51 protein-coding genes and 1 pseudogene (2 of these 52 only partly in view) are annotated in these 57,671 nt (G+C 45.4%); 26 read left to right on the top strand and 26 right to left on the bottom strand.

All coding sequences use genetic code 11. The features are described 5' to 3' along the window. The 4 genes from ybgF to BUQ89_RS02520 form a co-directional block, all read left to right on the top strand. On the top strand, positions 1-686 hold the 3' portion of the coding sequence (gene ybgF / locus BUQ89_RS02535) for a tol-pal system protein YbgF (protein WP_245812877.1). Its footprint begins 118 nt before the window's first position; the window shows 686 of its 804 coding nt (coding positions 119-804); its start codon lies beyond the left edge, outside the window; the stop codon is at positions 684-686. A gap of 150 nt (positions 687-836) precedes the next feature. Next, positions 837-1,493, top strand: a complete 657-nt coding sequence (queE, locus tag BUQ89_RS02530; protein ID WP_245812876.1) for a 7-carboxy-7-deazaguanine synthase QueE — start codon at positions 837-839, stop codon at positions 1,491-1,493. A 207-nt stretch (positions 1,494-1,700) separates the two neighbouring features. Continuing rightward, positions 1,701-2,378 carry a 7-cyano-7-deazaguanine synthase QueC gene (gene queC / locus BUQ89_RS02525; RefSeq protein WP_028460918.1) on the top strand — a complete coding sequence of 226 codons (678 nt, stop codon included), beginning with the start codon at positions 1,701-1,703 and terminating at the stop codon, positions 2,376-2,378. Positions 2,379-2,786: 408 nt separating this feature from the next. Beyond that, positions 2,787-3,410: a tetratricopeptide repeat protein gene (locus BUQ89_RS02520; RefSeq protein ID WP_028460917.1), complete on the top strand. Its 624-nt coding sequence runs from the start codon at positions 2,787-2,789 to the stop codon at positions 3,408-3,410. Between the two features lie 57 nt (positions 3,411-3,467). Here the strand turns inward: BUQ89_RS02520 and BUQ89_RS02515 are convergent, their stop codons facing one another. Next, the gene (locus tag BUQ89_RS02515; protein ID WP_218612754.1) at positions 3,468-3,770 is read right to left on the bottom strand and encodes a zinc ribbon domain-containing protein; all 303 of its coding nucleotides are present in this window, start codon (positions 3,768-3,770) and stop codon (positions 3,468-3,470) included. Between the two features lie 167 nt (positions 3,771-3,937). Beyond that, positions 3,938-4,594: a hypothetical protein gene (locus BUQ89_RS02510; protein ID WP_143071211.1), complete on the bottom strand. Its 657-nt coding sequence runs from the start codon at positions 4,592-4,594 to the stop codon at positions 3,938-3,940. Between the two features lie 250 nt (positions 4,595-4,844). Between BUQ89_RS02510 and BUQ89_RS02505 the strand changes: the two genes are divergently transcribed. From BUQ89_RS02505 to BUQ89_RS02495, 3 genes are all read left to right on the top strand, one after another. Beyond that, complete coding sequence (locus BUQ89_RS02505) at positions 4,845-5,270, top strand: hypothetical protein (RefSeq protein ID WP_028460915.1); 426 nt, start codon at positions 4,845-4,847, stop codon at positions 5,268-5,270. Positions 5,271-5,947: 677 nt separating this feature from the next. Then, positions 5,948-6,760 carry a PEP-CTERM sorting domain-containing protein gene (locus BUQ89_RS02500; protein WP_028460914.1) on the top strand — a complete coding sequence of 271 codons (813 nt, stop codon included), beginning with the start codon at positions 5,948-5,950 and terminating at the stop codon, positions 6,758-6,760. Between the two features lie 587 nt (positions 6,761-7,347). Continuing rightward, positions 7,348-8,355: a metal-dependent hydrolase gene (locus tag BUQ89_RS02495; RefSeq protein ID WP_028460913.1), complete on the top strand. Its 1,008-nt coding sequence runs from the start codon at positions 7,348-7,350 to the stop codon at positions 8,353-8,355. A 144-nt stretch (positions 8,356-8,499) separates the two neighbouring features. Here BUQ89_RS02495 and BUQ89_RS02490 read toward each other — a convergent pair whose 3' ends face one another. Continuing rightward, the gene (locus tag BUQ89_RS02490; RefSeq protein ID WP_028460912.1) at positions 8,500-9,201 is read right to left on the bottom strand and encodes a type 1 glutamine amidotransferase; all 702 of its coding nucleotides are present in this window, start codon (positions 9,199-9,201) and stop codon (positions 8,500-8,502) included. A gap of 359 nt (positions 9,202-9,560) precedes the next feature. Here BUQ89_RS02490 and BUQ89_RS02485 point away from each other — a divergent pair, with 359 nt between their 5' ends. The 4 genes from BUQ89_RS02485 to BUQ89_RS02465 all read left to right on the top strand — a co-directional run bounded on the left by BUQ89_RS02485 (position 9,561) and on the right by BUQ89_RS02465 (position 15,852). After that, positions 9,561-10,946 (top strand): DUF2868 domain-containing protein, encoded by a 1,386-nt coding sequence (locus BUQ89_RS02485; RefSeq protein ID WP_028460911.1) that lies wholly within the window; start codon positions 9,561-9,563, stop codon positions 10,944-10,946. A gap of 11 nt (positions 10,947-10,957) precedes the next feature. Then, on the top strand, positions 10,958-12,358 hold the full coding sequence (locus BUQ89_RS02480) for a GTPase/DUF3482 domain-containing protein (RefSeq protein WP_028460910.1): 1,401 nt from the start codon (positions 10,958-10,960) through the stop codon (positions 12,356-12,358). A gap of 761 nt (positions 12,359-13,119) precedes the next feature. Next, positions 13,120-14,823, top strand: a complete 1,704-nt coding sequence (locus BUQ89_RS02470; RefSeq protein ID WP_028460908.1) for a cation:proton antiporter domain-containing protein — start codon at positions 13,120-13,122, stop codon at positions 14,821-14,823. Between the two features lie 66 nt (positions 14,824-14,889). Next, a complete protein-coding gene (locus tag BUQ89_RS02465) occupies positions 14,890-15,852 on the top strand; it encodes a universal stress protein (RefSeq protein ID WP_028460907.1) in 963 nt (320 codons plus the stop codon). 463 nt (positions 15,853-16,315) lie between these two features. Here BUQ89_RS02465 and BUQ89_RS02460 read toward each other — a convergent pair whose 3' ends face one another. Continuing rightward, a complete protein-coding gene (locus tag BUQ89_RS02460; RefSeq protein WP_177183573.1) occupies positions 16,316-17,737 on the bottom strand; it encodes a porin in 1,422 nt (473 codons plus the stop codon). A 573-nt stretch (positions 17,738-18,310) separates the two neighbouring features. Between BUQ89_RS02460 and BUQ89_RS14520 the strand changes: the two genes are divergently transcribed. Genes BUQ89_RS14520 through pta form a run of 3 tightly spaced genes read left to right on the top strand, consistent with a single transcriptional unit; the run spans position 18,311 to position 21,906 of the window. After that, entirely contained in the window at positions 18,311-18,595 is a 285-nt protein-coding gene (locus BUQ89_RS14520) for an EAL domain-containing protein (RefSeq protein WP_143071212.1), read from the top strand. Then, a complete protein-coding gene (locus BUQ89_RS02450; RefSeq protein ID WP_245812875.1) occupies positions 18,513-19,757 on the top strand; it encodes an acetate/propionate family kinase in 1,245 nt (414 codons plus the stop codon). Before BUQ89_RS14520 ends, BUQ89_RS02450 begins: the two co-directional genes overlap by 83 nt. A 4-nt stretch (positions 19,758-19,761) precedes the next feature. After that, the gene (pta, locus tag BUQ89_RS02445) at positions 19,762-21,906 is read left to right on the top strand and encodes a phosphate acetyltransferase (RefSeq protein WP_028460904.1); all 2,145 of its coding nucleotides are present in this window, start codon (positions 19,762-19,764) and stop codon (positions 21,904-21,906) included. 92 nt (positions 21,907-21,998) lie between these two features. Here pta and BUQ89_RS02440 read toward each other — a convergent pair whose 3' ends face one another. Beyond that, on the bottom strand, positions 21,999-22,811 hold the full coding sequence (locus tag BUQ89_RS02440; protein ID WP_143071213.1) for a hypothetical protein: 813 nt from the start codon (positions 22,809-22,811) through the stop codon (positions 21,999-22,001). Between the two features lie 407 nt (positions 22,812-23,218). Here BUQ89_RS02440 and BUQ89_RS02435 point away from each other — a divergent pair, with 407 nt between their 5' ends. Next, a complete protein-coding gene (locus BUQ89_RS02435; protein WP_051537515.1) occupies positions 23,219-26,080 on the top strand; it encodes a hypothetical protein in 2,862 nt (953 codons plus the stop codon). A 119-nt stretch (positions 26,081-26,199) separates the two neighbouring features. Here BUQ89_RS02435 and BUQ89_RS02430 read toward each other — a convergent pair whose 3' ends face one another. The 11 genes from BUQ89_RS02430 to gspG form a co-directional block, all read right to left on the bottom strand. Then, entirely contained in the window at positions 26,200-26,904 is a 705-nt protein-coding gene (locus BUQ89_RS02430) for a type II secretion system protein (RefSeq protein WP_051537514.1), read from the bottom strand. A 59-nt stretch (positions 26,905-26,963) separates the two neighbouring features. Beyond that, the gene (locus BUQ89_RS02425; RefSeq protein ID WP_028460902.1) at positions 26,964-27,347 is read right to left on the bottom strand and encodes a type II secretion system protein; all 384 of its coding nucleotides are present in this window, start codon (positions 27,345-27,347) and stop codon (positions 26,964-26,966) included. 117 nt (positions 27,348-27,464) lie between these two features. Beyond that, positions 27,465-27,959 carry a type II secretion system protein gene (locus BUQ89_RS02420; RefSeq protein WP_177183574.1) on the bottom strand — a complete coding sequence of 165 codons (495 nt, stop codon included), beginning with the start codon at positions 27,957-27,959 and terminating at the stop codon, positions 27,465-27,467. Positions 27,960-27,985: 26 nt separating this feature from the next. Continuing rightward, positions 27,986-30,241 carry a secretin and TonB N-terminal domain-containing protein gene (locus BUQ89_RS02415; protein ID WP_028460900.1) on the bottom strand — a complete coding sequence of 752 codons (2,256 nt, stop codon included), beginning with the start codon at positions 30,239-30,241 and terminating at the stop codon, positions 27,986-27,988. Continuing rightward, positions 30,238-30,810 carry a hypothetical protein gene (locus BUQ89_RS02410; RefSeq protein WP_028460899.1) on the bottom strand — a complete coding sequence of 191 codons (573 nt, stop codon included), beginning with the start codon at positions 30,808-30,810 and terminating at the stop codon, positions 30,238-30,240. The genes BUQ89_RS02415 and BUQ89_RS02410 overlap by 4 nt, the downstream gene beginning before the upstream one ends. A gap of 5 nt (positions 30,811-30,815) precedes the next feature. Next, the gene (locus BUQ89_RS02405) at positions 30,816-31,409 is read right to left on the bottom strand and encodes a hypothetical protein (RefSeq protein WP_028460898.1); all 594 of its coding nucleotides are present in this window, start codon (positions 31,407-31,409) and stop codon (positions 30,816-30,818) included. Next, positions 31,391-31,939, bottom strand: coding sequence for a fimbrial assembly protein (locus tag BUQ89_RS02400; RefSeq protein WP_028460897.1), 549 nt, complete (start codon positions 31,937-31,939; stop codon positions 31,391-31,393). The genes BUQ89_RS02405 and BUQ89_RS02400 overlap by 19 nt, the downstream gene beginning before the upstream one ends. Next, the gene (locus BUQ89_RS02395) at positions 31,932-32,759 is read right to left on the bottom strand and encodes a hypothetical protein (RefSeq protein ID WP_028460896.1); all 828 of its coding nucleotides are present in this window, start codon (positions 32,757-32,759) and stop codon (positions 31,932-31,934) included. Before BUQ89_RS02395 ends, BUQ89_RS02400 begins: the two co-directional genes overlap by 8 nt. Next, positions 32,740-34,431 carry a GspE/PulE family protein gene (locus BUQ89_RS02390; protein WP_028460895.1) on the bottom strand — a complete coding sequence of 564 codons (1,692 nt, stop codon included), beginning with the start codon at positions 34,429-34,431 and terminating at the stop codon, positions 32,740-32,742. Before BUQ89_RS02390 ends, BUQ89_RS02395 begins: the two co-directional genes overlap by 20 nt. Then, positions 34,428-35,612 (bottom strand): type II secretion system F family protein, encoded by a 1,185-nt coding sequence (locus BUQ89_RS02385; RefSeq protein ID WP_028460894.1) that lies wholly within the window; start codon positions 35,610-35,612, stop codon positions 34,428-34,430. The genes BUQ89_RS02390 and BUQ89_RS02385 overlap by 4 nt, the downstream gene beginning before the upstream one ends. 9 nt (positions 35,613-35,621) lie before the next feature. Continuing rightward, complete coding sequence (gspG, locus tag BUQ89_RS02380) at positions 35,622-36,053, bottom strand: type II secretion system major pseudopilin GspG (protein WP_036572643.1); 432 nt, start codon at positions 36,051-36,053, stop codon at positions 35,622-35,624. Positions 36,054-37,215: 1,162 nt separating this feature from the next. On the opposite strand from gspG, the gene BUQ89_RS02375 reads away from it, so the two are divergent. The 4 genes from BUQ89_RS02375 (at position 37,216) to BUQ89_RS02360 (ending at position 41,133) form a co-directional block, all read left to right on the top strand. Continuing rightward, positions 37,216-38,436, top strand: coding sequence for a beta strand repeat-containing protein (locus tag BUQ89_RS02375; protein ID WP_028460892.1), 1,221 nt, complete (start codon positions 37,216-37,218; stop codon positions 38,434-38,436). 86 nt (positions 38,437-38,522) lie between these two features. After that, positions 38,523-38,972, top strand: coding sequence for a curli assembly protein CsgF (locus tag BUQ89_RS02370; protein ID WP_028460891.1), 450 nt, complete (start codon positions 38,523-38,525; stop codon positions 38,970-38,972). A 127-nt stretch (positions 38,973-39,099) separates the two neighbouring features. Further along, entirely contained in the window at positions 39,100-40,092 is a 993-nt protein-coding gene (locus tag BUQ89_RS02365; protein WP_051537513.1) for a CsgG/HfaB family protein, read from the top strand. A gap of 63 nt (positions 40,093-40,155) precedes the next feature. Beyond that, a complete protein-coding gene (locus BUQ89_RS02360; RefSeq protein WP_143071214.1) occupies positions 40,156-41,133 on the top strand; it encodes a hypothetical protein in 978 nt (325 codons plus the stop codon). Positions 41,134-41,298: 165 nt separating this feature from the next. Here BUQ89_RS02360 and BUQ89_RS02355 read toward each other — a convergent pair whose 3' ends face one another. The 4 genes from BUQ89_RS02355 to BUQ89_RS02340 all read right to left on the bottom strand — a co-directional run bounded on the left by BUQ89_RS02355 (position 41,299) and on the right by BUQ89_RS02340 (position 44,814). Then, positions 41,299-42,867 carry a sigma-54-dependent transcriptional regulator gene (locus BUQ89_RS02355; protein ID WP_051537512.1) on the bottom strand — a complete coding sequence of 523 codons (1,569 nt, stop codon included), beginning with the start codon at positions 42,865-42,867 and terminating at the stop codon, positions 41,299-41,301. A gap of 166 nt (positions 42,868-43,033) precedes the next feature. Continuing rightward, positions 43,034-43,684, bottom strand: a complete 651-nt coding sequence (locus tag BUQ89_RS02350; RefSeq protein ID WP_028460889.1) for a DUF799 domain-containing protein — start codon at positions 43,682-43,684, stop codon at positions 43,034-43,036. An 11-nt stretch (positions 43,685-43,695) separates the two neighbouring features. Further along, positions 43,696-44,124: a DUF4810 domain-containing protein gene (locus BUQ89_RS02345; RefSeq protein ID WP_083399501.1), complete on the bottom strand. Its 429-nt coding sequence runs from the start codon at positions 44,122-44,124 to the stop codon at positions 43,696-43,698. A gap of 21 nt (positions 44,125-44,145) precedes the next feature. Further along, entirely contained in the window at positions 44,146-44,814 is a 669-nt protein-coding gene (locus BUQ89_RS02340) for a CsgG/HfaB family protein (RefSeq protein ID WP_028460888.1), read from the bottom strand. Positions 44,815-45,607: 793 nt separating this feature from the next. On the opposite strand from BUQ89_RS02340, the pseudogene tnpA reads away from it, so the two are divergent. The 3 genes and pseudogenes from tnpA (at position 45,608) to BUQ89_RS02325 (ending at position 47,383) form a co-directional block, all read left to right on the top strand. Further along, positions 45,608-45,972 (top strand): annotated as a pseudogene (gene tnpA / locus BUQ89_RS02335) (IS200/IS605 family transposase). A gap of 166 nt (positions 45,973-46,138) precedes the next feature. Next, positions 46,139-46,855 carry a phosphate regulon transcriptional regulator PhoB gene (gene phoB, locus BUQ89_RS02330; protein WP_028460887.1) on the top strand — a complete coding sequence of 239 codons (717 nt, stop codon included), beginning with the start codon at positions 46,139-46,141 and terminating at the stop codon, positions 46,853-46,855. Positions 46,856-47,116: 261 nt separating this feature from the next. Beyond that, positions 47,117-47,383 (top strand): hypothetical protein, encoded by a 267-nt coding sequence (locus BUQ89_RS02325; protein WP_028460886.1) that lies wholly within the window; start codon positions 47,117-47,119, stop codon positions 47,381-47,383. A gap of 264 nt (positions 47,384-47,647) precedes the next feature. Here BUQ89_RS02325 and BUQ89_RS02320 read toward each other — a convergent pair whose 3' ends face one another. Next, on the bottom strand, positions 47,648-48,331 hold the full coding sequence (locus tag BUQ89_RS02320) for a zinc metallopeptidase (RefSeq protein ID WP_028460885.1): 684 nt from the start codon (positions 48,329-48,331) through the stop codon (positions 47,648-47,650). Between the two features lie 106 nt (positions 48,332-48,437). Next, entirely contained in the window at positions 48,438-49,829 is a 1,392-nt protein-coding gene (locus BUQ89_RS02315; RefSeq protein WP_028460884.1) for a KamA family radical SAM protein, read from the bottom strand. Between the two features lie 690 nt (positions 49,830-50,519). Here BUQ89_RS02315 and BUQ89_RS02310 point away from each other — a divergent pair. Next, entirely contained in the window at positions 50,520-51,074 is a 555-nt protein-coding gene (locus BUQ89_RS02310; RefSeq protein ID WP_245812874.1) for a pyrimidine dimer DNA glycosylase/endonuclease V, read from the top strand. Positions 51,075-51,229: 155 nt separating this feature from the next. Here the strand turns inward: BUQ89_RS02310 and tnpB (BUQ89_RS02305) are convergent, their stop codons facing one another. Next, positions 51,230-52,363, bottom strand: a complete 1,134-nt coding sequence (gene tnpB, locus BUQ89_RS02305; RefSeq protein WP_074202480.1) for an IS200/IS605 family element RNA-guided endonuclease TnpB — start codon at positions 52,361-52,363, stop codon at positions 51,230-51,232. A 193-nt stretch (positions 52,364-52,556) separates the two neighbouring features. Here tnpB (BUQ89_RS02305) and BUQ89_RS02300 point away from each other — a divergent pair, with 193 nt between their 5' ends. After that, positions 52,557-53,531: a tyrosinase family protein gene (locus BUQ89_RS02300; protein WP_028462518.1), complete on the top strand. Its 975-nt coding sequence runs from the start codon at positions 52,557-52,559 to the stop codon at positions 53,529-53,531. A 180-nt stretch (positions 53,532-53,711) separates the two neighbouring features. Here the strand turns inward: BUQ89_RS02300 and BUQ89_RS02295 are convergent, their stop codons facing one another. After that, positions 53,712-54,080, bottom strand: a complete 369-nt coding sequence (locus tag BUQ89_RS02295) for a hypothetical protein (RefSeq protein WP_028462519.1) — start codon at positions 54,078-54,080, stop codon at positions 53,712-53,714. 151 nt (positions 54,081-54,231) lie between these two features. Here BUQ89_RS02295 and BUQ89_RS02290 point away from each other — a divergent pair, with 151 nt between their 5' ends. Continuing rightward, complete coding sequence (locus tag BUQ89_RS02290; protein WP_028462520.1) at positions 54,232-55,248, top strand: fatty acid desaturase family protein; 1,017 nt, start codon at positions 54,232-54,234, stop codon at positions 55,246-55,248. Positions 55,249-55,318: 70 nt separating this feature from the next. Next, positions 55,319-55,747 (top strand): PACE efflux transporter, encoded by a 429-nt coding sequence (locus tag BUQ89_RS02285; protein ID WP_028462521.1) that lies wholly within the window; start codon positions 55,319-55,321, stop codon positions 55,745-55,747. A gap of 58 nt (positions 55,748-55,805) precedes the next feature. Here the strand turns inward: BUQ89_RS02285 and tnpB (BUQ89_RS02280) are convergent, their stop codons facing one another. After that, positions 55,806-56,939 carry an IS200/IS605 family element RNA-guided endonuclease TnpB gene (tnpB, locus tag BUQ89_RS02280; RefSeq protein WP_074202479.1) on the bottom strand — a complete coding sequence of 378 codons (1,134 nt, stop codon included), beginning with the start codon at positions 56,937-56,939 and terminating at the stop codon, positions 55,806-55,808. A 225-nt stretch (positions 56,940-57,164) separates the two neighbouring features. Beyond that, a protein-coding gene (bioA, locus tag BUQ89_RS02275; protein ID WP_028462022.1) for an adenosylmethionine--8-amino-7-oxononanoate transaminase crosses the window boundary here: on the bottom strand, positions 57,165-57,671 show its 3' portion. 786 nt of this gene lie beyond the right edge of the window; 507 of the gene's 1,293 nt are visible here — the last part of the coding sequence; the start codon falls outside the window, past its right edge — the gene reads right to left on this strand; the stop codon is at positions 57,165-57,167.

Raw genomic sequence — 57,671 nt, 5'->3', positions numbered from 1 at the left:
AGGCACTGATAGAACTCTACGCTCAAGCTGAAACATTAAGCAGCGAATTGGGAAAACTACGTGGACAGTTAGAAGTATTAGGCAACGAGAATGAATTACTGCAAAAACGACAAAAGGATTTTTATATCGATCTGGATAACCGATTACAACGTATTGAGCAAGGCAATGCCCCCGTGATGCCTGAATCTCAGAATTCATCAACCAGCTCGATCCAATCCATACCCTCATCGACACCCGCACTGGAATCGCCATCAAAGCCAGTCTCGTCAGTTATTCCAGCGTCATCAGGAAAACACCTGATCGCAGCCAATTCGATAGAAAAAGATGCTTATGAGAAAGCATACAGTCAATTTAAGAATGGAGACTATACTGGTGCCATTTCACAATTTGAAGTCTTTCTAAGTAACTATCCCATGACCAGCCTCGCACCAGCTGCTGCTTATTGGATCGGTAATGCTTATTATGCTTTGCGGGATTTTCAGAAAGCCATTGACGCTCAGAAAAAGTTAATCAATACCTATCCTGACAGCAACAAAGCACCTGATGCATTGCTTAATATTGCCAGCAGTCAACAGGAACTGGCCAACACCCACGCTGCCAAAGCAACGCTAGAAAATCTGATTGCAAGGTATCCTCACAGTGATGCCGTAGAAAAGGCAAAACAGCGGTTGGCTCATCTCAAGTAATCAAAGCCCTTTCCTATAAAAACTGCTGGATACGATCAATACTACAAACCTTGCTTATATTCTGAATGTTTTTGTTATCATTAGAATAGTAGCGTTATTTTTCAATCAATTAGTTAAAGACTATTAACATCACTTATCTGATATTCCAGCGTGCAAAATATTGAAACCGAAATATTACGTATCAATGAAATCTTCTTTTCGCTGCAAGGAGAAACCAGTCGCGTTGGCCTGCCAACCGTATTTATACGTCTGACGGGTTGTCCTCTGCGCTGCGGCTACTGCGATACGGAATATGCTTTTAGCGGTGGCGAGAATATGCCAATATCCGCCATCTTGAGTAAGGTCTCTCATTATAAAGCACGCTACATTACCGTTACCGGCGGGGAGCCACTTGCTCAAAAGGCCTGTCTAATGCTGCTTTCAGCTTTATGTAACACGGGCTACGCCGTTTCGCTGGAAACCAGCGGCGCACTGGATATATCCGAAGTAGATGCACGTGTCTGTAAAGTAATGGATATCAAAACACCAGGATCAGGCGAAATGGCAAAAAACCAATGGTCTAATTTGGATTACCTGACACAGCAAGATGAATTAAAGTTTGTCCTCTGTGATGAAGCAGACTATCAATGGGCTAGCGAAATAATTCATACACGGCGTTTAGACCAAGTCTGCCCCATTTTATTCTCACCCGTTTATGATCAGCTGGATCCTTCAATATTAGCTACATGGATACTGCGCGATCACCTGCCTGTGCGCATGCAAATTCAGCTGCATAAGCTACTTTGGGAAGAAGGACCCGGACGATAAAATCTCTTTCATATATTCACTAGACATAAAGCTCATCTATCGCACAGGCACAAGATCTTAAATTCTCACACGGATGTTATTTATAACGTGTACGCATTAATAGCTTCGAGATGAGATTAGCTACTTTACTCCATTTCTCGCGGCGATGACTCATATCATCAGTTTCATTAATCAATCGCTCTCGGATAGACCTTATCTCACCACGATATGAAAAAAGCAGTTGTACTTTTATCGGGCGGATTAGATTCCGCAACAACCCTGGCAATTGCCCGTAACAAACAATTCCAATGCTATGCTTTAAGCGTCGATTATGGCCAACGCCACGAATCAGAACTCGTGGCGGCCAGAAATGTTGCCCGATCTCTGGGTGCCTGCTCACAACATGTTATTAAGGTAGATCTTGCTGCGTTCGGGGGCTCAGCCCTTACTAATCATTCCATCGATATTCCTATAACCGGTCAGGAAACGGATATTCCGGTTACTTATGTTCCTGCCCGGAATACGATCATGCTGTCGCTTGCATTGGCATGGGCTGAGACATTGGGTAGTCACGATATTTTCATCGGCGTTAATGCGGTAGATTATTCAGGTTATCCAGATTGTCGCCCAGAGTATATCAAGGCATTTGAAAATATGGCTAACCTGGCTACCAAGGCGGCTACCAAGGGCCACAAAACAGCGATCCATACACCGCTTATAATGCTGCCTAAGGAAGCAATCATCCGGCAGGGAATCGCATTGGGCCTCGATTACAGTATAACGATTTCCTGTTATCAAGCAGACGAGGCAGGATCAGCCTGTGGCGTTTGTGATTCCTGTCGAATACGTCGTACAGGATTTAACAAGGCCGGTTTAATGGATCCAACGCGCTACAGGCAGTCGTAATTATCTGTGCATTACAAGATCCGGTTTCAAATTTTCCTGAAACCAGGATATACGGAATCTATCACGAATTGATTGCTCCTCTTCTTAAGGGCAAGATATCCCCAATTCAATGATCACAATTTGCGAATACCTGAATGGGCCTTCTTTGGCTGGGTAAGCCTAAACTTATGAATTCCATTGACGTTCATGATTCATATAATACAATAACACTGTGCTGTGTAAGATGAAAACTGTCCGAAACGGCAAACCAGCCCTTCGCTCTGAAGACCGGGGTTTTTCGGAAGTTTCGATAAAAAATCGAACATATCTAACCTAAAATCGAGTATATATAAATTTATCAGATCACATTTGTGAAATTTTCATGGACAATTACCATGGGATAAACCTTAATTCTTAATACAAAGGCCTATGAAAATAATATTCCGGATTATCACGATTATTTATTTTATGTCACCCACTTTTTTAGCGGCCAATTACTGTGGTGAATTAAAAGGTGGTCACTATGGCCCTTTTGATTACACTAACCGACATAATCTTGAATACCAGATTAATATTGTTGAAATCGCTCATTTTACTAAGGATATAGAGAATCTGGTCAAGGGCAACACAGGAACCATTGCTGCAGATCTGAGCTATACATTGCACGCATTCCCCAATCATCATCGTGCACTCTCAGCCATGGCAAGGCTTTCTATCAGAGATAAAATACTAAAACCAATTGGTGCAAAACATTCTATCGGCTGTTTTTTTGATCGCGCTATCCGATTCAAGCCAGATGATGGCACGGTTCGCGCAATATATGCCGGTTATTTAACAACAACGGGGAAAATTGATCAGGCAATCAAACAGTTCAATGTCACAATCACATTGCAACCGGAAAATGCGACCGCACACTACAATCTTGGCTTGCTGTACTTGAAGAAAAAGAATTATAAACAAGCCCAGCACCATGCAAAAGAGGCTTATGCACTCGATTTTCCGCTACCAGGTCTCAAGAATCAATTAATAAAAGCCGGACAATGGGAAAATTAATTACCCGATTTCTTGACATCCTCCCCTTCCTAAACGAAGGGGATTCCTAGCGACTTATTAAGCCGTTAAGGGTAGGTTTGTATTGCTACTGCCTACTGGTTCCTGCTTCTTAGACGAAACTAACGTTTCAACTCCACAGGCTAACAAGCGATGTCCTCGCTCAAGTACATTCAAGGCACCTACCAAGTCGGCATTGGCTTTAAATCCACATTCTGTACATTCAAAAGCACTTTGGCTTTTGCGATTGTCACGACTAACATGTTGACATCTAGGGCAGGTTTGAGAGGTGTATTGAGGGTTTACCTTCAATACATCCCCGCCTGAACAAGCCTGTTTATACTCCAAGAGAGACCTTTGCAAAACCCCAATAGTTGAAAAATTAACTCTTTATAATCAATAGTCGAAAACTTCTGGTGTGGGCTTTTGCAAAGGTCTCTCATAAAATAGTGATCGCTGGTTTAGAAATGGCTCCTCTGTTTATTTCTGAGCACCCATTCACTAGGATAAACCTGGTTAAGCCGAATTTATCAAGCCATAAAACGGCGTTTCAAATGCCAAATAATAACGGATACTACCAACAGTAACGATATCCATTTCCAGTTATTGTTTGCCCACGCCGATCCATTCTTCCTAACAGCAATATTTGCTTCCGCAACATCAACAATTTTCAGATTTTCTTGACCATCGGAATGCGTTATCAGGTGAAGCTGGAATGTTAAAACCTGATGTCCGGATTTTTCTGGCAATAAACGCCATGTCCATAACGCTTCATCGCCAACCATAATCAACTGCTCCTGTAGCGCCGGACTCTCAATAATAAAACCATCACTAGCGATCTCTGCTTTCATACGTGGAGATACAACACCGGTAATACCCTGTATCGTCGCACCCTCTGGCGCTTCTGATACGATATCATTAATACGCTGCGCCAAGCCTCTTGTTGCCAGTTGCAACGACACATCAAAACCCTCAAACTGCAGTACTTCCGGTGGAATCGTAACCGCCGAATTATCCACAGGTAATTTCATAGACAGCGTATTCACATAGCGTTCTTCAGCTGACACAGAATGCGAAATATAATTCGCTGCATATGACACAAGCAAAATACCGACCAGTAATGCCGGAATTACCATACGATAGCTTATTTCGACCCGCTGCATTATTCCTCCTACTGTGTTCATCATACAATCCCCTATCAAACCCCAAATACATTAACGTGCGTATAATCTCCAATGTTCGTTTTTGTTTCAGGCAACATAATAATTGCCCTATTAACAATCCACCATGGCTTCATTAATAATAAACGATGAAATAAGATAAGATCACGATTCAAGGCAGTGTACCTACCATTAATTTATCGCTTCGGTCAGTTCTCATTTGACATCAATTTCTATCTAAACACCAATCAAAACCCGCATATAGAGAAAATAACCCATGCAATCAACAAAACCAAACCCATCAAATACTTCACGCAACATTTGGCCAAAACTGATTACATTCGTATTCATTCTATTGACTATCGTTGCTGCAGTGATGCTGCTACCTCGTGGATTCTCGCAGGATGTTTCACAAATTGGCAAAGGTACTAATGCGGTTGTTCTTGTCCATGACAACAATATCATACAGAGCGGAGAAACGATGGCGGCCATGAATGAAATCAGGGATATTTATACAGCACGTATCGAATTTATTATTGCAGATATCAAGACGCCATCCGGTAAAGCATTTGCAGATACTTATGCACTCAGCCCAACCGCTCTTACTTTCTTTTCTGCTGACGGCGAAAAATTGCAAACCCTTTACTCTCCACAAACAGGTGAAACATTAAAAAATAACTTAAACACGATTTTTAAATATTGACACCCTCCCCGGCTTAAAGACAGGAGATTCCTGCTGCCTCTACCTCGGAATGGGTTAGATAACTTCGGTGAGTTCCTGTTGCTGACGACATGACTGCATCGTTCACTTGGCAGACGAGCCGGGCATGTCCTGCCCTTAGAATATTGATGGCAGCAAGCACATCACCGCCACCCCACGCTTGCTTGTATTCCAACTCGCGGTGAAACTCACCTCAGCCCTGATCGAGAATCAATTTGCTGAGACCCGCTTTGGTCTTGACACTTCGTCCTGACGACTCAATCGAACCTGCTGCTGGCTCGTGGTGACGCATCAATTCCCATCGTTCTGCCAACACATCGAACAACAACAAACGCCAGATTAATCGACAATAAGAATGCCTGCGGCGTCCGCACTATTCACCCCCTGGACGGAGAGGATTTCCGCTCGGTTTGTTAAAACAACCACCCTCATGACTGTCGAAATACTTTACAACATCACTTTATGGTTTAAGCAGCATACTTTCAACCTATTGTATAATATAGTATTTATCTTTTGGGCATAATTATTGCTTGTAGTTCCTTTAGGTACTAGAACAAGGTACTTAGTTTAGATGTTTAAATTGGAAATATCTCAATTTAAATATACAGGAATTGAAAGTAAAATTTGTTAGCTTTTTTAGCTAAAATAATGGAAATAAAATGAACTCTAATTTCATCATAAAAAAGTTTAAAGCACTTACGCTTGTTGCTGTTTCTGGTCTAGGGCTTTTAGCTTTCTCGCTACCATCACAAGCAACCATCATTGATTTCGAAACCTTCTATATACGAAATAATGACAGCTCTATTGTTGCTCCGTTTGATTCCGATATGCTTATTACGGAAAATGCGACCGGCGATGGTTTTCATGCTGAAACACCGCGTAGCGGACAAAAAGTTGGCTATGGAACGAGCGCGTTAAATGGCTTGCGATTAAATACATTTAACACCGTTAACTGGACGACAACTCCATCCGCAACTGGCGCACATCCATATTTGAATATGTGGGTAACAGATGGCACTAATTATGCTGTTATTTCGTCTGAGAATTTCTACATGGGAACAGATTTCCAAACACGTACGGAATGGAAAGTATTTGAATTCGGGGCAGGTACAAATTTAGACTGGTTGCTTGATAGTGGAACCGCCAGTAGACCTCCTTCTCAATATCTAAGAAAGGATGGCAGTAATGTTTCATTAGCCGATTTGGCCGACAATGTTGTCTTATATGGTGGGCCAGGTGTGGGTGCAACGGGTGTTGGAACTGGTGCTCCACAAGGTGGCTTTGGATTCAACGTTATCTTTGGTGATACTCAGTCTAATTTCCTTGGACAATATGATATTGCAGAACTTAGTGTAACTGTTTCTTCAGAAACTTATTTTGCTGGCACCGCTAATGTTCCTGAACCAGCAACTTTTGCCCTGCTTGGACTTGGTTTGCTGGGAATGAGCTTATCACGTCGAAAGGCTTATTGAAGCATTAGTAGCGTTGAAGGATTCGATGCTTTGTTGGCTTGCCCTGTTTTTTTTATTTAGAGCAATAACTCAAGGTTTTATCAAGGCATCTAAAATAAAATAGGTGCTACGTGAAACCAAGTATCGATGTTACAAGATTAATGGCTCAACATCTATAGAGTCCTACAACTAATAAGAGACCTCACGAGCTTTCGTTTTCGAGGTCTTTTATAACTTTAGCAAAAAAATGGGACATCTAATTCGCGCATCTAATGAGACTTTTGCAAAAACCCTCGCTAGAAGTTTTCGACTATTGATTATAAAGGATTAATTTTTCAACTATTGGGGTTTTGCAAAGGTCTCCCTATATGGCTGCGCCGACACAGCTCGGAATCCTGCAACCAGTCTAAAGTAAAGAGGTGCGTTCCAGCTTACCCAGCTCGCACAACGCAAGTACTAGGCCGTTTTAGCGAGGATAAACGGCAAGCCTCCAAAAAATTCCGTTTCGTGTATTGCCCTCTATTTTGCCTATTATCTCAAATTATTGTGTGTTTTCCGACAGGCCCATATAAACTCATTAATTCTCTGCTTACCCATTTTCAACCGCTATGGATTTATTTACTCAAGGATTGCTCGGTGCCACCCTGGCACAGTCTGGTTGCAAACAGCACGAAACACGTTTGGCAACGCTTATTGGTTTTTCGGCGGGCCTGATTGCTGATGCAGATATTCTGATTCAATCATCCAACGATCCGCTGCTAAATATTGAGTTTCATCGTCATTTTACGCACTCCATTTTCTTTATTCCATTGGGTGCATTAATTGCGGCGCTCATATTCTGGCCATTTCTGCATAAACGCTTACCATTTGCACGCCTATACCTGCTCGCCCTGCTAGGATACTGTCTGAGTGGTATTCTCGATGCCTTTACCAGTTACGGAACACATTTATTCTGGCCACTCAGCGAATCACGCGTAGCATTGAATATGATCTCGGTCATCGATCCAGTTTTTACACTCATATTATTAATTGCCGTAGTATGGGCATTTAAAAAACAGGCTGTAACAGCCGCTCGAATTGGCTTATTACTTGCGGGCATTTATCTGTCATTTGGCTGGATACAGTTGCAACGCGCTGAAGCGGTTACTAAATCATTAGCCGTTGAAAGGGGGCATGTTATCGAACAACTGTTAGTCAAACCAACCCTCGCCAATCTGATTCTGTGGCGCTCGATCTATCAAATCGATGACAAACTACAAGTTGATGCAATTCGAATCGGTCTGTTTTCGGAACCTCGCGTATACCCCGGTGAATCGATTAAAAAATTCATACCTGAACAGGATTTAAATACATTACCCGCCACATCAGTATTGGCCGATGATATCGCACGATTCACTCATTTTTCTGCCGGATTGGTTGCCATTCAACCAGAACAACCCAACATACTCATCGATGTGCGCTATTCAAATTTACCAATGACAGTCGCTCCTCTGTGGGGTATAGAAATGAATCCAGCGCAACCCGAACAGCATGCCCGTTATCATGTATACCGGGATACATCCCAGGAAACGCGAGATACATTTTTGGCTCTATTATTGGGACGCAACGTGGATTAATTGAGAAAAATATCCGTATTTATCAAATCGAGACTTTTGCAAAAGCCCTTGCCAGAAGCTTTTGACTATTGATTATAAAGAATTAATTTTTCAACTATTGGAGTTTTGCAAAGGTCTCAAATCATGCCATATTTTTACAAGCGGTTACCTCAAGCCGGCAATCCATTTTGCATACAAACGCGTGGCAATTTTATTTAATGTGGCGATTTTTTCAGCCAGGTGCGCTGACATCTCCTCAGCTGATTGTACTGATGGACCAACCCAGTCAGTTAATTCCGAAGCATTAACCTGACACCAGGTTTGTACCATTTTTTCGGTCATCTCCACGTGACACTGCATTCCCAGATGAATACCCATTGCGAATGCCTGATTTTCACAATAGCGACTGGATAGTATCCGAGTCGCGCCATCAGGCAGTGTAAAGGCCTCTCCATGCCAGTGAAATGAGCTGAATTCTGACAAATCATCAAACCACTCGCGTGATATACAACTATTTGACACAGTCACGTTACCCCAGCCTATTTCTTTTACCGGAATACGACTGATTGCGCCACCCAGGGCTTTTGACATTAACTGACCCCCCAGACAATGGCCTAATACCGGAATATCATTCGTAATAGCCTGCCGTATTAAATTGAGTTCCGGCTCAATCCAGGGTAGGTTATCATTGACACTCATGGGCCCACCCATCAATACCAATCCACTGAATTGATGTACGTTATCTGGCAGCATCTCACCAGCATCCAGCTTGATTAGTTGCCATGGAATATGATTGTTATCAAGAAATGTGGCAAAATAACCGGGCCCTTCGATGGGAAAATGCCTAAAAATTGCAACTGGTTTCATGAAAATTCCTGTCAATAACTATTTGAGCTACCAGATTATGGGGTTATGGAATTATGACTAGCAACTTGTTTCCATCATGTTCTTCTGCCAACTATATTTCTATAGTTATACTAATAGAATAAAATCATCTTCGTGATCAATTTATTTTCCAGACCTTGTTCATCTTGCATAAAGCCATCGATACCACAATAAAAGAGTGCGTTAAAAATAAATCATTCCATGAATTTTGCCACACTTCTCACTTTATCGGACCATGACGTCAATAAGCATTGGGTATTATTATTTTCTTATGCTGGTTAAATGAACAGACTTCTTCAACTTAGAGATCTTGCCCGCGTTTCCTTAAAACTGGTCACTAAATGTCCGTAAAAAAATATACATTCACTGATTTAGTACGTATTGAGCAGCTACGCAATATTGAAACAAGTAAAACAAGTAACTTGTCTTACGCCAGTATTGCAGACATGGATAGTCATGCAACAACAGATTTCAAATACACAGCCTTCTTACAAAGACTGGCAATCCGGGCACGGCGGCTAATTCAGGACAATGCACTGGCGAATACATTATTACAGCCACAAAAACTGTTCACCCGGGCCAGTCGAATTAGTCTGGCCAGTGCAGCAATTCTAGGCGCACTGGCTGCAGGTAATGCAGTTGGTGAATCTGCCACACTCAATATTTACTGGCTGCTCGCTGTACTTTTAGGATTTAACCTGCTATCTATTCTGCTATGGCTAACAGGAATTATATTTAATCTGCAAGGGTTAAGTACCGGTGTTGCAGCACAGTTAGCCAGCTGGTTGCCCTATAGGCATAAGGAAAACGACACCGTTTCATCACTGGCAGCACGCGCTTGGTGGGAAAGCTGTTTAACAGGGACTGTCGGCAAGTGGCGAATCAGCGTCTTGACGCATAAATTCTGGCTCACTTATATTATTGCAGGGGTGGCACTACTTATTCTGCTAATGCTAGCAAAACAATATAATTTCATTTGGGGAACAACGCTGTTACCTGAGAGCAGTCTTCCCGAGCTCACTCGGATTTTAGGTAAACCCATGGAATATATGGGCTTAAGTACTCCGGACAGTCATCAAATTGCAGCCAGCCGAATGGGTACAGATGACCAGGATGCGGAGACACGGAGCGCTTGGGCCAGATTCTTACTGGGAACGCTCTTGTTCTATGGCTTAATGCCCCGTTTAGTATTACTTGCCATTTCTATATTGATGCAGAAATGGGCTGAACGCAACTTTAAACTAGATCTCTACCTGCCCTATTATATAGAACTGCGACAGCGTCTGATGACGCGTGAAATAAAAGCACAGATCATTGATGCTGATCCACAGGCTGTAGCCAAGCAGACAAACACTGTACCACAAGCCATCCATAATACGCTTCCACTGAACGCCTATGCTTTCGGTATCGAACTGGATGATCAGATTATCTGGCCTGAAACGGTTATTTGTCGTGACAATATTATTGATCAGCAATCACTCGCAAAAGCCACCCATAGTATCCGGAAAATTGATGGCCCTTTATTGGTCGGCGTTGCGATACACCGACTACCCGATAGAGGTGTCCAACGCATCGTCCGGGAATTAATCGCCAGTACAACTGAAACACCGTGGTTAATATTACTTCACAGGCAGACTGCCCCCCCCGTCGTTACCGCACGTAAACTCGCTTGGTTTCGCTTAGCGGAAGCCTGTGGTATTTCTGCTGAACATATCATTATCCAGTAAACAAAAATACAGTGACAAACTCATCATCCTCAGAAGTAGACACACTACTTAATATTGCCGTCGTTGGCCATACGAATACTGGCAAAACATCGCTGATACGTACCATGTTACGAAGTACGGAATTCGGTGTTATTGAAGATGCGGCAGGTACGACGCGTCATGTTGAGCAGGCAACAATATCAGCTGACAACACGCCCATACTCCACCTGCATGACACACCTGGCCTCGAAGATTCCAACGCGTTATCCTCACAGCTTAAGAAAATCAGCGCCTATTCCGAATCACTGACAGCAGCCAGCGTACTCGAAAATTTTGTTACCAATATTACCCCTAATGATTTATTGGAACAGGAAGCCAAGGTTATTCGTCAAGTCCTGCGCAGCGACGTACTGCTATACATTATCGATGTGCGTGAACCGATACTGGAAAAATATCTAATTGAATTAGAGGTACTCAGCAAATCATCAAAACCTATCATTCCCGTTTTTAATTTTATTGCGGAACACAAAAAAGAACTGGAAAAATGGCGCAAACAGCTGGCTACCCTCAATATACATACAGCGCTGGAATTTGATACCGTTGCCTTTACTTTTGAAGCCGAAAAACGGCTCTATCAAAAAATACAAACCCTGGTTGAATCACACTATGTGAAGTTACAGAAACTGATCGATTATCGTGCCGGAGTCTGGAACCAGCTCTGCCTGTCTGGCGCCAAACGCGTGGCGGAGCTCATCATCACCGTGGCCTGCCACCGCGAAATTAAACATACTAAAAAGAGTGATACAGCGGGCTCACTCGCTGCAAACAGATTACAGGATTTCGTTAGAAAAGCAGAACAACATTGCCTCAAAGACCTGCTATCCATTTTCAACTTCTCGGAAAAAGATGTCGCATTACAGAAAATACCCGTTAGCAATGGACAATGGCAACTCGATATCTTTGCGCCTGGAATACTGAAAACCTATGGCCTGGATGCTGGCAGTAACGCACTCAAAGGCGCAGCAGCAGGCGCAGGTATTGACTTAATGGTCGGTGGATTAAGTCTGGGTGCAGCCAGTGCATTAGGTGCCATAGCAGGTGCCAGCTGGTCAACATTCAAACGTTATGGTGAGGAAATAAGAGCAACCGTACAAGGCTCACAATGGCTATGTGTTGATGAAAATACCCTGCGGATACTCTACTTACGACAACAGCAGTTATTAGAAAAACTGATGCATCGGGGTCATGCCGCTTTCGATACGGTGCACTATGACATTCCGGATACAGAAAAGCTACCCGAAAATTGGACCGAATTAACCAGCATCCTGCGCCAGAACCCAGCCTGGCAAAAAGCATCCATTGCACGGAACAACGATCCGCAATACCAGGAAATTATAACTAAGCTCGTTAACACATTGCTGAATCGTCGCTAAATGACATAGTCCAATATCGTGGACAGTCCAGTTAAGAGAAAATAGCCGTAACCGGGTGAAAAAATGGTAGCAAAAAAGAGTTCTGCCATATCAAGTAAGATCATCAATACATTCGAGTAGACTGTCCACATTGAAGTGTGATGTGGCACAAGGCTGTTTGATCAGCATGCCGAGCCGGCAAAGCTATTCAAAAAGTGGACAAGCAAATGGACAGGTGTATCAGTGTGATTTGCAATAAAACCATTTGACAGGCCGTTGAGAAAATATTCTTGAAGCGGCTGATACAAGTAAAAAACAGGCGGGAAAGTGCAGCTTATGCATAACAAATGATCATTCTCAATCTGTTTTTAACACCGCAGCGGCAAGGCAGATGGTTTTTCAACGGCCTGCATGAACCATATAACCATAATAAGGTTGAAGAAGAAATCCTGCGGCCAAACCCCTGAATTGGGCAACGACACACCGTCTTTCATAATTTGCCGATCAAGTATAATGGAAATATTCTGTATATTGACTATAATAAAGAGAACAATGAATAGCATAATGAAAATATCAATATGAGGTTTAGGGGGATGTTTAAGTAAACAAGTTTTGTCAACAAAAATAACTCAACGTGCCAGTGATTTTCCAGGAGCCAAATGATTCAAAACCCAACAAATAGCTCCAACGAATATCTAAAAGTCACGTTTCTCGTCTCTTGCCACCATACCTTTTGCTGCCGCTGGGCATGGTGCTATACCCTCATGGAGAACCAAAAATAGATGGAATATCTCATCCAAATTATCCTGCTTCTGGTAACGGCGATAGCTGTCGTGGTTATTTTTCAGCGCCTGCATATCCCAACCAGCCTGGGATATTTACTGGTTGGGATAATACTTGGGCCACACACAATCGGACCGGTGGTTTCAATGCCAGAACTGGAGGCGCTTGCCGAATTCGGCGTCGTTTTTCTGTTGTTCACGATAGGTCTTAATTTCTCTCTGCCTCAAATGCACGCGCTGCGGCACCAGGTCCTCGGACTGGGTACCGGGCAAGTAGCGTTTACCACCCTGGTGGTTGGAATTGTGACGTGGCTCGCAGGACTTCCTATTGCCGCCGCGTTCGTGTTCGGCGCTGTTTTCGCTCAATCTTCCACAACGATCATTGCTAGCCTGCTCACCGAACAAGGCGAGGAACACACGCAACATGGCCGTCTTGGACTCGCAATATCGGTTTTCCAAGACGTTACGGCCGTTCCATTTCTCGTCATCATACCCGTGCTGGGTATGGCGGTCACAATGGATGTACTGGCAGGAACATTGGCATTGGCCCTGGCCAAGGCCATGCTTGCCTTCGCGCTTGTGTTCTTTGCCGGGCGATGGCTGCTTCGCCCATTGTTTCATCTGGTTTCCAAGCGCAGATCGATCGAAATATTTACTCTGTCCGTTCTGCTGGTCGCCTTACTCGCAGCTTGGGTCACAAATAGTCTCGGTTTATCGCTGGCATTCGGAGGATTTCTTGCCGGGATGATGCTGGGCGAAACGGAATTTAGGCACCAGGTTGAATCAAGTATCAGTCCGTTTCGAGACGTGTTGTTGGGCCTGTTTTTTATCGGTATTGGCATGCGTTTCAACCCCGCAGCGACACTACTCATCTGGCACTGGGCCGTACTGGGCGCGTTGCTCATTGTTACGAGCAAGACATTCATTGTTACTGCCATGGTACGCAGGGCTGGATTCGATACCCGGATGACGTGGCGTACCGGACTCATATTGAGTGTGGGCGGCGAATTTGGACTCGCGCTCATCGCTATCGCGCTCGATTCCAACGTGATCGACATGCAACTCGGTCAAATCGCCATAACCTCCGTACTTCTGTCGATGATTATCGGCGCTCTGCTGATGCGTTTCAATAGCGCTATTGCGGGTTGGTTGGTCAAAACGTCTCACACAACAGCCCATGATACCGCAGAACTACAAGAGACTCCGGAACGACAAGTGGTTATCGGCGGCTATGGGCGCGTGGGCCACACCATCGCCGTTTTGTTGCACTCATGCGGCATTCCCTTTGTGGCTTTTGACACTGATCCGAAGCGAGTGACCCAGGGACGGGCGGATCAACATGAGGTCTGGCTCGGCGACATCTCCAATCCGGGCTTACTGTCTTCCATCCATGTGGAAAGAGCCAGTCTGATCGTGATCGCCGTTGACAATCCAAACACCGCATTAGGTGCAATGTCCTATATAAACAGGACCTGCCCGCAAATACCGGTGATCGTGCGGGCACAGGATCTCGCAACCAGTGCACAACTGATTGCTGCTGGTGCCGCCCACGCTTATCCGGAAACGATTGAGTCGAGCCTGCGTCTCGGCATCACTGCCTTACAAATGCTCAATGTAACGACCGATAAAATCGACGAGATGGTTCAAGATGTAAGAGACCAGGGCTACCAACCCGTTCTAGAGGATAAGATAAGTAAACCATAAGATGCTTTATCGGCCACAGATATCGTCGAATACAACACCGATTCTTTAAGGAAGGAGTCAATCAGGATGAATTTATTCAAAAATATTCTTTACGTATCCGAAGGCGCTGTGTCCCAGGAAGCCTCGATTATGCGAGCCGTGTCGCTGGCGGAAAACAACCAGGCGGACTTGACCGTCATAGATGTCATTCCAATCATCTCAGCAGGCATCGGTCTGCCGCGCGGCAGCCTGATATCCAGTAAATTACAGACCGCTATAGTGAACGAGCGCCAAAAAATACTCGAGGCGCTGATTGAGCCTTACAAGAAGCGTCTCCACATCCGATTGGACATACTGGTGGGCACAACATTTCTCGAAGTTATTCGAGTTGTGTTACGCAACGGCCATGATTTGCTGATCAAACCAGCCGAGAATCCGAGTTTTATTGAACGACTGTTTGGCACCAACGACATGCAGTTACTACGCAATTGCCCGTGCCCGGTATGGCTAACACGCGCGAAGGAAAAATCGAAGTACAAACAGATACTCGCCGCTGTCGATTTCGATCCGGATATGCCAGATACAATAGAACAAGACCTCAATCGACAAATACTTGAATTATCCGGTTCTCTCGCATTTTCCGACTTTGCCTCGTTGCATGTCATTCATGCCTGGAATGCCCCGGGCGAAGCGATGTTGCGTACCTGGGCTGACGACTTACAGGAAGCAAGCGCTACCTATGTAGAAGGTATCCGTTCAAGTCATGAGAGAGCTTATAACCGCCTACGGCAACGGCTAATAGAGCGTATTGGCAAAGATACCAGCGATTACCTTTCTCCTGAATTTCATATGCGTCGAGGAGCTGCCGCTACCGTCATACCCGAAATAGCAAAGGAATTGCATACTGATTTGGTGGTCATGGGTACGGTCGCCCGGGCAGGTGTCATGGGCTTGTTCATTGGGAATACCGCTGAATTTGTACTCGAACAGTTGCAATGCTCAGTGCTTGCGGTTAAACCTCCTGGCTTTGTCTCACCAGTTCACCTTTGAGTAACCCACAACGATTGCGTTAACGCAAATCTGGCCAGGAATCCTTAATCATCACCATACGAATCAGAATTTTATTATTGAATTCCAAGGGAGTCTCCACAAGGAAAGCATTCTGAAATCGAGCAAAGTCAAGCTAAGGCATGCTGATTTTCATGAAATCCATAGTTTCACAAAATCAGCATACCTGATCTTTTTTATTGATTGATCTGCGGAGATCTTCGCCACCAGGAAAAAGCACACCTGATTGCTGATTGGTGTGGAGTGCTGAATTTAGATAATTCCTCATACACCGGAGCAATTTTAACTACACCTCACAAAACCCATCGATCAGTGGGGTCAACAAAGGAGCTGTCTCGCAATATAGGATTTATCCATTCTTTACTATATAACATATTGATTATTAAAAATAAATTTTATAATCACCTCAACCTTTGGCTATTTCGAGGCCGGCTCATAAATGAGCTTAAAATGTCAAATCCCATTGTAGCCAAAATCGCTGATCTGATTGATTCTGAACGGTCAGCTGACTGACCTGAAAATTCACCTTGTTTAAATGGCCGTTAAAAAAATAGGTCATTACTCCACTGGCCTCTTGTTGCAAATCGCCATTGAAATTGACGTTAGGATCAACGAAAGCATATCGCCCGGCAAATTCCAGATTCCTGGGTATGATCGGAAAAAGATAATGAGGAAAATATCCTGCCTGGACTAAGCCACCCATCAGATTGGTTTTTCTCATTGAATCACCTGGCCCTTTAAAAGTATCGATAATTTCTTTCCAGTGCATTTCTTGTTTCAGTGAAAAACCCAACCACTTGAAACGTACTTCTTCCATCATTTGATTAATACGATACTGTCCATCTTGTCCGGCCCGGAATCCAGGTAAATCACGACAGCTACGGCTATCGGTTTCGAATGCTGTGCATTTACTACGATTCGTGGCGGCTGCAAATGCAAAATTGAGGGCTGGTTTTTCATGGAACTCAATATCAGACTGGGAAAATGGCATTTCTCCGCCCAGTGCATTCCACTGTAATCGCCCAGAGTACATCATATTCCCATCATCGTTGTTGCCTTCACCCACACCTAGACCGGTAAAAACGCCCACATAATAACTGACATCATGCCAGGTTCCGGGGAATAAATTACCGAAAACCTGTACACCTTGTTGCCTGTCTACCGTAAAGATGTTGTTAACGATAGAGCGGTTAACGAACTGCTGATTAGCGGACGAAGTGACGCGTTCATCGTTATACAAAACCTTACCGCGGCCTATCCACAATTTGGCCCATTCAAATTTATCCACCGTCAGGTTTAAATCACGCAATACAGGCTGAGACCAGTCGTATTGCAAATAGTATTTCAACCACGGCCAATAGGCATGTCCTCTGAGCCTGGTGCGTGCACGACGTATTCTAAATGAACTTTCGTCTTGCTCTAAATCCTCAATTGAACGCGGATCGCTATCAAAGGGATTGGAATATCGGGTTTGTATCCGGTTCTGAATAGCTAAAGAAAATCTATTATTATCAGTTCTGAATTCAAATCCATTTTTGCCATAGCTTATATTTGCAAAGCTATCTTGTGATCCCGAATTATTTTGTGATTCCGAACCAGATGCCGTTACTTCAGGTTTTTTTGGAGTTTGAATAACCGCAACTTTCTCCGTTTTTGTTGCTTCTATATTCTGAGGCGCGGCAGGTATTGCAGCCGTTGCTGTGACCGATGTTGACTCCAATTTTTCGAGTCGTTCCAGTTTATCATCGAGCTCCTTAAGTTTCGCATCGAGACGTTTCTCAATAGCTAATAGCTCTTGTTTATAAAGTTCAGGATTTTTGGGTTCTGCTGCTACTACGTCCGCAACCAGGAGCGGTATAAGCAACATCCAAGTCAATGAGTATATCTTTAATCGAACGCTAAGATGCTTGAACATCGACTGCAGACCTTTTAAGTTGTAAAAGAGAATTATTGCAGAATTGCGACAACTGAATGCATTAAGTTCGATACTTTTCCCAGTCACAAAAACGAATATTTCTGAAGCTCAAATTATTTGTAACCGCGCTTTTATTACAGAACATCAGAACATCAATTTCTTCGAGGGGAATTGATACGCATATAAAATTTTTAAATTTAATATACTTTTAAGCAGCAGCTGACACTTTTTTGTTCATCCAGCAGTCAGTTTGACTGCATGTGCGGCTTAACGTATATTTTACTTTAACAAAAAAGGGGGGTTATTTTTCCTATCCAGCCACAGCGTCTGCTACTTGATAAGAGTATCGAGGCCGCCAAAATCCTGCATCTGCCAGATAAAGAAGGCGTCAGGCTTTCTCTTTCTATCGACGATTTTGGCATCGGGTTCTCAGTGCCCAGTTATCTCAAGAGCGATTCTTTTAATACGCTGGAAATCGACAAGCCGTTTATCAACGGTGTGACGTAAAAACAGGAAAACTCTCCTTTGGCAAGAGCAATCGTATCCATGGCTCGGAACTTCGGGCTTCGCATCGTTGCGAAGGGGGTAGAAAACGTGGAGCAAAGTCATTTTTTAATGACAGAAAGCTGCAACCTGTTACAGGATTATTTTTACAGCCGCCCAATCCCCAGTACAGCGTTTCAACCATGGCTGCAAGCAAATCAGCGGGCACACCCAAGAATAGAAGATGGCAACAGGACGCTCTCCAATGAAAGGCACCACCCTCGTCGTCAACTGCGGCAGTTCATCATTGAAACTCGCGGTTTTTGACCATCAATATAATCGCCTTATCAACGGCCTGGCAGAACGATTAGGTACCCCATCGGCTTATGCGGTCATTACCGGAAATAAAGACACCATTGATATTTCCGGCGACAGCACTCACAGAGGCGCACTCGCGACACTGATAAAACGCTTTCGCAAACGCAACGTGCTGGGTTTACCTCCAGTCGCTATCGGTCATCGTGTAGTGCATGGCGGCGAAAAATTTACCGACGCTGCAATGATCACTCCGGCCGTCATTGAAGCAATTGAAGCTTGCGCCAGCCTGGCGCCACTACACAACCCGGCAAATCTAACAGGTATACACGCCACCGGCGAGCTGTTCCCCAATGTTCCGCAGATAGCCGTATTTGACACCGCATTCCACCAAAGCCTGCCGGAGTACGCATATTTGTATGCACTGCCATACGAATACTATCAACAATGGGGCGTGCGCCGCTATGGATTTCACGGCACCAGCCACAGTTTCATGCTGGCTGAAACCGCCCGTCTGCTAAACAAAAAACTCGAAAACACGTCGCTGATTTCTGCCCATCTGGGCAATGGCTGCAGCATCACCGCCATCGCCAATGGCAAAAGTGTAGATACCAGTATGGGTCTGACTCCGCTGGAGGGGCTTGTTATGGGCACTCGCAGTGGCGATATCGACCCCGGCCTGTTCGATTTCCTTGCGGGCAAAGGTATCTCCGCCGAGGACCTGCATCACGACCTCAACCATAAAAGTGGATTGTTAGGTCTGTCACAGCAGACGAATGACATGCGCACACTGGTTGCGTCAGCGGATGATGGCCATCGCCTTTCACAGGTCGCCATTGACGTATTTTGTTTTAAACTGGCGCGCTACATCGGCGCTATGAGCAGCTCTTTAAGCACACTGGACGCACTGGTGTTTACCGGAGGCATTGGGGAAAACAGTGCTCGTATTCGGGCCCGCACAGTTGAGCACCTCTCACTGCTCGGTTTGGTTATAGACAGTGACAGCAATCTGAATCACGGCCGCTTACGAGAACACCACATTGAACATACCAACAGCCGCTTTCCCATTTTGGTAATTCCTACCAACGAAGAATTGGTTATTGCCAATGCCGCTTTAGAGAGTGTCCGCAATGCGATCGCGCCACCTCAATCCATCACCACTGAAACCAGCTGACCCCATGGCACAGAATCTTTTTATTGCACCAACAACCATCGATTCCGGCCTGACGTCCGTCTGCCTTGGACTTTTTCGCGCTCTGGATCGAGTCGGTATACGGGTTGGATTTTACAAGCCATTCAGTCAGCTTCTCCCGCAACATGATGCGACCGCTGGCGACACCTCAGTTGAGTATCTCAAAGCAAGCACTGAGCTCGATCCACCACAGCCCATTGCCTTAAAACAGGCCCAAAAACTGCTGAACCAGGGCCAGTCAGACTTGCTGATGGAAGATGTGGTGGGCCATTACCAACAAGTCGCCAAGACCGTTGACGTAGTCATTATTGAAGGTTTGGTGCCAAACGGTAACGAAAACTACATCGCACGTCTTAATATTAATGTCGCACGCAATTTGAACGCCGACGTTATTCTGGTCTGTTCACCACAGGATCTCACGGTCTCTGCAATTGATGAGCAACTAGATTTTTACGCCCGGCTTTTTTCCGGCCCAACGGACCTCAATGTGATCGGTGTAATCCTGAATAAAGTGGGTGAGCCCAATCATTCCGATTTTAGCCCCTGGGTGAATTCAGAACTATTGGCAAACACACCGAACTATGCCGCTGAATGTCAGGTTTTCAGTAAAAATCGCTTTAAATTACTGGGCGTGATTCCCTGGCAATCGACGCTGCTTGCGCCCCGGGTTTCTGATATCGCCAAAGAGATGAATGCCACGGTATTGCACGAAGGCCAGATAGCGACACGACGCGTGCAAAAAGTGACCGTCTGTGCACGTACGATCCGAAACATGGTGCACACACTCAAACCTGGCACTTTATTAGTTACCCCCGGCGATCGTGATGACATCATCGTGGCCACGGCCGTTGCTGCCCTGAATGGTGTTCCACTAGCGGGTGTATTGCTGACCGGTGGCTTAATGCCCGACAACAAGGTTATTGAACTTTGCAGTCGCGCTCTGGAGACCGGCTTACCCGTGTTGAGTTCTGATACCAATACCTATGAGGCCGCCTACCGACTGGCTAACCTGTCATCAACCATTCCGGTGGATGACATCGACCGCATAGAGAACGCGATGGAAATCGTCGCTACCCAGCTGGATACCCAATGGCTGCAAAAACAGTTTAAGCTCGAACGCAAGCGCCGTTTATCTCCACCCGCGTTCCGCTATCAACTGTCAGAGCGCGCCCGAGCGGCCAAGAAACGCATTGTACTCCCAGAGGGCTGCGAGCCCAGAACCGTGCAAGCGGCCATTATCTGCCAGCAACGAGGACTCGCGTCCTGTGTCCTGATCGGTGATCGCGCTGAAATCAACGCAGTCGCCGAATCCCAGGGTATGGCGTTGCCAACAGCGCTTGAGGTTGTCAATCCGGCTGATGTGCGTGCGCGTTATATCCAGCCCATGGTGAACCTGCGCAAGCACAAAGGCTTGGCTCCAGACATGGCAGAAGCGATGCTGGAAGATAATGTGGTACTCGGCACCATGATGGTAGCCTTGGACGAAGCCGACGGTTTGGTTTCGGGTGCGATCCACACAACTGCCAACACCGTTCGCCCTGCTCTTCAGCTCATAAAAACGCACGATAAAGCCAAAATCGTATCGTCTGTATTCTTTATGCTCCTACCTGAGCAAGTATTAGTTTACGGAGACTGTGCGATAAACCCAGACCCCAATGCGGAAGAATTGGCGGATATCGCCATACAAAGTGCGGAATCGGCAGAGACCTTCGGGATTGAGCCGATCATTGCCATGATCAGTTACAGCACCGGCGAGTCCGGTACCGGTGCAGACGTTGAAAAAGTTCGCAAAGCGACCCAGATCGCCCGCGAACGCAGGCCTGATTTACTGATCGACGGTCCTCTTCAATACGATGCAGCGGCAATTCCAAGCGTAGCCAAAAGCAAAGCGCCAGATAGCAAAGTAGCGGGTAAAGCAACGGTATTTATCTTCCCCGACCTCAATACCGGCAACACAACTTACAAGGCAGTCCAGCGAAGCGCCAACGTAGTCAGTATCGGGCCCATGCTACAGGGTTTGAGAAAACCGGTGAACGATCTATCACGGGGCGCACTGGTGGATGATATTGTCTTTACCATCGCAATCACGGCCGTACAGGCAAAGCAAGTGGAGAGCGCTGATCATCTTTGATGGTCAGCTAAACGAGTAATAATGGCTATAGGAACACCAGAACATAACGTTTAATTAATGTAGTCACGGAATAAGGAATATAATTCTAAAAATTATTGTTCTACTTCAATCGATCTTAAAAAATGAACAAGGTGGTTAAGCTCATCTTTACTCCCCTGAAAGCCTGACATTGCAATGTTTCTACCTATGGTTTCCTGAGGATTTTTAATGAATTCCATAAGTTTCAGATTATCTTCCCAGCGAGGTGTGAGAAATTTAATAAGGGGTGCCTTGGTTCCCCCAAATCCCAGGTAAGAATGGCATTTGGTACATGCCCTTATAAAAACACGAGCCCCTTCTAAATAAGGCTCTTTGGTCGCCGCAAGTATGGGGTTTGTTTCGAGATCTGTCTTAATTTCAATTTCAGTAATTTGATAGGGGCTTGAAGATTTTGTCTTTGCATTTTTATCTTTGTCTAAAAAAATGAGATAACCCGGGCGCCAATCAAAAAATGTTTTTAATGATCGATTATATAAACCCTTATCACTTACCCCTAAGATATCTAATGCTAAAAAAGGGGTTTTCAGCGCTATATCTTTTAAAGTAAGCCTAACAACATAACCATCAAGTGACTTAATTTGAATGGCTTCAATTTTTTTGTAATGCAACTGCTTTTTAAGCAATTTAACAAGTGGCTGCAAATAATAGCCCTTGTAGATTAACTCATCTCCACTGTTTGGATCTTTTGCAGTAATCTGAGACCAGAGTTCAGAAAGGCCATCGGCCTGTTTATTTTTAGATACAGAGTACGTGTTTTTTTTATAAAGAAACACAACCGTATTATCTAGACTTTCCGCCTCTCTTTGAGAGAATGCGTTACAACTTATGAGAACTAAACTTAAAATAAGAAAAAAATTAATTTGCATGCCATTTTATAAATAATTATTAACAATGAGTAAATTTATCATTAAAAGACTCTGACCTTCATTTCTGGCGCAAATCGCTGCTCACCTGGTCTATCACGCCATTCCCCAATGTGCCCGTTCGACAATAGTTATTTTCATTAACGATTCCGCTTCGCTATCTCTTTGCTGCCCATCCGCACCTGCTCTCATCAGTATTGCAGCTCATTCAATGCACCGTTTCCACTTTTCCAATCAAACAGGCCGGATTCAAACGGCGTGGTGTATAAATGGGTATTTTTTGTTCATTCAGACGTGAGTTTGACTGCATGCGCGGCTTAACGTATATTAAATTTAGCAAAAAGGGCGTTTATTTTTCCTATCCACGAATGTGTTTTTTCACCCGCTGTGTGTGTATAAGGAGTTAACAAATGAACTACTCTCATTTCAAAACCATTGCAATATCAATACTGATATTTGTTACTGCGGGATGGATTGAAGCAAGCGCTTCAGAAAATAAAGATCCTTCATCTTTTGTCTTATTCGAAACTGGGCAAGTCCGTCCTTTGGCAATATCTCCAGACGGAGAAACTCTTTTTGCTCTTAACACACCGGATAACCGTCTTGAGATTTACCATATTTCTAATAACCAGCTGGATCATTTGGGTTCGGTATCCGTTGGGCTTGAACCAATTGCTGTGGCGGCGCGTAACAATGATGAGGTGTGGGTAGTCAACCATCTTTCAGATAGCGTCAGCATTGTACAATTAGAAAAAAATTTCCGTGAACGTTTATTGCCTGATAATTTACCTATTAGGCGTGCGGTCGGGCGTGTTGTGCGCACCCTGCATGTTGGCGATGAGCCGCGGGATATCGTATTTGCCGGAGAACAAAACAATCGGGCATTTATTACGACCGCACATCGAGGACAGAATGCGCCTTTTGATCCCCAGTTAACAACCCCGGGCACAGGAAGGGCTGATGTCTGGGTATTTGATGCAAACTCAACCGGTGATACATTAGGCGGTACACCCTTATCAATTATCAACTTATTTGGCGACACACCGCGGGCATTGGCAGCATCCCCAGATGGAAAATATGTTTATGCCGCCGTTTTTCATTCTGGAAATAAAACGACGACGCTTTTTGAAGAGGTTGTGACGAGCGATAAAGGGTTGCCGCCTCCTGATACTAATTTTGAAGCCATCGCACAACCCCATACAGGATTAATCGTTCAATTTGATAATGAGAAATGGCTTGACGATATTGGGCGAGACTGGAGTGAAAATGTCAGGTTCTCGCTTCCCGATAGGGATGTCTTTGTCATTGATGCCAACGCTAATCCACCAGTGCAATTTTCGGGCGATATGGGGTCCTATAGTGGTGTAGGTACCGTATTATTTAATATGCTTGTCAATCCAAGAAATGGCAACGTTTATGTGGCAAACACCGAGGCCAAGAATCTGACGCGATTTGAAGGGCCGGGGAATTTTGGTGGCTCAACGGTTCGCGGGCATTTGCATGAAAGCCAAATTACCGTTCTCGATCACAATGGTTCAGTTAAAGCACGTCATTTAAACAAGCATATTGATTATGATTTGTGCTGTGAAGCGACGCCAAATGATGAGAATTCACGAAGCTTGGCATTCCCAATGGATATGGCCATTACCCAGGATGGCAAGACTTTGTATGTTGTGGCTTTTGGTTCCAGCAAAATAGGAATATTTGATACGGAATCCCTTGAGGCTGATAGTTTTGAACCGACTATCGACAATCAGATTCCAGTTTCTGGCGGGGGGCCGAGTGGAATCGTATTAAATTTAACGAATGATCGGCTGTATGTATTAACGCGTTTTAATAATTCGATCTCTGTGATAGATACTTCGGAAAAGAAAGAAATAGCAAGTGTTTCCATGTTTAACCCAGAACCAGAAAGTATAGTGGCCGGACGGCCATTTCTATATGATGCTTCTTTTACCTCCAGTCATGGAGACTCAGCTTGTGCGAGCTGTCATGTCTTTGGAGATTTCGATAGTCTTGCCTGGGATTTGGGTGATCCGGATTCTTCAGAAATTGAAAATCCCGGTCCATTTTCTTTGCTTCCTGCAGAAGCGGGATTCCCAACAAGCGTTCATTTTCGGCCGGTAAAAGGACCGATGGCTACGCAAAGCTTGCGTGGCCTGGCCAATCATGGCCCCATGCATTGGCGTGGAGATCGAACTGGCGGGAATGATGAGTCAAGCAACCAGCCCGACAGCGGCACTTTTAATGAAGACCTTGCCTTTAAAAAATTTAATGTGGCTTTTAAAGAACTCAATGGCAGGCATGAAGAATTAACTAATGATGAAATACAGGCATTTACCAATTTTGCGCTGCAAATCACTTATCCGCCAAACCCTGTTCGCAATCTTGACAATTCACTCACTCCGGATCAGTCAGCGGGGCGGGAATTCTTTTTTGGGGAGAAATCGGATACATTTTTTAATTGTAATGGCTGCCATGTTTTGGATCATGACGGCAATAAAGAATTCGGTGTCACTAAACCGGGCTTCTTTGGGACAGATGGAAGGTATTCATTTGAATTTGAAACTCAGGTTTTCAAAACGCCGCATTTGAGAAATTTATACCAAAAAGTGGGAATGTTTGGACAAGCCTCTGTATCCCCAGGGGTTATTAGAAGCCCGTTTTTTCTACCAGAACCTTTGAATAACAATGACTTCATGGGTGATCAAGTCCGCGGCTTCGGATTTTTGCATGATGGCAGTACTGATACTTTGTTTCGTTTCCATGGTTCAATAGTCTTTGCTCAGCGTCCAGCTGATCATCCGCTGCCCAATCTGGGTGGGTTTCCGCTCGATGTAACAGGTATTATCAAGCGCCGACAGGTTGAGCAATTTCTTCTGGCTTTCGACAGCAACCTTCCGCCGATTATTGGCCAACAGGTCACTTTAACCCAGCATAACGATGAATGGGCATATCCTCGTCTTGATTTACTGATTGAAAGATCAGAAGCGGGAGAGTGTGATCTGGTTGCCAAAATAAGTAATAGGCGGCGCGAACTTGGTTTTCTTTATCGCGGCGATGGAACCTTTGATCGCGATAATAAACACGAACGACCTGTTTCTGATAAAAGATTACGAAAAAATGCCAAAAAACCCCGAGGTGAAGTAACTTATACATGTGTTCCATCGGGTTCCGGACTCAGAATAGCGCTGGATAGAGATGAAGATGGACTTTGGAATGGCGATGAATGGGATATTTCCGGCAGATTTGCTCATGAGGAAAGGCAATGAGTGTTTGATTTGTTTATTACATCGTAACAGACTCTGCTGATCCAGTAGCTATACGTGACACTTTTTCTTACTCTACTGTGCCAGATAAATACGCGTTTGTCTGGCACAATAGCGCAGGATTAGAAAGAAGGCCCTGAAGACGCTCCACCCGAATCCGATCCAGATGAAAAAGGAGACCCCGAAGACGCTCCGCCCGAATCCGATCCAGATGAAAAGGGAGATCCTGAAGGCGCTCCACCCGAATTCGATCCGGATGAGAAAGGGGAGCCAGAAGAAGGCGAAGAGGCTCCTGAGCCCTTGCCAGAGGACGATTTCTGCTCAGCACCCCCTTGTGTATAAACAAACTGCCAATCCTGATACGTTACTGCTTCAGAAAAAGAAGCAAGATCTTCTGGGAAACCGCCAATTTTAATTGGTGATTGATCCGAAAGGCTATAAACACCGATAATTCCTACATTTGCTCTGCTGAGGCTCATTTCAGAACCCGCTCGTTCAGGGACTGGTTCTGCTATCAGACCCCATTCATAACTATTGGTCATAGGGTCAAGAAAAATTTTACGTAAATGGCGCCGGGTTGTCGGAAAACGATCGTCCTCAAGCAGTTTCTCCAGCGATTCAGGGTATTTTTTGGCCCCACCCGGAGAACTATCATAATACGATGTAATTGCCTTTTGGAATTGTTCACCGATAAATAAAAGCTCTTTTTCTTTATCCCGTTGTGACTTAGTCTGCCATACTTGCCCGGTACCCGCCATCACGATCCCTGCCAGGGCAACTGCAAATAATGCCCAAATATAAATAAAACCCTTCTCTGAGCTAATCATATGACCGATTCATAATGGTTGCGCACCCGAAAAGTGCATCGATCTTTCTAACCAGCTGGCTACCATTCCTCATAATACGTACCATCTAATGCCTGTCCCGTGTAACCGCTATGCACATCATAGACACCTTCCTCCTCCTCATTCAAAGGGGGGACTTCAATCCAGGTCATATCACTTTCCGTTAATGGATCAATCGGAACGCGGCGTAAATACCTTCTTTCGACCAATTCTTCCAGGCTGAGTGGATAACCGCCCGTATCAGAATAAAATTGATCGATAGCATCACGCATAATGCCCAGATCCTGGCGCAAAACGGTTTCTTTAGCTTTTTCAATTGAACTAAAATAACGCGGCGTCACAATACTGAGCAAAGTCGCAATAATTGCCATAACCACCAATAATTCAATCAGCGTAAAACCAATATGGCTTCGGAATTTATACATGTATCCTTAATATATGAGATAGCCTATCCTCAAAACCAGCAAAAGCACTGATATCTATTCAAAGCAGGCGAGCAAACGGCTTCATTCGGCACCTTATAAACCCAGATTACTCACCATTCACCATTCATTATAGGCGATACCATTTAAACCGATAGATTCTGAAAGAGAATACACATCAAATACATCATCTCCTTCTTGAGGACTATCCGGTGCGCTTTTATAGCTGCGCTTACCCCATGTATCTTCAGCTGCAGCCGCTTCCATTCCGGCAACAGTCAGCTCATGAAACATAGGATCGCGTGGCAATCGCCGCAAAAAATAGATATTGCGTTTTTCTGTGCTTTTAATATCTGGCACACCCAGGAATAAATCCCCCAATGTGGGGGGATAACCCGATTCATCTGCTTTCTTCTCAATACGGCCGTCGTCCACCGCCTGCTTATACCCATCAATCGCGGTTCGAATCTGTCGTAACGCCGTCCGTAACTCTTGCTCCTTCTCACGCTTGACAACCAGTTCACGCAAAGGCATCGCTGATGTAGCCAGAATGGCCATAATTGCCAGAACAATCATCAACTCGATTAATGTAAACCCATATTGATTTTTAGGCATCCTGAATACAGTCATTTCTACTATTCTTACTGGATTTTGACGCTAGCTGCGGGGGGCAGAGTCACTTCGATGGACTCCCCACTTTCCTGATCCTCTGCTAAAGCACTCTGAACCGTAATTTCAGCGACTCCCGGATTTGTTGCGATTACCTTAAATCGAAACTGGGCTGCCATTCCAGACGCCTCATTCTTACCCAATCTTATCGAACGCGCACCCGACTTTTCTCCTTCGTCAAGCAATTCAAGCATATTAGTATCGTAAATCATTTCCAGTTCAGACGTAACAGACCCTTTCGCACCGACCAGACTTATTCTCACTGGAAACTCCTTATTCAGACCAACCGTTGCGGGCGTCTGTAATGAAATCACGGGGGAAGAAGGTGTATTGCTCGCAAATGGATTTTGTGACCGATCAGAGGGTGCAAAAGTTTCCGCTGCCCTTCCAAAAACAGAAGCCGCATTTCTGCCTCCCCCGATAGACGACATAGTCAGCGACTCTGCAGCTGTCTTACCTATGGCTATGGGTAATTTCCCAGCCTCATTGGCGGTACCAAAATGAAATTCACTCTCTATCTTCGTTGGCTGAGCAATATTACGCACGATACGAGGCGTAATGAGCAAAACAATTTCAGTCTTATTCCGCTCCAGGCCCTGACCTGATAATATTTTACCCAGCACAGGCAGATCAATGAGCCCCGGTATGCCTGCAAGGCTTCTCTTATCTTCATCCCTGATTAATCCCGCCAATACCTGTGTTTCACCGTCTTTTAATGACAACAGCGTTTCTGCCGTCCGCGTACCAACCTTCGGCACTTGTGACCCGCCAGTTAATTCAATTGTCTCGGTAACCGTGCTGACTTCTAATGCAACCTTTATAGACACTTCATCATTTAAAGAAATAATGGGCTCAACATCTAATTTTAGTCCTACATCAATAAAACTGACTGATTGCGATACAGTTGCCGCCGTACCTGTCACATTAGATGTGATAATAGGAACCTTGTCGCCAATCAGGATCTTTGCTTTTTCCCGATTTTTGACTCGGATACGGGGATTAGCCAGTATATCTCCTGCTCTCAGCTCTTTTTTGAGATCAATTATCACCTGATTGCTAGTAGCAAAACTTTTAAGACCATCGAATCCAATCTGATTAAAAGGCACCGCTACTGCACCAGCACCGGGTACAGCACTAAAAGTGACCTTATCAGGAAAATTAGGCCCAAGCTTAAGTAATCGGGTACGACTGATTTCAAGCACTTCGACATCCAGCATCACTTCAGGTTCGGGTAAATCGTTCAGCGCAACCAATCGCTCCACCAGACGGATGGCTTCCAGTGTATCTCTCATGATAAAAAGGTTGAGCTTTTCATTCACGTAAATATCCTTAGCCTTCACCAATCCCCTGACCATAGCCACCATCTGTTTAACATCCGTGTTCGCAATATGAAAGCTGCTCACGACCAATTCCTGATATTCCTTCTGTTTGGCGGGTGTATTCGGATAGACCAATAATGAATTATTATTCAGTGTTTTATATGCCAATTGATTGGTCATTAACAATAATTTGAGCACATCTTCTATACTGTTATCACGCACAAAGATGGATACCTTACTGTCTTGCCGAATATCCTTATCAAAAACAAAATTGATCCCCGCTGTACGTGCAATGATCTCGAATACAGATTTCAGATCTGTTTCTCGAAATTCCATGGTTAAGGGTTTTTTAAAGGCGGTTTTTAACGTTAAACTGGTTGTCTCCATGCGTGATATTCTTTCATTGATCTGCTTGATCAATCGCCGGGCATCGGATTGCATTGAATTTTCTTGTAGTACAGATCGGACAATCGCCTCCGCACCCTCCAGATCATCTTTTTCAAGCAATGCTTCCGCATGGCGCATGGAAGCAACATGATGACGTTCTAAATTCAGAGCTTCTAAGCCCGCCTTTGCACGCTCATTATGCGAAGCCAACTCCAATACGTGATGATATTGCTGCTCGGCTGCATCCAGATCACCCGATAATCGCGCATTATCCGCAGCAAACAGAAGTTGTCCGGTAACCGCTTCACGCTGACGCATGAATACCGTGCGGATCTCTATATTATCCGGTTCTTCACGCATTGCTTGCTCCAGGCTTTTTAAACCTGCACTCGTATCCCCCGCCGCAATCAGCTGTTGTCCATCGATGAATGCCTGATTATTGACCTTTCGTAACAGGGGTGTTTCACATCCTGTCATTAGAGTCAGTATCAGAACAGCGATAATATAGCTTTCATTTCTCATCGAATGTTTCCTGCTACCTTATTATTAATAGTGAGTTTCTGTTGGACATTAAGCGGCAAATAGGTAACCGTAATGGCCTCATCATCCACCGTATCAATACGATATCGATCATCGATACGGTCGCCTGACTTGACCACATGGTACTGATCCGATTCAAAAAGGAAGACCTTTATTTCACTCCCTTCTATCACTTTACCAATATATTTAAATTGTAACGGTGGGGGTGTTGGTGCCGGTGGCGGTGCACGCGGACGTTCTGCTTTTGCCTGTGCAAACGGATTGGTTCGTTGCTGAGAAGTGGCACGGGACTGCACCGCCGGTGCCCACGTAACAGAATCAAAAATATTCCCCGCCTGAGCACTGAATTTTCTTTGTCCCAGTTGATCAACATCCAGGTATTCAACCGTCTCTTGCAGGTTACGTGCTTTTTTTACTGGAAACCGGGTTGGCTGAACCGATTGTGTCGGATCAATCCCGTTTTCCTCATCCTCCACCAGCACAACAGCCAGCAATGTTGCAAGTAACGCCCCACCCAGCAATAGCTTGCGTTTTTTCTCAGCTTGATCCATCCGATTCATTCATCCAGGTAAAGATTAATTTCAAGACGTGCTTCAAGCCGTGCCGACTGTATATTCTCACGCTTCATAACTATGCCTGTAATCGCCATACTCGGCACTGCCTGTAGCGCATCTGCAATAAACGCCCGTATCTGGGAATAGTTACCTCGAACCGGCAACATCATTTCATAACGCGTTAATCTCGATCCTTTTTCATGTATCAGACGATATTCACTGCTGCTAACCTCGACGCCCCGCTGCTTCGCTACACGTACCAGCTCTCTTATCCAGAAAGGTGATGAGTCAATACGTGGGAAAAAATCGTAGAAAACTTGTAGTGTCTGGTCGCGACTCATCTTGCTGCCCGCAATCGATTCACCTCCTGCCTCCGATTGCAGTTCAGCCTGCATCGTCTCCGCTTGTTCTTTCAGTGCCTGCAAGGTTGCATCCTGTGGCAAAACCGCAACAAGAAAAAACAGGCATGAAACTACCAACAAGCCCAGACCTGTTTTCCCAATCATACCCAGTCGTGCTATCTGCCAGCGCAGCTGTAGCAAGCGATTTTTTAGACGCGCCTGCAATAATTCATGACTCAAGATATTTCGATCCATGATGCGATCAGTAGAAAACCAACGGGTTGCTGCGGACTATTTTGCTTTATTTTATAATTAAGCAAATGAGCCTTCTCAAAAATGATTTCACGCTCTATTGCTTCAACAAAGTCAAGCAACGCTGACATAGTCTTTGCTTCACCACCGATACGTAGCGTGCGGTTAGCTACATTTGGCTGCAATGACAGCAACGCTATCTCCTTACTCGACGCCTGCTCGATAGAATCAAACAGGCTCTCCCAAGGCAAGTTAATCTGATTCATTATGGCATTGGCCTGGATTATTTCCTGTTGAATTTCCTGACCCACTTCTCGCACATGCGATGTTGACCGTACCCGTGGTGCTATTTTTTTCTGGCGTTGCGTTTCTATTCGTTCAACACGAACACTCCAGTAATTAACTGATTCTGTTGTCAGCCTGAATTGATACAGCACGCTGAGCAAAATGATGGCGCCCATTAACAATAAACTCCAATCAACACTACGTACCTGCTGACCAGCATAAGGAAAGGTAAGCTTTAAGCTACGCACCGGCCTTCTCCTCGTCCGTAACAGCAATAGCAGGATAATGTGCCGGAACCGTTATCGTTTCAGTCTGAATTGGCACGACTCGCCAGCCGCAATCATCTGGCAATACCAGGCCTGAATGCTCTGGTGCGAATAAATAAACAGATTCGACTGTTTTCTTATATCCAGAAAGAACGGCTTCCTGATCGAGCGCTGCAAGCAGCTCACTCTCTACATCATGTAATATTTTCTGATTCCGTATTCCTTGCCAAACACCGTTTACCAGAAAAACAATACAAATGCGCCCCGTTTCAATCAAGACAAAACAAATTTGTTTATGATCAAATAACGGATGCCATCTATCGAAAGCTGAAGCTAAATAGGATTCCACATTGTTAAGCTTTATTTTGTAACGTTGTGTCATTTCTTCCAATCGCGCCATCAAGTCGCCTGCTATAGCGGCACAAACAGCACCACCATCCGGACTCCAGGCGCTCACGCTAAGCATCCATTCATTCATTCGGTCTGCATATATCTCACGCATACGAAAAGTAGCGTAGGTATAGACTTCATCAGGCGTTGCAATTTCTGGCTGCGGCGGCAAGGTAACATAACGAATGAAATGATTAGAAAGCGTAATCACCATTTCCGTTCCCGCTGCACCTCTCACCATTTGATCTAACTGGAGCAGCGGTGCTTCCCAGATAGGGGCATTCAAATGACGTTCACATCGCGTTACCATTTTAGGTGCCTGAACAGGCTTGAAGCCGTGAGATGAACGCACCAGATCTACTCGCTCAGGTGCAAAAAAAACTTGAATCTGATCACGCCACAATCGTGACACGATTGGCCTCCTCCAAGCTCGTTAATCCTTCCTTGACCATATCTAATGCAGCCTCGCGCAAGAAGCGAGTACCATTATTTCTGGCCGCCTCCTTTATTCGACGTATCGGCTCTTGTGCGACAATTAATTCCCGGATTTCATCATTCAGAATCAATATTTCAGCAATCGCATTGCGGCCTCGATAACCACTCCCGCGACACTGTCCGCAGCCTCTGCCAGCACGAAATTTGAAATCTTCGGCTTGATCAGGATCAATGCCAGATTCACTGATTTGCTCACTATCCGGACGTTCATCTACCGCACAGTGTGAACACAACAAGCGAACCAGTCGCTGCGCGGCGATACCATTTAAAGCAGAAACAAAACTATAGGGATCAACGCCCATATGTGAAAAACGGCCGATCACATCAAACACGTTATTGGCATGCACCGTAGTAAATACAAGATGGCCTGTCAACGCCGCCTGTATCGCAATCTGTGCCGTTTCTGAGTCACGAATCTCACCTACCATGATCTTATCTGGATCATGGCGTAAAATAGAACGCAATCCACGTGCAAAAGTGAGTCCTTTCTTTTCATTAACAGGTATCTGCAATACTCCGGGAAGCTGATACTCGATAGGGTCCTCGATTGTGATAATCTTGTCATGGCCACGATTAACCTCTGATATGGCCGCATAAAGCGAGGTCGTTTTACCACTACCCGTGGGCCCCGTAACCAGTAACATGCCATAGGGTTCCGAACTCAGGCGACGTAAACTCGCAATGGCAACCGGACTAAAGCCCAGCTGATTTAATGTCAAGCCCTCCACATGATCGGAAAGTGCTTGACGATCAAGAATACGCAACACAGCATCTTCTCCAAAAATACTGGGCATAATCGATACGCGAAAATCAATCTCCCGCCCTTGGATTGAAACCTTAAAACGACCATCCTGCGGAACGCGACGTTCAGCTATGTCCAGTTCGGACATGACCTTGATACGGGAAATAACCTGCTCAGCCAGGTCTTCACCCCGCATCACCCCTACTGCCGTTAGCACGCCATCAATGCGGTACTTAATTGATAACGCGCCCGTCACCATTTCAAGATGAATATCGCTGGCCTGCGATTTATGCGCATCATACAAAGTAGAATGCACCAGACGCACTACCTGGCTGGTGCCCTCATTGATTGTCTTTAAAGAAAGATCCTCTACACCTGTTTTTATAACGCTCAGCTCTGCCTCAGGCAACACATTATCCATTGCCCGCATTGTTTTTTCCTGCTGTGCGAAAAAAGCAGTTAGGTCGGCAGGATGTACCAAATACCAGGTCATGCCAATATCAAATCGTTCTTCTACCCATGATCGCAATCGAGGTGAAAATGGATTACTGATGGCCAACACATACGTGTCCTCATTACGAAACAAGGCACATTCCTGCATGACTGCTTCAGAAAAAGGGAGCATATCAAAAGCGGGGCTGAGCCCCCGCAAGGTTTCCATATTCAAAACCGGTATATGTAATAATCGGCCCAGCTCCTGAATAAGCTTATCCGGCGTATAGTCATACCTATCTGCCAGCATTTGCACAACTGAAACGCCCTGTTGCAACGCTTCCTGACATACAGCGCCCAGTCGGTTGATATCAAGCGGTTGTTTTTCCGTTGATGGTAAAGATACGTCTCTCAATTGATGCTGCCCGCCAATTCAAATATAGGCATATACATCAAAATAATAATGCCCCCAATGACAATACCAATGACAGCCATCAGTAGGGGTTCAATCAATTTAGTCGTCCATTCAACCCAGCGCGCAATCTCTTCATCATGGAAACTACCAATACGCTCCATCATGTCTCCCATGAGACCGGTTCTTTCACCAACACGCAGCATACGATTACCAACTGCGGTCGTCAGCCTTTCTAATTCCATGGCATCGGAAATGGCCTTGCCTTCACGAATATGTTGCGCAGCGGCTTCCACACTGGGCCTGAAATGAGGCTGCAGCAGGCCACTAACCATTTCTAATGCCTGTGTGATCGGTATCCCGCCCCGTAGCAGCATACCAAGCGTTTTATAAAAACGGGCCAATTGATAGACACGCATACGTTCTCCGACAGCAGGAATACGCCATAGTTGTTGCGTTAAAGATGCCCGAAAAGCCGGCCGGGTGACACTATAGATAACGGCACCCAGTACACCCATGGTTATAATCGCCAATTCCCAGCCACGCTCATGAACAAAGTGCCCCCATTTGATCAGCAACATGGAAAGCCAGGGTAAATCTGCACCGACATCATCATAGATCGCACTAAATTTAGGGACCACGAAGACCAGCAGGAATAGCGACACCAGCAAGCCAACGGCTAATAGAAGAACCGGATAAATCGAGGCGCCGACGAGTTTTTTACGGACTTCATCCATCTGCGTCTGATAAGTAATAAAGCGGGTCAGCGCTTCAACCAGATCACCCGTGCGTTCACTGGCTCGAATAGTTGCCATATATAACGCCGGAAAGATTTTTGGATAATCTTCCAGTGCACGTGAAAAAGTGACCCCCTCATAAAGCCGTGTCAGCAAATCCTGAACAATTTTACGTATCGTCGCATCCTGCTCTTTATCCACTAAGGTTTCGATACTCTCCACCAGACTGAGTCCCGCTGTTAGTAATGAAAGCAGTTCCTGGCTAAAGTGTACCAAAGGAAAACTTGGACTTGATTTTAGCGACCAGCCAGAAAAACCACGGTGTACGCTCAACACGATTCCGCCTTGCTTGGCAATCTGGCGGCGCACTTCTTCCTCACTATTCGCGTCTATTTCAAGACGCACAGTACCCTGCTTTGCCAGTACAGCTTTCACTTCGTAGCGCATTATGCTAATTTACCAATTCGTGATATCAGCTGCTTCGCCTTCACCACCCGGCTGACCATCTTTACCATGTGAATACAAATCAAATTCTGATCGTTCCCCCGGATATTTATAAATATAGGCATGTCCCCAGGGATCTGCCGGGGGCATCTTTGTAAGGTAAGGTCCTTGCCATTTGGATTCATTATTCGGGCGGGTTACTAAAGCAGCCAGTCCCGATTCAGTGGCCGGATAATTGCCCACATCCAAACGATATTGATGCAAGGCTTTTTCCAGCGAATCGATCTGCGCCTGAGCCATTTTAATTTCGGATTTACCTACCTGAGAGAAGTATTTTGGTCCAACATAAGCGGCCAATAAACCGATAATAACCATAACAACCAGTAATTCCAGCAACGTAAATCCGTGCATAACCTTGATTTGTTGATGCCGATACAGATGCATTATTTTAATCCTTTTAGATGAGTTCGTTGCTTTGATAAAATTTCTAAAATACAGGAAAAAAGCAATCCATGTAATACAAAACAATGCCAGTAGTAACTGGCATAATTCAATCTAATGCTTATTAGAGCTTGATTAGTCTCTTAGAGTAACATTATACTTGACATCATCCCTCCCCCGCTTAAATACAAGAGATTTCTGCTGCCTCTACTTCGATGAGTTTCTGTTGCTGACGACATGACTGCATCGTTTACTTGGCAGGCGAGCTGGATATGCCCTACCCTTAGAATATTGATGACCGACCGCATCGAGGTCTGCATTTTCTGCGTACCCACATTCGACACACGTATTGTATAACAAAGTTGCTTCCACTCCCCACACTGGATTATCATATCCTACTTTAGAATTGAAAATTAGAAATGAATTTCTTGCAACGGCCGAGGCGCTGAAGCCCATGCCTCAAGATTCTTGTCATTGAACCAAACACTGGCATCAGACCAGGTATCATTTCACTCGAAAAAAATTTTCCAGCGAAGGATGCACAAAACCCAAACTTCTCAGCAGTTCAAATATAAACCTGAATTAGCTGTCGTTTTCTGGTTGGTGTTCAGGTCTATAAACGAGGCAGGAGACAGTGCTCTGAGGCCTGGCGCCTAGAGATCGCCTGCTAAAGCCCGTTCGCAATTACTATCTGTCAAAAGATCATCCAGGATTTTAAGTAACACTGATTTCAGATTCTCGCCCGATGGCGGGCCTGCACTGAACGCACGGTCACTTTCCCCACAGACTGTTTCGGTTTTTCAATACTGCGCCCTTTCTACTGCGTACTGCGCCACCTTTCACCTTTCCTCCACACTTAAGCCCGCCAGTTGAGAGGATAATACGGCACCCGGCAGCCACCACACGCTATAGCATCGATTCCATAGATAGGGAATCATGCATCACAATTACCCACCCGAATTCTTTTCCAGCCTTCTTTCTGATATCTCAGTTAGCATACAATAATCTTTATAAACAATATGTTATATATTAACATCCTGTAACACTCTGCAATCAAATTATATGGCACGCTATTTGCGTTGTTGCTAGATGAGGCCTGCTTAACCCCACAATTCACATGCAGGATCATAATAAAACGGGTTAACCATATATTTGGAGAGTAAGAATGCAAACACCATTTAAGAAAATAGCCACGATTACAACCGCCATCGCACTGGCGCTGGCTTACGGTAGTGCAGGCGCAGCCGATAACACAGTCACCTTTGAAGCTGCCACAACCAATAACGGTACCGGTAACGCTGCCGATATCAACTCCAGCGGATCAAACAAAATCGTGTCGATCTATCAGGTAGGTAGTGGCGACGGCAACGGAGACGGGGAAAAGAACCAGGTGGGCCAAACCCTCAAAAAATTGGTTTTAAACGGAAACGTGGCAGGTACGGCTCATATCGGTCAGGGTGCTTTCTGGAACGGAACTGTCTGGACAGAAAGCGCGGCAACCAAAGGTAACGCGGTCACAGGCACGGTCACCGATAATAATAACTTCAGAATCAGTCAGAATAGCGATGGTAATACCGTAACATTAAATTCAGGCACCGGTTCTGGTCTCGTCACAATCAACCAGGGTTATGCCGCCGCCGGTGGGGGCAAAGGAGCTGGTTTCACTGCGGAGGTTACCCAGAGCGGTTCTGGTGCTGTTACGATCAATCAGGGGAATGACATCACTGCTGCAGGAACCAGTGGCACGGCGACTGTCGTTCATGACGGCACGCATACCATTGCCATTACCCAGTTCAGAACAGATGCCGGCAGTACCGGCACCATCCTGACCAATACCAACGGTGACGACGGTGCGCTCACCATCACGCAAAGCAATAGCGGTAATACCTACGTGAACGCGGCAGGAGACAACGGTAACGCCGGTGCGGCCACCATCACGGGAACAGCCGACCTGATCAATGCCGGCACGGGCACGCTTGCTTTAACACAGGCCACCGGAACGGTTAAAGCCCATGTTAATGGCAGCGGCACCCTAACGATTAATAATACCGGCACGGGTAATAATGTCTACGTCAATGCGGAAGGAGACGCCAACAACACCACCGCCATTGCAAACGGGGGCACATTAACCTTGAATTCTGACGGTACCAGCAATACTCTCATCGTCACCAGTTTTACCGCGGGCACCTTAACCATTAACCAGGACGCTCTCATGAACGATTCAACCCTGACCCTGAGCGGCGGATCAGCGACAAACGCGACCATTAACCAGAATGGTGACTTTCAGAGTGCGGCGGTCACCTCCAGCAACGGTTCAAGCGGAATCTTCAACCTGGATGCAATCGGTGTCAGTGGAACACCAGCAACACTCAATCTGACTATTTAGGTACGGTAATCCCGGAATTGCTTTTCCGGAACATTCATTTCACAACCGGATGAGCCTATCGATCATCCGGTCTCGGAATCATTCTTATGTATTTGTTCAAAAAAAACACTTTATTCCTGATTTTCATCAGCTTCTTATTCCCCCTATCAGCGCAGGCAAGTGAGCTGGTACAAGGCTTCGTTAATCCCTCCTTCGGGGGTAATCCGATAAACGGCGGCTACCTGCTATCCAATGCCAATGCACAGAACGACCATACGGCACCTACCAAAAAGACCCCACCACCCACAACCGCATCGCCAGGATCAGAAAAACCCGACAGCGCCCGCCTATTTGCCGAGCAGGTCAATCGACTGGTCATGTCGGCACTGGCCAGCCGTCTGGTTAGCAAGGCCTTCGGCAGCGACGCGGCAGATAATACCGCCATTGATACCGGTATCAATACCATCAGTGTCGAAACCGCACTGAACGCCACCACCGTTACCATTGTGGATAATGTAACCGGGGGCCGCTCCGTAATCAGCATTCCGAATTTTTAATACCATGAACACTCACTACAAAATGCTGATTTTTTAGCGTACCGCATCAGCATTCCAAATTTTTAATACCCCTGTCTGCCAGACAGGCGTCTGATTCCCTTAAATTACACATTCATCGAATATCATCATGTCCATTGCCTTACCAATTGCACCACGCCTGGGCATTTTGTTGGCCACAGCAGCGATCGCCATGACCGGCTGCACCACGCTATTCCAGCCGATCAGCTCTTCCAAGGCTCAAATTGGTTATCGATCCCAGGTTATCGATGATCTGTTAGCGCTGCCGCCGCCGGCTGAAAAAATTATCGTGGCGGTGTATAAATTCCGCGATCAGACCGGACAATACAAGCAATCAGCGACCAGCACACTGAATTATTCCACCGCTGTCACACAAGGTGCCACGTCCATGCTCATCAAGGCACTGGAAGATGCCGGGCAAGGAAAATGGTTCACCGTGGTGGAGCGAGAATCCCTCCCTAATTTATTGAATGAACGTAAAATTATCCGTCAGACACGCATGCAATACATGTCCAGAGAAGATCTGAGCAAGCTGCCCCCCCTCCCCCCTATGATCTACGCACCGGTTATTCTCGATGGCGGCATCATTGCCTATGAAACCAATCTACTCACCGGTGGGCTCGGGGCAAAATATCTGGGCATCGGTGGCGATACGCAATTCCAGCGGGATACAGTCACCATTTTCCTGCGCGCGGTGGCAGTACAGGACGGTCGCGTATTGAAATCCGTGCAGACTTCAAAAACCATTTTTTCAGTTAAACTGGATGCCAGTGTTTTCAAGTTTGTCGGCTTTAAGGAATTGCTGGAAGCTGAAGCCGGCTTCAGCTCTAACGAACCGCCTCAAATGGCCGTACTCGAAGCAATCGAACGCGGCGTCTACAGTATGATTATGGAGGGTGCCATCGATGGTTTGTGGTCATTTCAAAACCCGACACTGGGTCAGCGGCTGATCCGGCATTATCTGGAAGAAAAACACGCCAAGGCCGTTCCCGTTTATGGTTCCAACGGGGAACTGGAAGGTTTCCGCATGGCGCCCCCCGACACAACATCTGAAATACCAGCGGCCACCGGCGTGGATGCAGCCACTCACCATAATGATTAACAGGAATGATTAATCATAAAGACCGCTGCATAACTGGTTATCTCGGGCTGGGCAAGGTTTTAAGTGTTTGATTTATCAATGCTGCAAGTAATCAGAAAAGCTCAAAAACACAGTTATGCAGCGGTCTTTCATATGCATAGGAGAACTCTGCTTTTTCTGGCAGCCAGTGCATGGCTCTTCATCGAGACAGCCGCACTGGCCGAAAACAGTATCCAGATTCAAGGCAGCGGCCAGAGCCGTATCAACATCGATACTGCCAATACCACCAGCAGCCTGATTGATATTTATCAGGTAGGCACCGGTCTGGAAAACAAGATTGGGGGTGCCAGTCCAATCACACAGGGGGGCATCAATCAAACGATACGAATCGGTCAGGGCGCAACCTATGCCACCGATGTCTGGACACCGGGCGCAGCCGTCTCAGATAACCTGGCTCATATCAGCCAAAGCGGCGCAAGCGGAAACAGGGCGGAAATCTACCAGACCACCAGCAGCAATACCGCTTCCATCAGCCAGATGAGCAGCAGCCATACGGCGAAGATAACCCAGGAGGGCAGCGACACCAATTCAGCGACACTAACCCAGAACAGTAGCGCGAGTCTGCTAGCCACCATCATCCAAAACGGAGCAGCCGCAAGCACGCTGGTGGCAACTCATGCGGCCCTGACCACAGGTGCTTTGACCATCACTCAAGGCGGCGCGGGCGGTCACGAAGCCACCCTCGTGACCAGCAGCGAATACAATGGTCCAGGTCTCACAATAGAGCAGACTGGTTCTGCCAACATCGCGAGTGTAACCGGCATGACAGGAGGTAGCGCATCCATCACGCAATCAGGCACCGGCGGACAGGTCACATTAATCGACCAGGATGGTGGAACACTGACCATCTTGCAGCAAGGCACCAACAATAGACTGGCTATCACTCATTACGGCACCGGCGCGTCCTTAGACCAAGCGCTGTCTGTAACCCAAAGCGGCATCACAGTCTACGACCCGGATCCACCACCCAGCGGCCCCACTTACGACCCCTCCGCTCCCTAGAGTCGACTCGCAAGCGAAGAGAACAAGCGATATCATCGATAATACCGAGAACACCCTGCTGAGCATCCGGTGTCAAGACTACGGCTTACCCCTATTCGGCGGAACCACCTTATGCATGATTATCATTAGATTGGCATCAACGACAAGACACCATATCGCCGATCATCAACATTCCCTGGAATCTTTCTCTTTCATAAATTGAATGGACGAAATATGATATGTTTTTAATTTGTTATGAATCGTCTTGTAATCAATACGAAGCAAACGGGCAGCCTGTGCCTTATTGCCTTGAGTCAATTCCAGGGCCTGCAGGAGGATTTTTCGCTCTACCTGGGCGACTACCTGCTTGACCATCTCCTTAAGTGATACATTGCCATCCGGTTCAGGCGGGATACCAGGAATATGAAATGCATCTGCGCCACGTGACCCGTCATCGGATCCGTCACGAGTGGGAGCGTGCAACTCCGCACGGTCAATCCTGGAAGACCTAGGTGACCTGCCACGTCTATCAAGCAATTTGAAATGCTCGGGCATAATTATCGTATCTCTGTCATCACACAACAATACGGCGCGCTGTAATTCATTACGTAATTCTCGCACATTGCCAGGCCAATCATAAAGCCGGACAAGTTTCCAGGCGGATGCTGACAGGCCTTTGACTTGTTTATCTAACTCTTTATTTGCTTTAGCCAGAAATCGATGAACCAGGAATGCAAAATCTTCTGTTCGCTCACGCAAGGGTGGTATAGGAATCGTAAACTCTACCAAGCGATGATAGAGATCCCGACGGAAGCGTTGTTGATGCACCATCGCATCAAGATCCGCATTAGTCGCCGCGACTATTCTGAAATCGACATCCCGGTATTGTGTGCTGCCAATTCGCTGGACACGCCGCGTCTCAAGAACCCTAAGCAGCTTTCCTTGCATTGTCAAGGGCATGTTACCTATTTCGTCCAAAAAGAGCGTGCCGCCACAGGCCAACTCAAAAGCACCCATCTGAGCCTGATGCGCGCCAGTATAGGCCCCTTTTTCATGTCCGAATAATTCACTTTCAATCAGTGAGTCCGGAATAGCGCCACAATCCAGCGCTACAAATCGCTTAACAGAACGCGCGCTTTCCGCATGAATCGCCTGCGCTACCAGATCTTTTCCAACACCGGTTTCGCCCATCACCAAAACCGAGAAATTGGTCACCGCAACTTGCTTTACTTCACTCAAAATGCGCTGAATAATAAGGCTTCCCCCCATAGATTTCAGCAAGGAATCCGACGGTGCCATCCGATCGCGACAGCGGCGAGCAGGCCACTTATCTTTGATGGCACGGCGTATCGTCATCAGGATATCCTGATGATTAAATGGTTGAGTGAGATAATCGTATGCACCCATCCGGATCGCCTGAATCGCTTCATCGATTTTGCCATGCGCTGTAATGATGATCACCGGAATTGCTTTATTTAACGAGTGAATACGCGACAGCGCATCCAGGCCATTCATATCCGGCAGATCCGCGTCAAGCAGCACTATATCCGGCATTTCCTGCTGAGTGCATGCAAGTGCTGCCTTTGCATTTGTCACGGTTATCGAGGTGAATCCAGCCTGATCAATGAGATCGGATAGCGTCCCACTCGCCGCCTCCGCATCATCCGCAATGAGTACTTTAATCGCGGTGGAAGAAATAGATCCTATGGATACCTTCGCTTGTTTTTGTTTGTGCCTCAGTTTTTCAGCTATCATGTTATTTTTTCCCACTTGTACGACTGGCTAAAGAAAACCTCAGTAAAAATTCCCAGTATGTTTATACTCCGTTGTCACCCATTTACTTTTTTTATTCAAATCATGTTAGTGGTTATATGATTGATTGTTTCTTAAGCAAACAGCTAGTGCTGATTACACATATTAGCTACTGTCTGAATTGATTCAGGTCTTTACCAAAATCAACGTGATAAGGACCCGCCGGCAAGCCTTCCGGTGCTATAAATGCCTGGTCATTACTCTTTCTTGCCAACGGCAAATAATCAGTAAACAAGGCATTAACTGCCGCAGACACGACCATACCTATCAGCCCTGCCCCGGTTTCGGATGAGTCTTGTGCAACGCGCTGCTTGGATTGCCAGAGCGTGTTACCTGTTTGCGTATCGATCAGCGTATATTCCGCTTCAACCACAACCGTCGAGCGGATCAAAAGATATTGACTACTCCAATCCTTGATGACCACAAACAGAACAGCATCAGCACCAAACAATTCATATAAACGCTGCGGGGCGAGTTGATGGATATGGCCCGCCTCAGCCAATCCAAAATCACGCAGGATCAGGCTAGTTAAGTAAACCGGAAAAACATAATATCCCCGTTCTGCCAACGGTTTGGTAATGGTCGAAATAAAAACGGATGAAGCACTGATTTCAGGAGATTCATTCAGTACCGGCACAACCAGAATGGAACGAGGTTGATGTGCATAAAACAGCGACAGATTATCTTTGTTCGGTTGGGCAGCACAACCTGAAAGTAAAATAAGCAGATAGACCAGCGCAACAGCCAGGATACGTTTCATTACTCAGTCTCTTATCTTGGCATTGCCTGTGATTGATTATCTTTAGTTGTACCGGCGGTCTTTTTCTCAATACGTTCGATCAACTGTGTCATCAGCGCACTTGACTCAGGAAATAGGTGCTTCTCTTTTTCAAAGCAGGCTTTCGCGCCATCATAATCGCCGCGCTGGAACAAAAGAAAGCCGTAGTCTGCATACGCGCCAGGAGGCACTCTGAGATTCTGCTGTTCAGCCGCGTGAACGGTTTCAAATAAATAGATATCCGCTTGCGCATGATCTTCATTCACATAGCGATCATAAAGACCGGATTCAAATTTCCCCCAATGATAGATTGTGGGTGTACCACAGCCAATCAGACCGGCTGCCAGTATAATAACGCCGCAGCATTGAAAATAGACCAGCCTCAATACGCCGCCCGGATAATAGCCGTGTCTGCGCTGCATGTTATCTATTACCAGATTCCATTAGCGACGGGCATCCAGCGTCAACACAACGTTATTAATCATATTAACAATTGCGGCGTCAATTGCCTTTCCTTCCAACGTCGAGTCAAAACCCGTAGCACCACCAAAACCCAGCGTGCTGCTGGATGATAAATCAGCTTCTCCAGAACCTTCCTGAGTATAAAACAACTGGCCTGTTTTCGGATCAACCAGCCTCAGTACAACACGAGCGCGGGCGCGCTGCGTTTTTTTCTTACCGATCAACCAGCTACTTCCGGTCGTATCACGCCCCAGTTCAACAACGGATCCAAGGATCAAGGCATCCACACCTGCCAGGTTTTGTTTAAACTGCGCCTCACCAAGACCCATCAGATTCGCTTCGGCAGCTAATTTACTCATATCCTGACGTTCGACAACATTAAAGCGCTGCGTCGCCATCAGGTGTCTCGCCAATAAATCTGCAGCCTGCTTGCCAATACGATCACCGGCTGCATCTGTAAACAAGCCACTACCAAAAATCGATTCATTGGTAAAACGGGCAATCCCGATTGTCATACGTTCGGCCGCCGGCAAAGGGTTAACAACCACTCCCGGGCCAGCATCATTGACGCCTTGCAGCACCGTGCGCTTGGGACCGGCGCAACCTGTTACCATCAATATAATACAAATAATTGACACTATTTTATTCATAGGGGTCCTGCTGTTACAAAAAGCTGAAATAAATCGACTTAACCTCTAATGCAACTCGATTATACTGTGCTAGTACTGAATTGTCTTTTATGTAACCTGATCACAGACTAACGGCACCTCAATTCTATCAGTGCCCTTCGCTTCTGAGGTGGATGCCTGCAATGAATTTAACCTGTTGATATTGATATGATTTTAGCTCAACTCCCTTTTCATCACATTCTCTCGCATTGACATTCTCCCCCGCCTAAAGACAGGAGATTCTTGCTGCCTCTACTTCGGAATGGGGTAGATGGTTTCGGTCAGTTCGTGTCGCTGACGACATGACTGCATCGTTCACTTGGCAGGCGAGCTGGGCATGTCCTGCCTTTAGCGTATTGATGGCAAGCACATCACCGCCCCGCCACGCTTACTTGTATTCCAACTGGCGGCGGAACTCACCCCAGCCCTGATCAAGAATCGACCCGTTGGGACCCCGCTCTGGCAACTCAATCAAACCTGCTGCTGACTGGTTCATATTCGTGGCTTTAAGATCTTTTGGTAACAATCGAGACCTTTGCAAAATCCCAATGGTTGAAAAATTAATCCTTTATGATCAAAATCGAAAACTTCTGGTCAGGGCTTTTGTAAAATCCTCCCTTCTTTTTGAAGGTTGAAAAATCGGCGCGTTGCGCGCTGCTGATCACCATTCGGCATGATCTGAAATTTGTAGGCTTGCAAGCGTTCTATATTTCCAACTATACTTGGTCTATAAAAAAACAACGATATTAAATACCGTAAGCATCGTGTTTTCAAAATGTATGTTCATTTGGTTTTTGTAACGCAATACCGTTAGGACCTGTTCACTATGGAGGTGGTTGACGACTTGCGCGACATTTTTGCAAGCCTCTGTACCAACCTTGAGGCGGAACTGATGGAATTTGATGGCGAGCATGGCCACGTCCTACTGAGCTATCCGCCAAAACTGGCGGCATCAGTGCTGGTAAATAGCCTCAAAGGTGTATCCAGCCGGATGATTCGCAAAAAAACATTCATGTATCCGCAAAAAGCTATGGGATGGCGCATTATGGTCGCCATCTTATTTGGCGGCCTCTTGTCTTGTGGTGGTTGCCAATTGCCATCATTCGCCAGCACATCGAACAGCAACAAATGCCAGATTGACCGACAATAAGGACGTCTGCGGCATCCGCACTATTCATCCTCCCCCTGAATGGAGAGGATTTCCGCTCAGTCTGTTAAAAATAAATGGCCATTATTACTACTGTCATAAAAATGTAACGATATTTTTATATTATCCTAAAGAAACTTTCTATCCATGGAGTCACTCATGTCGGCAACCATACTGGTAGTAGAGGATGAACTCGCAATCCAGGAACTTGTTTTATATAATTTACGAAAAGCCGGGCATATCGCTTTGTGCGCAGATAGTGCAGAACAAGCTGCGACCATGGTCAACAATGCCCTGCCCGATCTCGTATTACTTGATTGGATGCTGCCAAACATGAGTGGTATTGAGTTTGCACGCATATTGCGGCAAGAAACACGCACCAAGGCAATCCCTATCATTATGCTCACCGCCCGTATTGAGGAGCACGACAAAGTAACCGGGCTGGAGATAGGCGCAGATGACTATATCACCAAGCCATTTTCTCCCCGCGAATTAATTGCCAGAATTAAAGCGGTATTGCGTCGACGCCTACCCGAAATCTCTGAAGAAACCATTGAGATCGGAGGACTTAAACTGGATCCAGCGACGCACCGTGTATCCGTTTATGTTAATGACCATATTTCAGAGTCATCCGAGGTGAAACTTGGGCCTACCGAATTCCGTTTATTACATTATCTGATGGCACATACAGAACGAGTACATACTCGCGCACAGTTATTGGATCGCATATGGGGCGATCATGTGTTCCTCGAGGATCGCACAGTAGATGTTCATATTCGTCGATTACGCAAGGCGCTTGAAAGTGTTGAGAAGCATAACTTCGTACAGACAGTCAGGGGAGTAGGCTATCGCTTCTCTGAAACAGAACAGTTATAAACTACCCTGATTGAAGCTGTCACGTAATGTACGATTTATCCGTTTTTCACTATACAATCTATTAATTATTAACAAATAGATGTGATAAGCATCTTAATTTTTGGCTATTTCGAGACAGGCCCTCATTATGTTGATATATATCAAAAAATATAACCAGTATTCGTAGTATCCTTAAATAAAATTCTGAAGTAATTTTTTAGGCGGCCACCCGCTTAGTAGCGGGTGAAGTTAAGAACAAGCGGGTTAAGGAGATCACTGAAAATGCTCAGACTGACTATTAATTCAGAACAAGAGGAGTTTTTTTCTAATTTAGAAGAAGTGTGGTGTTACTTAAACTTAGCATATTCATCATTAGCAGATCCGTATTCTAATGTTTTAAAATGGCGCTTAAGCATTGATGGTCATCGTATTTATTGCTGTCAGGAATTACCTGCTATTGCATGGTATGTATTAGCCAGAACATTCGAATATTTTAAAGAATGGCTATCCTTTCAGTTGTCTTATTCTGCTAAATTAGCTTACCCGTAGTTGCCTTTAGAGCTATTGGAAATTCCACAGCAAAAAAATAGCTTACGATTCGAGGGGAATCCATCGGCACATTCATCGACATACGCCCGATTGGCTTCCCCAGTCCAGAGAGCTGTTGAGAGACCTTTGCAAAACCCCAATAGTTGAAAAATTAGCCCTTTATAATCAATAGCCAAAAACTTCTGATGAGGGCTTTTTCAAAAGCCTCGTTGAATGAAAAAAATACCGGCATTGACTGCAAAAACCACCACTACATGAATCTCTTCATCTACGCAGAATAGCCCACCAGCGACCAATATTCAGCAATGCCATCAGCGAAGCCGAAACATAAGTCCAGGCGGCCGCTCTTAATATCCGCCGAGCATGTGGCGCATCCCCCTCTTTTAAGTAATTACCCTGTTCCAACATCGGGAGCGCACGAGCAAAACTGGCATTCATTTCCATCGGCAATGTCACCAGGTGTACCAGCGTTGTCGTGCTTAATGTCAACAGGCCACCGGCAAACAATAACGCGCCTATTACCGGCAAATGCGTGATGATCATGACGAACGGCGCGATCATCAGAATGGCTGCACCCAGTTTCTCGGCTGGCCCAGCCAATTGTACTAATCGCGTACGCCATCTTAATGGAAGATAGCCATCCCTGTCTTGTATCGCATGACCCACCTCATGTGCCGCTACCGTGATTGCCGTCAGTGATTTACCATTAAATTTGTCAGGCATCAGGCGAACCGCTTTCTCAATCGGATCATAATGATCACCTGACTCTGTCATTTCAACCTTAACCTGCTGCAGATTTGCCCAATCAAGTAATATACGCGCCAATTCCCCACCTGTACCAGGATAACGTTCTTCAGGATAGCTATACTTCTCAAGCGTCTGTTTCACCCAATAGGCGGGACCCATGATCAACACAGCGACAAGTATAATGAGTATTAGATAAAGCATGCGATAGATGAGCGCATTACAGTAGGTAGCAGTACCACTAATTTTAATTTACCAATCAAAATAGCCTCTTCTTTTCATATGAACAGATAGTTTTAAGATGCATCCATTACACATAAGTTCGCGGATTTATTTTTTCCTCACACATCGCATCATATTCATCTTGAAAAAAGAAACGACTTTCTCCAAACGCGGGTTTGAGCTGATCCAGCCATGTAGCCTCGGCATCGTATTTTGCAAAAAAAGGCTGCTGCACCCAGTCAGGATTACGCCCCTGAACGAAACGTAATACAAACACTTTTTCTTTATTTATGTGGGTCACACCCTGAATTTCGACTTTTCCGGGCCCGGCACTCATTGATGGCCCCCGCACAGTCCGGCCCAAACCAGATACCTGCTGCATGGCCTTACGGTAAACATCCCAGGCACGTGCCAACGGCACCTCAAAGTAGTGGCGTGCGCCGGTATCACGTTCAACGAACATATAATAAGGCACCATACCCAACCGCACCTGCTCACGCCACATGCGGGCCCATATAGCAGGATCATTATTAATGGTGTTCAGCAAAGGAGATTGTGTACGGATGACCGCTCCCGTCTCACGCAACCGCCGTATGGCCTCCTGCGCAATTGGCGTCGTCATTTCCCGCCAATGATTATAGTGCGCCATAATGGCAACATGCTTTCCGGATTGAACCATCCTCTTAAGCAATGTTAACAATTCTCCAGCATCCGCATCATGAACGAAACGCTGTGGCCAGAAACTCAAAGATTTAGTGCCAATACGAATGGTTTGAATATGCGCCAGTTCCGGCGTCAATAAAGGCTCAAGATAATTCGCCAAATGATCTGTTTTCATAACCATAGGATCACCCCCGGTAATCAACAGATCACTGATACTTTCATGCCTGCTCAAGTAACGATACAGTTGCATGGCTTCCTTATTAGAAAAGCGCAATTCCTTATCGCCGATAAACTGTGCCCAGCGAAAACAAAAACTACAAAAACTATGACATACCTGACCCTGGCTGGGGAAAAACAAGACTGTTTCACGATATTTATGTTGAATCCCCTCCATCCGCTCATTTTCTTCGCGAGGGACATTCAGCGACAGCTGTCCCGCTGGATGCGGATTCAGCCGCTGGCGAATTTCATGCACCGTTTGTTGAATTAAATGACGATCAGCACCTCGGCGCAGCAAGGTTGCCATCTGTGCGAAATCAGCTTCTGACAGCATTCCTTTCTGCGGAAATACCAATTGAAATATCGGATCATCCGGAATATTATTCCAGTCAATTAAATTATCAATGACATATTCATTGACTCGAAAGGGCAAAATTTTAGCAACGACCTTCATCTCAAAGCGCTGTTGCTCGGGCAACTGTTGCAGCGCTTCGATCTTCTCCAGCTGATGCTCAGTATAAACTTGAAAGCGAACAGGTTTGTTATTCGATTGCTCCGAAACAATCTGCTTTTTTATAAATTGTATGACAGGAGTCATATGCTTCTCTCCTTTTTCACATCAATTAATCTGGGAAAAGTTTCTACAAAACAGTATCACACAGGTTTGATGCGCCTTTTCCCATGTAACAATTGAGCGGTTAACGTGTGAAACCGGAATATAATTCTATGTTCCGGTTTATCTATGAAGTACTACTCGTTCAATAAAAATATTGAATTGAAATGACAGAATTATTGTCTGGTTAATCATGTATTGATTTGCCAGAAAACTGTACGACGTATGAATGATCCGGCTGTTTATTCTAAAACATCACTCCGCTTTGACTTTGATTAATCCATTAATTAACTGAAAATCAAGTTTATTAAAAAATTAATCGCCCACAAAGGAGCGACTTAAAAATCCGTTCTATATCTGATGAATCCCTCAGTCTATCACTACAGACAGCGGACCCCATCCACCTCTGTTAGGTTATCCCACTCCCATTATCAAACAAAACATGTTCAATCAATCAGTCAGCGTAGATCCCTCTATCAAGAGAAATCTATAAAAATATACCCTATTCCTGGAACTATAGCTTTATTATCAGGAAAAGCCAACCCTAAACAATAAATTATTCATTTATTCAAATAGATACAATACGACTAAAAATCTATACTAATTTATCCTGCACTGATTACAATTGAGCGGGTTCATGATTAGATTAGAAAAACAAAATACGAAAGTAGTTTCTTGAATCCGATTAATCCTCTGATTAATTGGATTCCCATAAGGAAAAAACTTCGCTGCAAAAAACCGGATCACGACCATTTACTGAAGGTAATGAGTATCGTAGGGGGATATGACATGAGGCTTTGGTCGATACATCCAAAATATTTAGATTCAAAAGGTTTGGTTGCTCTCTGGAGAGAAGGCCTTCTCGCCCAGAGTGTCCTTCTTGGCAACACCCGAGGATATCAGAATCATCCACAGTTAATCCGGTTTAAGAATACCGGCCATCCATCTGCTGCAATTGCCTGCTATTTAAGATTAATCACTGAGGAGGCTGATAACCGCAGCTACAATTTCGATAAAAATAAAATCGTTGACCTGATTTTTAAAGGGAGCATTCCTGTTACAAGCGGGCAGATACAATATGAATTCCAACACTTATTAAAAAAACTGGAAACCAGAGATCAGGATCTCTATCAGAAATTAAAAGGGTTGAAAGAAATAGAATTACACCCTTTATTTAACGTGGTCACAGGAAATACAGAACACTGGGAGATACGTAAATCAAAGGTCTGAATCCGAAATTTTCCTAATATCATGGCTTAAATGCCCACGATCATTCGGGTTCGCTTTGTTTACAAGCGACTTCAAATTAAAATAATCAATAATTTGACTGCTCCCCTCCGTAAACGAAGGGGATTCCCAATTCAACGAATCCAACCCGGACGCACCTAAATGCAAACAGGACTTATAGATTCTCCAAGGGCTGACACCGCCAGTCCAGCGGCCAAAACATTACGCGCTGCGTTGATGTCTCGATCATGGATTGATCCGCATTCCGGACAAGTCCATTCACGCACATTCAAAGGCATCTTGTTTACGGTATGCCCACATCCCGAGCAGCGTTTGCTGCTTGGATACCATCGGTCAATACCTACAAGCTCTCGCCCGTACCACAGCGACTTGTATTCTAATTGCCGCACAAATTCACCCCATCCTGCATCGGAAATTGATTTTGCGAGGCAACGATTTTTCTTCATATTGCTAACAGCTAAAGACTCTACAGCTATCACTTGGTTTTCGTTCACTAGCCGTGTTGAGAGTTTATGTAGAAAGTCTTTACGAGCATCAGCAATTCCTGCATGTAGTCGCGCTACTTTCAGTCTGGCTTTTTGTCTATTGGCCGACCCTTTGCACTTTTTAGATAGCTTGCGTTGCAGCTTAGCAAGCCTGGTTTCATTCTTTCGTAGCGTGTTAGGAGACGCAATCTTCTCGCCCGTAGAAAGAATAGCGAAGTGCGTTAATCCTAAGTCAATGCCGACTTTGCCGCTAACCCTTGGCTTTCGCGCAACAGAGTCGTCGCAAAGCATAGAAACATGGTATCGACCCGCTGAGTCTTTAGAGACTGTTGCAATCGTTAGTTTTGTTGCCTTAGGAAGGGTGCGCGACCATCTGATATTCAGTGGATCTTTCATCTTCGCCAGTTTCAGAGACTTACCGTCCCACTTGAAGGCGCTGGACGTGTATTCAGCCGATTGCTTCTCATGCTTGCTTTTGAATGACGGGTATTTGGCTCGTTTGGCAAAGAAATTACCAAATGCCGTTTGCAGGTGGCGGAGAGATTGCTGCACAGGAACACTGGAAACTTTGTTCAGCCATTCAAATTCAGGCTCTTTTTTTAACTCGGTCAACAAAGAGGAGGTAGCATGATACCCGATTCTTTTTTTCTCGGTATACCAAGCATCAGAACGAACGCGCAACATGCGATTATAGACAAACCGAGCACACCCGAATGTTTGAGCCAGAATAGTTTCTTGCTCAAAAGTTGGGTAAAACCTGAATTTGTATGCGCGCTTAATTTCCATTAATACACTGTAACAGAAATAGGTGAGAAAACAGGCTTTAGTATCAGCGAAGCTGACTCCCTATCCATCCCCGGCCTTAAGACCGGGGTTTTCCGGAAGTTGAGATGATAAAAATATAACCAATACCTCAAATCAGGACGCGCACAAAATTGCGTCTATGGTTCAGGTGCCTTCTATCAAAAGGAAATAATCAATGAAGATTCGTAAAAATGTTCGTTCTCTGAGTCAAACCGAAATTGACACTCTGGTAAATGCGTTTCTTGAGCTCAAGAAGTATGGCCGATATGACACCTATGTTCATTGGCACCATCAAGTCATGATTCCAAGCATATGGCCGTGGGAACCCAATGACCCCGATTATCGGAACGGAGCCCATCTCGGACCTTCTTTCTTGCCATGGCACCGGGAATTCTTACTTCAGCTTGAAAAAGACCTTCAAACTATTGATCGTTCCATCACGGTCCCCTATTGGGACTGGACGGAAGACGCCGCTGATCCCTTTAATTCCCCCATTTGGTCTGACAAATTTCTCGGTGGAAACGGCATCGAAAACGATCACTGGCGTGTTGCGGATGGCCCTTTCGCGCATAGCAATGGAAACTGGCCAGTACCAGCATACCCAGAACAGGGTTATCCAGAACTCGGATTAAAACGGCAATTCGGAATCAATGCCAACTCACTGCCTGACAACGAAGATCTCTCGCTGGCGTTACGAGAATCCTTTTATGATACGCCGCCATATAATTCAAGCCCGTTTACACTCGGCTTCAGGAATCGCCTCGAAGGCTGGGTTACACAACGCGCGGATTCTCGGGTACGCACCCCAGGAACACAGCTCCACAACCGAATTCACGTTTGGGTCGGTGGCAATATGCTTCTGATGACATCACCTGATGATCCCGTATTTTTTCTACACCATGCTTTTATAGATAAAGTCTGGGCAGACTGGCAGGCTATTATGGCCGAGGATAAACCAGATTGGGCACCACACTATGCACCGTTAAAAGATGGCCCGGCAGGCCACAATCTGAACGATATCCTGAAGCCGTGGGAACGCCGTATCAAAGATGTGCTGGATATTTCTGCCTTAGGATACACGTACGAACAGCCAGCACAAATCATGAAAGCAATGGCGCGACCTTCTTTCCGATCGCCCTTCATGGAATAACCATACCAAAATACGTTCCGGCGGGTGCGAATCCGCCAATAGTGCGTCAGTTGAGGCGGCCTGACGTACCCTCACGAGTTTGTACATTGCGAGCGGCTTCCTGATTGTAAACCCGGATTTTTCATTAGTCCGGGTCTATTGCTTCTCTGTCCGACTGCCCTGATTCACTCTAAGCGCTAGTTATGCCAAGGCCTCCTTAAATAATCCAATCGCATGATCAAAAAACTCTTCCAGCCATATCTTTAACTCTGGTGAGAGCGCGATCAACTTTGCTCTCCCATCGCTTGGGTCAGGTAACTCAATTATTAAACCAATTAATATGGCTTTATCAAGATATTTTTTTGCGGTTTGTGGACCCAAATGCCGCATAAACAAGAGCGCCTCTTGCTTACGTACAGGTTCCTGTTTCGCCCATAAACCCGTATATAGATCTGAGTAGTTCATGTCATAAACATCTTTGTCCTGCAGAAATTTCATCCATTCGGAATCCATACGATTGAGCGCCTGTACGAATTTTAAGCGTTGTTGGTGCTTGTTACTTGCCTTCATGAGACGTTACCTGTTCATTAAGTTGCTTAATTACTCATAATTTTACTATCAATGCCTATAATAATCGAAATTAATATTAAATATACTTGTAAATTTACTATTAATTATGTATATTTTGTTTTACATTATTTTGAAGAAAGATAGCTTAATTATGAAAACAAAACTCCAGTTATGGCGATATACAGAGGGCGCTCTGCCCAATTCGCTGGCCTTTGGTTATGTATTTTCTATGCAGGCACTAGGGATTTATTTATTAACGTCAGGCCAGTTGCTTACCTGGTTTGCAGGAATACTGGCCATGACGCACTCCCTGGTCATTGCTGCCTATCTAATCCACGAAATTGCACATCAATGTTTATTTCAGAGTCGTAAAGTGAATAGGATAGTCGGTGAGGTATTGTCATGGATATGCGGAACTGCCTATGCACCGATCGGTAGAATTCAAAGAATGCATATGCGCCATCATGGCGACAGAGCAGATGTCACGCTTTTTGATCCACGTGCTTTCTTAAAGCGCACGCCGAATTGGTTCAGAAAAACAGTCTATTTGCTTGAGTGGATGTACCTCCCAGCAGTGGAACTCATCATGCATTTCAATGTCATGACCCGTCCATTCTTAAATGACAAGTTCAAGAATGAGAGATGGCGCGTCATTTTGATGGGGCTTAGTCGGCTTGTGTTTTTTGGATCGCTATACATACTCAGTCCCTGGGCCTTGGTTGGGTTTGCGATCGCCTATTTATTGTTCCTCACCGCTTTGTTTATTGCGGATGCTTATGCTCATACCTATGAGTTTTTCCTGGTTTCTGATGTGAATGAAAAAATTGAGAAGAGTGGTCGTGATCAGGCTTATGATATACAACACACCTATTCAAATCTCATTTCTGAACGCTGGCCAGTTTTAAACTTACTGAATTTGAATTTTGGCTACCACAACGCGCATCACTATCGACCCGCAGAACCCTGGTACCAATTGCCTGAGCTACATAATGAAAGGTTTTCACCCGATTCACCACAAATTTTACCTTACAAAGAAATTTGGCATTCCTTCCGGATGAATAGACTCAAAAGGATTGAGGCAGAGGAAGCCGGTGATGTAGGAACAGGTACGGGGCGTGCTGATGGTTTTCTCGGTGTGCACGGTGTTTCATTTCTCAGTGTTGTCTAAAGAAATTTCATTAAGGCTGGCCAATACCCCGATGGCCCTGTCTTACCTCTAACAAACAATGAAAATTAAAATGAGCAGCAAAGAAAGAATTTTTCACGTGGTGATGTTTGAAGCGACTGCGTTAACGATTCTTATAGCGATATCTGCATTGATGACCGATAAAGAGACCAGCGATTTAGCGCTCGTTGGTTTTGCCTTGAGCATGTTTGCTGTCGCCTGGAATTATTTTTACAATATTGGTTTTGATTTAATTTTTGGCATGAATCGTAATTCGCGCGGGCTGATGATCCGAATTATTCACGCTACTGGCTTCGAAGGTGTCCTGGTTTTTATAACCGTACCGACGGTAGCCTGGTTTCTGCAGATAAGTCTTTTGGAAGCCATTGTTATAGAAGCGGGGCTTCTGGTTTTCTTTTTCTTCTTTACGATCGGATTTAACTGGTTTTATGACCAATACCAGCCTTATAAGCGTTGGTTCGGCCCCAAAGCAGCTAATTGACTGCTCCCCTCCGTAAACGAAGGGGATTCCCAATTCAACGAATCCAACCCGGACGCACCTAAATGCAAACAGGACTTATAGATTCTCCAAGGGCTGACACCGCCAGTCCAGCGGCCAAAACATTACGCGCTGCGTTGATGTCTCGATCATGGATTGATCCGCATTCCGGACAAGTCCATTCACGCACATTCAAAGGCATCTTGTTTACGGTATGCCCACATCCCGAGCAGCGTTTGCTGCTTGGATGCCATCGGTCAATACCTACAAGCTCTCGCCCGTACCACAGCGACTTGTATTCTAATTGCCGCACAAATTCACCCCATCCTGCATCGGAAATTGATTTTGCGAGGCAACGATTTTTCTTCATATTGCTAACAGCTAAAGACTCTACAGCTATCACTTGGTTTTCGTTCACTAGCCGTGTTGAGAGTTTATGTAGAAAGTCTTTACGAGCATCAGCAATTCCTGCATGTAGTCGCGCTACTTTCAGTCTGGCTTTTTGTCTATTGGCCGACCCTTTGCGCTTTTTAGATAGCTTGCGTTGCAGCTTAGCAAGCCTGGTTTCATTCTTTCGTAGCGTGTTAGGAGACGCAATCTTCTCGCCCGTAGAAAGAATAGCGAAGTGCGTTAATCCTAAGTCAATGCCGACTTTGCCGCTAACCATTGGCTTTCGCGCAACAGAGTCGTCGCAAAGCATAGAAACATGGTATCGACCCGCTGAGTCTTTAGAGACTGTTGCAATCGTTAGTTTTGTTGCCTTAGGAAGGGTGCGCGACCATCTGATATTCAGTGGATCTTTCATCTTCGCCAGCTTCAGAGACTTACCGTCCCACTTGAAGGCGCTGGACGTGTATTCAGCCGATTGCTTCTCATGCTTGCTTTTGAATGACGGGTATTTGGCTCGTTTGGCAAAGAAATTACCAAATGCCGTTTGCAGGTGGCGGAGAGATTGCTGCACAGGAACACTGGAAACTTTGTTCAGCCATTCAAATTCAGGCTCTTTTTTTAACTCGGTCAACAAAGAGGAGGTAGCATGATACCCGATTCTTTTTTTCTCGGTATACCAAGCATCAGAACGAACGCGCAACATGCGATTATAGACAAACCGAACACACCCGAATGTTTGAGCCAGAATAGTTTCTTGCTCAAAAGTTGGGTAAAACCTGAATTTGTATGCGCGCTTAATTTCCATTAACACACTGTAACAGAAATAGGTGAAAAAACAGGCTTTAGTATCAGCGAAGCTGACTCCCTATCCATCCCCGGCCTTAAGACCGGGGTTTTCCGGAAGTTGAGATGATAAATTATCATCGTCGCATAGCACTCAGCAGTAAATCAGTGACCGCATAAAAAGCGGGGGCTTTCCATAGAGAGCCAGACCGAGCACGTAACACCGTTATTCTGTAATAAAGCCAAATCAGACTTCGATTGCTGAGTGAAACAATTGATGATTATCTAACGCACTATCGATGGCTGCAATCAATTGATTAATATGCAAAGGAGTGCTGATGTATGGCGGCATTAAGTAGATCAATCGTCCAAACGGGCGAATCCACACCCCTTGCGCGACAAAATGGGCCTGAATCTCCTTCATGTTTACCGGATGATGCGTTTCGACCACGCCAATCGCACCAAGCCAACGGACTGTTTTAACTTGCTGATGTCGCGTTAATTGAGGCAACAAATCGGCAAATTGTGACTCAATGGCGGCGGTTTGGGCTTGCCATGATCCTGTAGCGAGCAGATCCAGACTGGCGCAAGCAACTGCACAAGCAAGCGGATTGCCCATAAAAGTCGGACCATGCATAAAGCAACCGGCTTCGCCACCACAAACCGTATCGGCAATCTGTTTGGTAGTCAATGTGGCTGCCAAGGTCATATAGCCCCCTGTTAGCGCTTTGCCTAAGCACATGATATCGGGTTT

The sequence above is a fragment of the Nitrosomonas cryotolerans ATCC 49181 genome, assembly GCF_900143275.1.
In the GTDB taxonomy this organism is placed as follows: Bacteria; Pseudomonadota; Gammaproteobacteria; order Burkholderiales; family Nitrosomonadaceae; genus Nitrosomonas; species Nitrosomonas cryotolerans.
The sequence above is the reverse complement of the archived record's forward strand: the minus strand, read 5'-3'. Positions and strand labels throughout refer to the sequence as shown.

Coding starts and splice junctions, on each gene's coding strand:
- BUQ89_RS02500 (WP_028460914.1), top strand. CDS start 5,948: ATGAACTCTAATTTCATCATAAAAAAGTTTAAAGCACTTACGCTTGTT.
- queC (WP_028460918.1), top strand. CDS start 1,701: ATGAAAAAAGCAGTTGTACTTTTATCGGGCGGATTAGATTCCGCAACA.
- BUQ89_RS02505 (WP_028460915.1), top strand. CDS start 4,845: ATGCAATCAACAAAACCAAACCCATCAAATACTTCACGCAACATTTGG.
- BUQ89_RS02405 (WP_028460898.1), bottom strand. CDS start 31,409: ATGGATCGAAATATCTTGAGTCATGAATTATTGCAGGCGCGTCTAAAA.
- BUQ89_RS02340 (WP_028460888.1), bottom strand. CDS start 44,814: ATGAATAAAATAGTGTCAATTATTTGTATTATATTGATGGTAACAGGT.
- BUQ89_RS02320 (WP_028460885.1), bottom strand. CDS start 48,331: ATGCTTTATCTAATACTCATTATACTTGTCGCTGTGTTGATCATGGGT.
- BUQ89_RS02450 (WP_245812875.1), top strand. CDS start 18,513: ATGGCAACAGGACGCTCTCCAATGAAAGGCACCACCCTCGTCGTCAAC.
- BUQ89_RS02490 (WP_028460912.1), bottom strand. CDS start 9,201: ATGAAACCAGTTGCAATTTTTAGGCATTTTCCCATCGAAGGGCCCGGT.
- tnpB (WP_074202480.1), bottom strand. CDS start 52,363: ATGGAAATTAAGCGCGCATACAAATTCAGGTTTTACCCAACTTTTGAG.
- BUQ89_RS02495 (WP_028460913.1), top strand. CDS start 7,348: ATGGATTTATTTACTCAAGGATTGCTCGGTGCCACCCTGGCACAGTCT.
- BUQ89_RS02295 (WP_028462519.1), bottom strand. CDS start 54,080: ATGAAGGCAAGTAACAAGCACCAACAACGCTTAAAATTCGTACAGGCG.
- BUQ89_RS02440 (WP_143071213.1), bottom strand. CDS start 22,811: ATGCAAATTAATTTTTTTCTTATTTTAAGTTTAGTTCTCATAAGTTGT.
- gspG (WP_036572643.1), bottom strand. CDS start 36,053: ATGCATCTGTATCGGCATCAACAAATCAAGGTTATGCACGGATTTACG.
- BUQ89_RS02460 (WP_177183573.1), bottom strand. CDS start 17,737: ATGTTGCTTATACCGCTCCTGGTTGCGGACGTAGTAGCAGCAGAACCC.
- BUQ89_RS02285 (WP_028462521.1), top strand. CDS start 55,319: ATGAGCAGCAAAGAAAGAATTTTTCACGTGGTGATGTTTGAAGCGACT.
- BUQ89_RS02470 (WP_028460908.1), top strand. CDS start 13,120: ATGGAATATCTCATCCAAATTATCCTGCTTCTGGTAACGGCGATAGCT.
- BUQ89_RS02350 (WP_028460889.1), bottom strand. CDS start 43,684: ATGAAACGTATCCTGGCTGTTGCGCTGGTCTATCTGCTTATTTTACTT.
- BUQ89_RS02510 (WP_143071211.1), bottom strand. CDS start 4,594: ATGATGAACACAGTAGGAGGAATAATGCAGCGGGTCGAAATAAGCTAT.
- BUQ89_RS02420 (WP_177183574.1), bottom strand. CDS start 27,959: ATGCCTAAAAATCAATATGGGTTTACATTAATCGAGTTGATGATTGTT.
- BUQ89_RS02425 (WP_028460902.1), bottom strand. CDS start 27,347: ATGTATAAATTCCGAAGCCATATTGGTTTTACGCTGATTGAATTATTG.
- BUQ89_RS02485 (WP_028460911.1), top strand. CDS start 9,561: ATGTCCGTAAAAAAATATACATTCACTGATTTAGTACGTATTGAGCAG.
- BUQ89_RS02410 (WP_028460899.1), bottom strand. CDS start 30,810: ATGGATCAAGCTGAGAAAAAACGCAAGCTATTGCTGGGTGGGGCGTTA.
- BUQ89_RS02345 (WP_083399501.1), bottom strand. CDS start 44,124: ATGCAGCGCAGACACGGCTATTATCCGGGCGGCGTATTGAGGCTGGTC.
- BUQ89_RS02290 (WP_028462520.1), top strand. CDS start 54,232: ATGAAAACAAAACTCCAGTTATGGCGATATACAGAGGGCGCTCTGCCC.
- tnpB (WP_074202479.1), bottom strand. CDS start 56,939: ATGGAAATTAAGCGCGCATACAAATTCAGGTTTTACCCAACTTTTGAG.
- BUQ89_RS02385 (WP_028460894.1), bottom strand. CDS start 35,612: ATGCGCTACGAAGTGAAAGCTGTACTGGCAAAGCAGGGTACTGTGCGT.
- BUQ89_RS02355 (WP_051537512.1), bottom strand. CDS start 42,867: ATGATAGCTGAAAAACTGAGGCACAAACAAAAACAAGCGAAGGTATCC.
- BUQ89_RS02365 (WP_051537513.1), top strand. CDS start 39,100: ATGTCCATTGCCTTACCAATTGCACCACGCCTGGGCATTTTGTTGGCC.
- phoB (WP_028460887.1), top strand. CDS start 46,139: ATGTCGGCAACCATACTGGTAGTAGAGGATGAACTCGCAATCCAGGAA.
- BUQ89_RS02325 (WP_028460886.1), top strand. CDS start 47,117: ATGCTCAGACTGACTATTAATTCAGAACAAGAGGAGTTTTTTTCTAAT.
- BUQ89_RS02370 (WP_028460891.1), top strand. CDS start 38,523: ATGTATTTGTTCAAAAAAAACACTTTATTCCTGATTTTCATCAGCTTC.
- pta (WP_028460904.1), top strand. CDS start 19,762: ATGGCACAGAATCTTTTTATTGCACCAACAACCATCGATTCCGGCCTG.
- BUQ89_RS02300 (WP_028462518.1), top strand. CDS start 52,557: ATGAAGATTCGTAAAAATGTTCGTTCTCTGAGTCAAACCGAAATTGAC.
- BUQ89_RS02465 (WP_028460907.1), top strand. CDS start 14,890: ATGAATTTATTCAAAAATATTCTTTACGTATCCGAAGGCGCTGTGTCC.
- BUQ89_RS02315 (WP_028460884.1), bottom strand. CDS start 49,829: ATGACTCCTGTCATACAATTTATAAAAAAGCAGATTGTTTCGGAGCAA.
- BUQ89_RS02520 (WP_028460917.1), top strand. CDS start 2,787: ATGAAAATAATATTCCGGATTATCACGATTATTTATTTTATGTCACCC.
- BUQ89_RS02435 (WP_051537515.1), top strand. CDS start 23,219: ATGAACTACTCTCATTTCAAAACCATTGCAATATCAATACTGATATTT.
- BUQ89_RS02375 (WP_028460892.1), top strand. CDS start 37,216: ATGCAAACACCATTTAAGAAAATAGCCACGATTACAACCGCCATCGCA.
- BUQ89_RS02430 (WP_051537514.1), bottom strand. CDS start 26,904: ATGATTAGCTCAGAGAAGGGTTTTATTTATATTTGGGCATTATTTGCA.
- BUQ89_RS02415 (WP_028460900.1), bottom strand. CDS start 30,241: ATGAGAAATGAAAGCTATATTATCGCTGTTCTGATACTGACTCTAATG.